Consider the following 57,671-nt stretch of genomic DNA (forward strand, 5'->3'; position numbering starts at 1 on the left):
GCTGGCCGAGCAGCGCGCCGATCAGGCCGCCGAGCACATCGCCCGTGCCACCCGTTGCCAGCGCAGCATTGCCCGTCGGATTGACTGCGATGCGGCCATCGGGCGCAGCAATCACGGTCCCCGTGCCTTTCAGCACGACGACGCTCGCATAACGCGCGGCGAGCGAGCTCGCGGCCCTGAGGCGGTCGGCCTGCACGGTTTTCGCGTCCACGCCGAGCAGGCGCGCGGCTTCGAGCGGATGGGGCGTCAGCACACACGGATCGGCCACCGGTCCCGTCGCCGGTCCAGTCCTGGATGCGCCGCGCTGCTTCACGGCATCCGCCAGATCGGCGTGCGCGGCGATGAGATTCAGCGCATCGGCGTCGAACAGCTTGGGCACATCGAGCGGCAGCACGTTGCGCAGTACCTCGACGGCCCGCTCACGCTTGCCCATTCCGCAGCCGATCGACAACGCGTCCATCTGGTCGAGCGGCAGATCGTCGAGGGGATGCAGCATCAGTTCGGGGTGAGGCGGATCGTACGGCGGACTGCCGGAGCCGAGAAACGCAACATGCACCTTGCCCGCGCCCGCGTACAGCGCGGCGCGCGCCGCGAGAATCGGCGCACCGCACATGCCCGTGTCGCCGCCCACCACGGCAATACTGCCGAACGTGCCTTTGTGCGTCGAGTCATCGCGCGGCGGGAAATGCGGAACGAACAGGGCGGGCGCGTTCAGGCGGGCGCCGGGCTCACGCGGCGCTTCGACGCCGATGGGCGCAACCGTCACCTCGCCTGCGAGATCGCGTCCGAACGCCATGAAAAGCCCCGGCTTCGCGCCGATGAACGTGACGGTATGCGTGGCGCGCACGGCGATGCCGCCTTCGACGGCATTGCCCGTATCGCTGTCGAGCCCGCTCGGCACATCGAGTGCGAGGACGCGGCCATGCGTCTTCGCGCGCGCCGACAGCTGTTGAGCGATCGACGCGTAAATGCCTTCCAGCGGCCGCGCGAGCCCGATGCCGAACATCCCGTCGACGGCCCAGCCGTAGCCGTCCAGCGAGGCAGGCACGGCGCCCGAAATCGGCACGCCCGCCGCGCGCGCTTCGGCCAACGCCCAGCGGGCGTCGTCGGGCTTGACGTCGACGGGCATGCAGACTTCCACCGCGACGCCCGCCCGCTGCAACTCCACCGCAACGACGAGCGCATCGCCGCCGTTGTTGCCGGGGCCCGCGACGAGCCACACAGGATGGCGCGTATCGACGGAACCGTCATGCGCAAACTGTTCGAGCAGAAAACGGGCGGCCGCGTGCCCCGCGCGGCCCATCAGCGTATGGGCGGGCAAGGCGGCTTCGGCGCTTTTTTCGAGCTCGCGCAGCTCGGCCACGCTCAGGAGCGCGAGCGGCCGGTCATGGGGATTGACAAGGATCGGATGCGGGACGGGCACGGGGGGCAAGGTGGCATCGGTCATGGCAGCCTGTCGGAACGTAGGAGAGCGTCGATAGCGACGAAGTACGTTCATGGTAGTGGCATTGCGCGTGCCGATGCCAGCACGCGCAATGGCATAGGACGAGTGACCGTCCCGATTATTCGCGGAAGCGTTCGGGGCGAAGCGCCGCGATCGTATCGGGCGACAGTTCGGACGGTGCGCCCGACACGAGGTTTGCGATCAGCTTGCCCGTCCCGAACGCGAGACCCCAGCCGACGGGGCCATGCCCGGCGTTCACGAAGAGGCGCGGATGCAGCGCGTTGCCCGTCACGGGCAAGCCGTCCGGCGATAACAGCTTCGCGCCTTCCCAAGGCAGCGCCGCCGAAATGCGCGCGGAGCCCGGCACCCAGTCGTGCGTCGCCTGGCCGAGCAGCGCGAGCGCTTCTTTCGTCAGCGGTTCGGGCAGCGGCTGCTTCGTCTGGCTCGCACTTTGCAGCACTGCGCCGCCCGCGATGCGCAACCGGTGATTGCTGCGCGTGATCGTGATGCGCTTGACGGCATCGATCACCGTCGTATGCGGCGCGAACTCCTCGCGTGCGATCGGCGCGACGAGGTTGTGCAGACGCAGCGGATGCAGCGGCAGATTAAGCCTGAGCTTCTCCAGCAGCGCGAGGCTGCCGACACCCGCCGCCACGACGACGGCATCCGCGCTGATCACGTCGACTTCGCGCGAAGAACGCGCCGATTCGCCGTTTGCTGGCGCCAGTTCGACGGCCGCGCGCTGGTTGTCGAGCCGGATGCCCGTCACTTCGCGGCCGCACTGGAACTGCACGCCGCCTTGCGCGTCGAGCGTCTGCTTGAGCAGCTTCGCGAACAGCGGGCAGTTCGCCGTGCCTTCGTCCTCGATCAGTACGCCGCCCGCGAAGTGCGGCTCGAGCGGAATCGAATGCTCGATGTCCTGGCATTCCTGCGGGCTCAGCACGTGGTGCGGCGCTTCGAATTGCCGCAGCAGTTCGAGCGCCGGCTCCGTCAGCTCCCAGTCCCGCGCGCTGCGCACAAGGTACAACTGCCCCTTCGACTGCTCGAATTCGAGGTTGAAGTGATGTTCGATGTCGGCGAGCGACTCGCGCGCCGATTCGACCAGCGGACGCAGCAATGCAAACTGCTTCTTGAACGCGTCGGGCTCGGCGAGCGTGGCGAGCTTGCGGATGAATTCGCGCACCGGGCCGTTGAAGCCCGTCTTTCTGATCACGCCGCTTTTCGCCGCCTGGCGATGCTGCATGAAGGTCGGGCCGAACCAGACGTCGAGGGGAGTGGGCAGCAGCGTGCCGCCGTGGCCATACGTGGCGCCCTGCGCGACGGTGGCGTGCCGCTCGACGACGCATACCCGATGACCCGCCGCGCGAAGCTGGTAGGCGGTGGCGACGCCGACGATCCCGCCGCCGATGACAATGACATCCATGATTGATTCGAGTTGCCCGCGGCGCGCGTGAGGCCAGGCGTTTTCCGTATGCGTGACATGCGGCGCAGCGTCAATGGCTGCCCATGCTGCGCCGATCTGATGAAAGGCGGAATGATAGCAGTCAAACGAGTCGCCCGGCATCGTGCCGTTGGGATAGGCACGACGTCCGCCCGCGGTTCGGCGTGGTGCTTTCGGCAAAACTGCGCGACGCCTACCACAATCTGACGGGAACGCATCCTGAAATGGCCGTGCATCGTCCGGGCAGTGCGCGCCGGTGGCGCAAACACGCGCAGAGCGTGTGAGGCGCGCCACCAGGCCAGGTCTGCCGGGCCTTCCCGGGTTATAATCTCGGACTTCCTTACGCCTCACGTCGCCTCCACGCGCGACTGTCCGAGCAATTGTGAAAGCAATCGCACGCGGCATCCGGCGACGCAACCGATCGACGCAACGTCAAGTCCATGGCCCACTTCTCGTGTTTCCCCGGCGCTTCGGCCCTTTCCGATTTCCGTCAAACCCGCCTGCTCGATACGTTGTCGCGCATCGACGCCAACATCGTCGGCGTGCGCGGCCAGTACCTGCACTTCGTGAACTCGCAGACGCCGCTTTCCACGGAAGACAGCGCGAAGATCGAAGCGCTGATGCACTACGGCGACCCGTTCGACGCGGGCAAGGATAAAGGCGCTGTCGAAAGCTTTCTCGTGGTGCCGCGCTTCGGCACGGTGTCGCCGTGGGCGAGCAAGGCCACGGATATCGCCCATCATTGCGGCCTCACGCACGTGCGCCGCATCGAGCGCGGCGTCGAATACACGGTCGTGTTGAAGGGCGGGCTGCTGGGCGGCAAGAAGGCGTTGTCGGACGAGGCGCGCGCCGCCGTCGCCGCCGCGCTGCATGACCGGATGACGGAAAGCGTCGCGCCGTCGCGCGATCACGCGATGCATCTGTTCGACGAGTTGCCCGCGAAGCCGCTGCAGACGGTCGCCGTGCTGACGGACGGCCGCAAGGCGCTGGAAAAGGCGAACACGGAACTCGGCCTCGCGCTCGCCGACGACGAAATCGACTATCTCGTCGATGCATTCACGAAGCTCGGCCGCAATCCGACCGACGTCGAGCTGATGATGTTCGCGCAGGCCAACAGCGAGCACTGCCGCCACAAGATCTTCAACGCGAGCTGGACGATCGACGGCGAGGCGCAGGACATGTCGCTGTTCAATATGATCCGCAACACCGAGAAGCTCAATCCGCAAGGCACGATCGTCGCCTACTCGGACAACTCGTCGATCATGCAGGGCGGCATGGCCGAGCGCTGGTTCCCGCGCAAGGCGGTGAGCGACGGCGAGCCAGGCGAACGCTATGGCCGTCACGTCGAGATGACGCACACGCTGATGAAGGTGGAGACGCACAACCACCCGACAGCCATTTCGCCCTTCCCAGGCGCCGCGACGGGCGCGGGCGGCGAAATCCGCGACGAAGGCGCGACGGGCCGCGGCGCGCGTCCGAAGGCCGGTCTGACGGGCTTCACGGTGTCGAACCTCGATCTGCCCGATGCACGCGAGCCGTGGGAAAACGCGCGCGATGCCACGCAGCCCGTCGGCCATCGCAACAGCGCCGACCAGTTCGACACGTATGGCCGCCCGGACCGCATCGCATCGCCGCTCCAGATCATGATCGACGGACCGCTCGGCGGCGCCGCGTTCAACAACGAATTCGGCCGCCCGAACCTCGGCGGCTATTTCCGCACCTACGAGCAGAACGTCGCGGGCCGCGTACGCGGCTATCACAAGCCGATCATGATCGCGGGCGGCCTCGGCAACATCGCCGATCAGCACACGCACAAGCACGATCTGCCCGCGGGCTCGCTGCTGATCCAGATCGGCGGTCCCGGCATGCGTATCGGCATGGGCGGCGGCGCGGCCAGCTCGATGGCGACGGGAACCAACACGGCCGAGCTCGACTTCGATTCGGTTCAGCGCGGCAACCCGGAAATCGAGCGGCGCGCGCAGGAAGTGATCAACTCGTGCTGGCAGATGGGCGAGGGCAATCCGATCCTGAGCATTCACGACGTCGGCGCGGGCGGCCTGTCGAATGCGTTTCCTGAACTGGTCGACGGCGCCGATAAAGGCGCGCTGTTCGAACTGCGCAAGGTTCAACTCGAAGAGAGTGGCCTGTCTCCGCGCGAAATCTGGTCGAACGAAGCGCAAGAGCGCTACGTGCTGGCGATTCCGCCGTCGCGCCTCGAAGAATTCGCCGCGATCTGCGACCGCGAGCGCTGCCCGTTCGCGGTGGTCGGCACGGCCACGGCCGAGCGCCAGCTGAAGCTGATCGACACGGACAATGCAAACGACAACGCAAACGACAACGCGCACCAGCCCGTCGACATGCCGATGGAAGTACTGCTCGGCAAGCCGCCGCGCATGCACCGCGACGTGAAGCGCGCGTCGACGCCGCTGCAGCCCGTCGATGTCACGCATCTCGCGCTGCATGAGGCAGCCGTCAACGTGCTGCGTCACCCGACCGTGGCGAGCAAGTCGTTCCTGATCACGATCGGCGACCGCTCGGTGGGTGGAACGACGGCGCGCGACCAGATGGTCGGCCCGTGGCAGGTGCCCGTCGCCGATTGCGCGATCACCACGGTCGATTACGCGGGCTTCCGCGGCGAGGCGATGACGATGGCCGAGCGCACGCCGCTCGCCGTGATCGACGCGCCCGCGTCGGGCCGCATGGCCGTCGGCGAAGTGGTGACGAACATCGCGTCGGCACCGATTGCTTCGCTGGACAGGCTGAAGCTGTCGGCGAACTGGATGGCCGCGTGCGGCAGCCCCGGCGAAGACGCCGCGCTGTACGACACGGTGAAGGCGATCGGCATGGAGCTGTGCCCGGCGCTCGGCATCGGCATTCCCGTCGGCAAGGATTCGCTGTCGATGCGCACGAAGTGGGCCGACGGCGGCGTCGCGAAGGAAGTGATCGCGCCTGTGTCGCTGATCATCTCGGCGTTCGCGCCCGTCGAAGACGTGCGCCGCCATCTGACGCCGCAGTTGCTGAGCCACAAGGAAGCAGGCGACACCGTGCTGATCGCGATCGACCTCGGCCGCGGCAAGCAGCGCCTGGGCGGCAGCATCCTCGCGCAGGTCACGCAGCAGGTCGGCGACACGGTGCCCGATGTCGACGATCCCGAAGACCTGAAGCGCTTTTTCGCAGCCATTCAGACGCTCAACGCGGATGGCAAGCTGCTCGCGTACCACGATCGCTCGGATGGCGGCCTGTGGGCGACCGTCTGCGAAATGGCGTTCGCGGGCCACGTGGGTGTGTCGGTGAACGTCGACATGCTGACGCTCGATCCCGATCACGAATTCGACTACGGCGACGCGAAGGACTGGGCGAAGCAGACCAGCGGCCGTCGCGAAGACCGCACGATCCGCGCGCTCTTCAACGAAGAACTGGGCGCGGTGGTTCAGGTGCGTGCCGCCGATCGCGATGCCGTGCTCGGCGCGCTGCGCGAGCATGGTTTGTCGGCGTGCTCGCATGTGATCGGCAAGCCGAACGAGCGCGACACGATCGAAATCTGGCGCGACGCGAAGAAGATCTACGAAGCGCCACGTACCGAGCTGCATCGCACGTGGAGCGAAGTGAGCTGGCGCATCTCGCGTCTGCGCGACAATCCCGCGTGCGCCGACGCCGAGTTCGATGCACTGCTCGATGCTTCGGACCCCGGCATTCAGCCGCATCTGTCGTTCGATCCCGTTGAGGACGTCGCCGCGCCGTTTATCGGCAAGGGCGCGCGTCCGCGCGTCGCGATCCTGCGCGAACAGGGCGTGAACTCGCACCTCGAAACGGCGTATGCATTCGACCGCGCGGGCTTCGATGCACACGACGTGCACATGAGCGATCTGCTCTCGGGCCGCGCGACGCTCGCCGACTTCGCGGGCGCAGTCGCGTGCGGCGGCTTCTCGTATGGCGACGTGCTGGGCGCGGGCGAAGGCTGGGCGAAGACGATCCGCTTCAACGCGCAACTGGCCGATATGTTCGCGGCGTTCTTCGGCCGCAGCGACACGTTCGCGCTTGGCATCTGCAACGGCTGCCAGATGATGAGCAGCCTCGCATCGATGATCCCCGGCGCGGACGCATGGCCGAAGTTCACGCGCAACAAATCGGAGAAATTCGAAGCGCGCTTCTCGCTGGTCGAAGTGCAGTCGTCGCCATCGATCTTCTTCGCCGGCATGGAAGGCTCGCGCATTCCCGTCGCGGTTGCGCACGGCGAGGGCTTCGCGGACTTCTCGCAACAGGGCGATGCGTCGCGTGTCGCCGTCTCGATGCGCTATGTCGATCACCGCGGCCAGCCGACCGAGCAGTATCCGTTCAACCCGAACGGCTCGCCTGCCGGCATCACGTCCGTCACGACGCCGGACGGCCGCTTCACCGTGCTGATGCCGCACACGGAGCGCGTGCATCGCAACGTGCAGATGAGCTGGCATCCGCAGGCGTGGAAGGACAGCGCGACCGACGGCAGCCCGTGGATGCGCGTATTCCAGAACGCGCGCAAGTGGCTGGGCTGAGGTAGCGGGGCACGGTTCGACGGGTCAAACTGTCGAACGGCGCGTCCTTGTTTTGCCGCTATGTTCGCGACGACGCAAACCCGCTGATTGCACGTCGACGATGGAAAAAGAAAAGCCGCCCGAGGGCGGCTTTTCCATATCCGGCTGACAGCCAACACTGCCAGCAAGCAAGACGGCGACGCTTACTGAATCTTCGCCTTCGAGCGCAGGTCCTCTTCGAACGCTTGCAGCTTTTCCTGCTGCATCTGCTGCATGATCTGCTTCTTCACCTGCTCGAACGGCGGCGGCGGCGTCTCGCGCACGTCGTCGACGCGGATGATGTGCCAGCCGAACTGCGTGTGCACCGGCGTATCCGTCATCTGGCCTTTTTGCAGCTTTTGCGCGGCGTCGGCGAATTCCGGCACGTACGCCTTCGGGTCCGACCAATCGAGGTCGCCGCCGTTCTTGCCCGAGCCCGGGTCCTTCGAGAACTGCTTCGCGAGGTCTTCGAAGCTGGCGCCGCCCTTGATCTTCGCGATCAGATCCTTCGCCTGCTGCTCGTTTTCGACGAGGATATGGTGCAGGTGATATTCCTTGCCGCCGATCTGCTTGACCAGTTCGTCGTATTTCGCCTTCACTTCGGCGTCGGACGGCTGGTTGTGCTTCAGGTAGTTTTCGATCAGCGCGCGGAGCACGACCGTCTGTTGCGCGACGGCGACCTGTGCCTTCACTTCGGGCTTCGACGGAATGCCTTCGCGGACCGCTTCCTGCATCAGGATTTCGCGGTTCACCAGTTCTTCGCGCACGGCCTGTTGCAGCTTCGGCGAATCCTGTTGACCCTGCTGCACGAGTTGCTGGATCAGCGCATCGGCACGCGACTTCGGAATCGGCGTGCCGTTTACGACGGCGATGTTCTGTGCGAATGCAGGCGCGGCCGCGCAAGCAGCCAGCAAGACCCAATAGCGGGTTTTTTTCAAGGTCATCGGAAGTTTCCTAACGGGACAGCAAATTGAATTCTTCTGGCGTATAAGCCGTGATGGCGAGAGCGTGAATGCCGCGTTGCATGGCATCGGCCAGCGCATCATACACCATGCGATGTCGCGCCACGCGCGCCTTGCCGGCGAACGCGGCCGCCACGATAGTCACCGCGTAATGCCCGCCCGCCGACGCCCCGGCGTGGCCCGCATGCTGCGCGCTGTCGTCGCGCACGGTGATGGAATCGACGGGCGCGAGCGCGGCCGCGATGCGCGACTCGATCAGCGCGATGCGCTCGGCGGGGCTTGCTCGCAGAAAAACGTCAGGTGAAACGTCGTCGCTCATGTCACTCTTCCTTCATATACTTCGACAGCCACAGACTCTGCCCGACAATGAACACGACAAGGCAGCCGGTTGCGCCGAACAGCTTGAAGTTGACCCACGCATCGGTGGAAAAGTTGTATGCGACGAACAGGTTGAGGATGCCGAGCAGCACGAAAAACACGGCCCACACGATATTCAGCTGACCCCACACGCGATGCGGCAACTGGATCTGCTTGCCCATCATCGCTTCGATCAGATTCTTGTTGAACGCAATCGCCGATACGACCAGCACGACCGAGAATGCCCAGTAGAGCACGGTCGGCTTCCACTTGATGAAGGTGTCGTTGTGCAGCACGAGCGTCGCGCCGCCGAAAACGGTGACGACCCCAAGACTCACCCACAACATCGGGTCGACCTTACGGTGACGGAACGCGACCCAGGCGATCTGCACCAGCGTGGCGGCAATCGCGACGGCCGTCGCCGTGAAAATGCCCCACACCTTGTACGCAACGAAGAACAGGATGATCGGGAACAGATCGAACAGGAATTTCATTATCGGGGTCGGGAGTCCGGGGAAGTTGGGCGCATCCTGCGCGCAGTCAGCGATCGTTTCGGATGACGTGACGTGAATGGCGGCAAAGGCCAGTCCGGGCGGTCCGAAAAACGCTTGCCGTCGATCTTGTCCGCGACTGCGTGCATTGGCCCGCGCTCGCACGCCCGCGAAAAAATGCCGAGCGCGAGCGACGCTATCTGGGCTCGAATTGTAACGCAGGCCGGTTGATGCGGTCGCGCAAGCCGGCCCAAGCCGCCCATCACGACGAGCAGCTGACTTCCAGCGACGAAGCCCAATCGGGCGGCAGCCCCGCATACGCTTCGTACTCGGGCTGCTCGTCGAACGGATGGCGCAGCACGCCCGCAAGGCGCTCGACTTCGGAGAAGTCTTTTTCTTTCGCCTTCTGGATTGCCGTTTCGGCCAGATGATTGCGCAGCACGTATTTCGGGTTCACGCGGTTCATCGCGTCGGCGCGCGCGGCGTCGTCGCGCGTTTCGTGTGACAGCCGCGCGCGATAGTCGTTCGCCCATGCATCAAACGCGGCGCGATCGAGAAACAGGTCGCGCACGGGCGCATCGCCGCTTGCATCGTGCTTCGACAGCTTCGACAGATTGCGGAACGTCAGCGTGAAGTCCGCGCGGTTCGCGTGCATGATCTCGAACAGCTTGTTGACGAGCGCATCGTCGCCTTCGCGCTCGGTTTCGAGGCCGACTTTAGCGCGCATCCGCGTTTCGAGCGCGGGCGCGAAACGCGTCTTGAAGCCTTCGAGCACGCGCTGCGCATCCTGCACCGCGCGCTCGCCGCGCTGCGCTTCGTCGTAACGCTCGCCGAAGAGCGGCAGCAGACCTTGCGCGAGACAGAAGAGGTTCCAGTACGCGATCTGCGGCTGCATCCGGTACGCGTAGCGGCCCTGCGAATCCGAGTGATTGCAGATGTGATTCGCGTCGAAGCCGTCCATGAAGCCGAACGGACCATAGTCGATCGTAAGACCGAGGATCGACATGTTGTCCGTGTTCATCACACCATGGCAGAAGCCGACGGACTGCCACTGCGCGATCAGGTCAGCCGTCGACAGCACGGCTTCGTTCAGCAGCGCGAGATACGGGTCTTCGGCTTGCCTGCACGACGGATAAAAGCGGTCGATTACGTGATCCGCGAGCGAGCGCAACGCATCGACGCGGTCGTTCGCGTAGAAGTGCTCGAAATGCCCGAAGCGCACGAAGCTCGGCGACACGCGCGTAACCACGGCCGCCGTTTCCATTTCTTCGCGGCGCACGGGCTGATCGGAGCCCGTCACGCATAGCGCGCGCGTCGTGGGGATGCCGAGGTGATGCATCGCCTCGGAGCACAGATATTCGCGGATCGACGAGCGCAGCACCGCGCGGCCGTCGCCCATGCGCGAATAGGGCGTACGTCCGCCGCCTTTCAGCTGCAGCTCGAACCGTTCGCCTGCGTGCTCGACTTCACCGAGCGTGAGCGCACGGCCATCGCCGAGCTGACCGGCCCACACGCCGAACTGATGCCCCGAATACACCGATGCATACGGCAGCGAATCGGACGGCCAGTCGCGCGTGGTGTTGCCCGAGAAAAATTCCGCGAAGCCCGGCGTGCCCGCGAGAGCGGGATCGAAGCCGAGCATGTCCGCGACATCGGGCGCGAAGCCGACGACATACGGCGCAGGCAACGGCGCTGCGGGCAAACGGGTCAGAAAGACCGTGCCGAGTGCCGCGAAGCTGCCTTCACGCAGATTGTCGATGGTGCCTGCCGCCGTCGACATCGGACCGGACAAGCCGACGGATGGCCCTTCATTGCATGGGGAAAACGACATGTTGAGCGCCTCTTTATTAACCGATATTGTAATTGCGCGCCTGCCGCGCTGCAGGGCGCGCGTCTGCGGCGCATATCGAATGCCTGATCGTTCGGCGGCGCGGCCGCGCTCACGCATTCGAACGAATACATAAACTGGGAGACACCTGCGTATGACGACGCCGCTCTATGGACAGATGATGGACGTGCCGCTAACGGTCTCTTCGTTGCTCGCGCATGCATCGCGCCACTTCGGCACGACGGAGATCGTGTCGAAGCGCATCGAGGGCGACGTGCATCGCTACACGTACCGCGACTGCGAAAAGCGTGCGAAGCAGCTAGCGCAGGCGCTAATCGCGCTGGGCGTCGAAATGGGCGACCGGATCGGCACGCTCGCATGGAACGGCTACCGGCATCTGGAAACGTACTTTGGCACGACGGGCTTCGGCGCCGTATGTCACACGATCAATCCGCGCCTCTTTCCCGATCAGATCGCGTGGATCATCAATCACGCGGACGACCGCTACGTGCTGTTCGACATCACGTTTGCGCCGCTCGTCGATGTGCTCGCGCCGCAATGTCCGAACGTGCGCGGCTGGATCGCGATGACCGATGAGGCGCACATGCCGCGCATGTCGACGGCCGCATCGAGCTACGAAGCACTGCTCGCGCAGCACGACGGTGACTTCGACTGGCCGCTCATCGACGAACGTTGCGCGTCCAACCTTTGCTATACGTCGGGCACGACGGGCAATCCGAAGGGCGCGCTGTACTCGCATCGCTCGTCGGTGCTGCATGCGTTCGGCGCGTCGCTGCCGGATGCGATGGGCTTGTCCGCGCGCGATTGCGTGCTGCCCGTCGTGCCGATGTTCCATGTGAACGCATGGGGCATCCCGCATGCCGCACCGCTGACGGGCGCGAAGCTCGTGTTTCCTGGCAAGGATCTCGACGGCAAGTCGCTGTATGAACTGATGGAAGCCGAGCGCGTCACGTACTCCGCAGGCGTGCCGACCGTTTGGCTCGGGCTGCTGAACCACGTGCGCGAAGCGGGCGTGCGTTTTTCGTCGCTGACGCGCACGGTGATCGGCGGTTCCGCGTGCCCGCCCGCGATGCTCAGGATGTTCCAGGACACATATGGCGTCGAGGTGATCCACGCGTGGGGCATGACGGAGATGTCGCCGCTCGGCACGCTGTCGAAGCTCACGTGGGAGCAGACGCAGCGCTCGCCCGATGAGCAGCGCAAGCTGCGCGAAAAGCAGGGACACGTGATGTACGGCGTCGACATGAAGATCGTCGGCGACGACGGCCGCGAACTGCCGTGGGACGGCGTCGCATTCGGCGATCTGCATGTGCGCGGACCGTGGGTGATCGACCGGTATTTTCGCAGCGATGCATCGCCGCTCGTCGACGGCTGGTTCCCGACGGGCGACGTCGCGACCATCGACAAGGACAGCTTCCTGAACATCACCGACCGCAGCAAGGACGTGATCAAGTCGGGCGGCGAGTGGATCAGTTCGATCGACGTCGAGAACATCGCGATCGCGCATCCCGCCGTCGCGGAAGCGGCGTGTATCGCGTGCTCGCATCCGAAGTGGACGGAGCGGCCGCTGCTCGTCGTCGTGAAGCGCCCCGATGCCGACGTGACGCGCGACGAACTGCTCGCGTTCTACGAAGGCAAGATCGCGAAGTGGTGGATTCCCGATGACGTGGTGTTCGTCGACGAACTGCCGCACACGGCGACGGGCAAGCTGCAGAAGCTCAAGCTGCGCGAACGGTTTCGCGATCACGTGCTGCCGTCCGCGCTCGCAATCGAAAACTGCCCCTTCGACGACGAAGCGCACGCGAAAAGCGATCCGTCGTAGAGCGGGTTTACCCCCACGGAAAAGGCACATCGCGTGAATTGAACGAGCGTGCTTTTTTGTGTATCCTGCCTGCTATCGTTAAGGAACGTTAAAACGGCGGACAATGGTCCGCATGTTCCGATCATGGCCGCGTACCCGAATCGCGGCCGCATGGCATGGAGGCAGGCAGATGGCAGTGGACTACACGACACACGACGGCGTCGCCGTCATCACACTGAACAATCCCCCCGTCAATGGCCTCGGCCTGTCGACGCGCACGGGCATCATCGAGGGCATCGACCGCGCGCAGCACGATCCCGCCATCAAGGCGATCGTGCTGACGGGCGCGGGCAAGGCCTTCTCGGGCGGCGCCGACATCACCGAATTCAACACGCCGAAAGCGCTGCAGGAACCGACGCTGATGACGGTCATCAAGGCCGTCGAAGGCAGCGCGAAGCCGGTTGTCGCCGCGATTCACAGCGTCGCGATGGGCGGCGGGCTGGAACTCGCGCTCGGCGCGCATTATCGCGTTGCGGCGCCCGGCGCGCAGATCGCATTGCCCGAAGTGAAGCTCGGCATTCTGCCGGGCGCGGGCGGCACGCAGCGTCTGCCACGCGCACTCGGACTGGAAGCGGCGCTCAACATGATCGTGTCGGGTACGCCCGTCATGTCTGAGAAGTTCGCGGGCACGGGCCTGTTCGATGAGCTGATCACAGGCGATCTGCTTGAAAGCGCGCTTGCGTTTGCGCGCAAGGTCGGCGCGCAAAGCGGTCCGTATCCGAAGATCCGCGACCGCAAGATCGAGCATCCAAATGCGGCGGGCTTCATCCAGTTCGCGCGCAACAGCGTCGCGGCCGTCGCAAAGCAGTTTCCGGCGCCGCACAAGTGCATCGACGCGATCGAAGCGGGCGTGCTGAAGGGCTTCGAGCAAGGCATGAAGGTCGAGCGCGAATGCTTTCTCGCGCTCGTGCAGACGCCTGAGAGCAAGGCGCTGCGTCACGCGTTCTTCGGCGAGCGCGCGGCGAGCAAGATTCCCGACGTGCCGTCCGATACACCCGCGCGCGACATCAGGAAAGTGGCCGTGATCGGCGCGGGCACGATGGGCGGCGGCATCGCGATGAACTTCGTCAACGCGGGCCTGCCTGTGATGATGCTCGAAACGAAACAGGAAGCGCTCGATCGCGGCGTCGCGACGATCCGCAAGAACTACGAGGCGACCGTCAAGAAGGGAAAGCTGACGACGGAGGCGCTCGAAGAGCGCATGGCGCTGATCACGCCGACGCTCTCGTATGACGATCTCAAGGACGCCGATCTGATCATCGAAGCCGTGTTCGAAGAGCTCGGCGTAAAGGAACAGGTGTTCGGTCGTCTCGATGAAGTCGCGAAGCCGGGTGCGATCCTGGCGTCGAATACGTCGACGCTCGATCTGAACAAAATCGCCGCATTCACGAAGCGTCCGCAGGACGTGGTCGGCATGCATTTCTTCAGCCCCGCGAACGTGATGAAGCTGCTCGAAGTGGTGCGCGGCCAGGAGACCGCGAAGGACGTGCTCGCCACCGTCATGAAGGTCGCGAAGAAAATCAAAAAGACGGCGGTGGTGTCGGGCGTGTGCGATGGCTTCATCGGCAACCGGATGATCGAGCAGTACATCCGTCAGGCGCTCTTCATGCTCGAAGAAGGCGCGCTGCCCGCGCAGGTCGACAAGGCGATCGAGAAATTCGGCTTCGCGATGGGCCCGTTCCGCATGAGCGATCTGGCGGGCAACGATATCGGCTGGGCGATTCGCAAGCGGCGTTATCAGGAACATCCGGAGATGCATTATTCGAAGGTTGCTGACCGGCTGTGCGAGACGGGCCGCTTCGGGCAGAAGACGGGCGGCGGCTGGTACGACTACAAGGCGGGAGACCGCAACGCGTACCCGTCGAAGCAGATCGACGAGATGATCGTCGCGTATTCGAAGGAACTCGGCGTCGAGCGCCGCAAGATTTCCGACGACGAGATCGTCGAGCGACTCGTGTTCGCGCTCGTCAACGAAGGCGCGAAGATTCTCGAGGAAGGCATCGCGTCGAAGGCGTCGGACATCGATATGGTTTATCTGACGGGTTACGGCTTTCCGCTGTGGCGCGGCGGTCCGATGCTCTACGCGGATACCGTCGGGCTCTACAACGTCGAGCGCGCGATCCGCCGTTATGCGGCGCAAGCGAATGGCGACGCCTGGCAGATTGCTCCCGGCATCGTCGAACGCGCGGCGCAAGGGCGCGGCTTCAACGGCTGAACGGGAACGGGCCGCTGACTGGATCGAAGCACGGCGTCGAAGGAATAGCTTCGACGCAACAGCGCGGAAGGAACAGCGATGAAAAGTGCCAACGAAGTTCTGCTCGTCGTCGACGTGCAGAACGACTTCATGCCAGGCGGCGCGCTCGCAGTCGCGCGCGGCGACGAAATCGTGCCGCTCGTGAACCGGCTCGCGCGGCGTTTCAGCCACGTCGTGCTGACGCAGGACTGGCATCCGCCGTCGCATGTGTCGTTCGCGGCGAACCACGCGGGGCGCCAGCCGTTCGAGACGATCGCGCTGCCGTACGGCGAGCAGGTGCTGTGGCCGACGCATTGCGTGCAGGACACGCCTGGCGCCGCACTGCACGCGGACCTCGACATTCCACATGCGCGCGCGGTGATCCGCAAGGGCCATCACGCGGACGTCGACAGCTATTCGGCGTTTCTCGAAGCAGACCGCAAGACGCCGACGGGCCTCGCCGGCTACCTGCGCGACACGGGCGTGACGCGCGTGTGGTGCTGCGGGCTGGCGACCGACTATTGTGTCGCGTGGTCCGCGCTCGACGCGCGCGCGGCGGGTTTCGAGGCCGCCGTCATCGAAGACGCGACCCGCGCAATCGATCTGAACGGTTCGCTGGACAATGCGTGGCGCGACATGCGCGCTGCGGGTGTCGACCGCGTGCAATCGACGGATGTGCTGGCCTGAGTCGTCCAGCGCAAAGCGAACCTCACATATTCTTTGGAAAGCTGGAGACGTAGATGACTGATGCCGTAATCGTATCGACTGCCCGCACGGGTCTTGCCAAATCGTGGCGCGGCGCGTTCAACATGACACATGGCGCGACGCTTGGCGGACACGCGACGCAGGCCGCCGTCGAACGCGCGAAGATCGACCCGGCGCGCGTCGAGGACGTGATCATGGGCTGCGCGAACCCCGAAGGCGCGACGGGCTCGAACATCGCGCGGCAGATCGCGCTGCGCGCGGGGCTGCCCGTGACGGTGCCGGGCATGACCGTCAACCGCTTCTGCTCGTCGGGGCTGCAGACGATCGCGTTGGCCGCGCAGCGCGTGATGGTCGGCGAGGGCGATGTGTTCGTCGCGGGCGGCGTCGAGTCGATCTCGTGCGTGCAAAACGAAATGAATCTGCACATGCTGCGTGAAGGCTGGTTGATGGAACACAAGCCGGAGATCTACTGGCCGATGCTGCAGACGGCCGAAACCGTCGCGAAACGCTATTCGATTTCGAAGGAGCGTCAGGACGAATACGGCGTGCAGTCGCAGCAGCGCGCGGCGGCGGCGCAGGAAGCAGGGCGCTTCAACGATGAGATCGTCCCGATGACGGTGCTCGCGGGTGTCGCCGACAAGGCGAGCGGGCGCATGTTCACGAAGGAAGTGACGATCGCCGCCGACGAAGGCATCCGCGCAGATACGACGCTCGAAGGCGTGTCGAAGATCCGCACGGCGGTGCCGGGCGGCGTGATCACGGCGGGCAACGCGAGCCAGTTTTCGGACGGCGCGTCGGCGTGCGTGGTGATGAACGCGAAGGTCGCCGAGCGCGAAGGGCTGCAGCCGTTGGGCATCTTCCGCGGCTTCGCGGTCGCGGGCTGCGAACCGGACGAAATGGGCATCGGCCCTGTATTCGCCGTGCCGAAACTGCTGAAGCAGGCGGGACTCAAGGTCGACGATATCGGTCTGTGGGAGCTGAACGAAGCGTTCGCCGTGCAGGTGCTGTATTGCCGCGACAAGCTCGGTATTCCGAACGAACGCCTGAACGTCAACGGCGGCGCGATTGCCGTCGGGCATCCGTATGGCGTGTCGGGCGCGCGCCTGACGGGCCATGCGCTGATCGAAGGCAAGCGGCGCGGCGCGAAGTTCGTCGTGGTGACGATGTGCATCGGCGGCGGCCAGGGCGCGGCGGGATTGTTCGAAATCGCCTGATCGCGTTGGCATCGGCTGGTGGAAGCCCGCGTGTGAAAGCACGCGGGCTTTTTGTTGTCGGCGTTTTTTGCGTGCGTTGATGATGCGGCGATTGATCGTACGTTCGACGCGGCGATTGATCCGATGTTCGTGCAACGCATGCCGATGACAACGACGACGCGGCGGCAGGCACAGGATTCGCTCGCGAACGTCGACACGCTCCCGGTTTAAACGGGTCTGGAATGCACGCATGGCGATGGCTTCGACCACCATCATCGAAGACGGGCAGCGAAGTTCGCTGCAAACGGCGTTGCATGGGAACAGAGTACGGTGCTGAGGCTCCAACTTTGCATGGGATCGGGTAGTGCGCTGAAGCGCCAACTCTGGTCGATAGCTTTGCATGGGACCAGAGTAAGGCGCTAAAGCGCCAACTCTGGTCGACAGGAGGAAATCATGCGAATGCGGGTTGCTTGCGTCGCCGTTGTGCAGACGGTGGCGCTGTCGGTCGCATCGGGTGCTGCGTCGGCGCAATCGCAGGCTTACACGAACGAGACCGTCTATCTGTACGCGGGACCGGCGCAGGACTATCCCGTCGTCGCGCAACTGCCATCGGGACAGCCCGTGACCGTCTACGGCTGCGTCAGCGGCTATACGTGGTGCGATGTCGAGATTGCGGACGCGCGCGGCTGGGTCTACGGCGGCTATCTGACGTATCCGTATCAGGGCAGCAGCGTCCCCGTGATGAACTACGGCGAAGTCATCGGTCTGCCCCTCGTCACGTTCTCGCTGGGCACCTACTGGGGCCATTACTATCGCGAGCGCCCGTGGTATCCGGACCGTTCGCGCTGGGAACATCATCCGCCGCCGCCACACCGGCCGCCGCCTCCGCCGCAGGGCGCGAACCGGCCGCCGCCGGCATCGCCGAATCAGCCGCCACCGCCCGAGCAAGGTCCGCAGCCGCTCGGTGCCGAACACGGACATCGGGCGGGGCCGCCGCAAGGTGCCGCTCCACCACCTCCGATGCAAGGCGGTCGGCCGCAACCCGGGCAGCCTCAGATGCAGGGTGGTGGGCCACGACCGGGGCAACCGCCGATGCAGGGCGGTGGACCCCGGCCTCAGCAGCCGCAGATGCAGGGAGGAGGTCCGGCGGGTCCGCCGCCCGTGCAGGGTGGTGGGCGTCCACAAGGGCCGCCGCCTGCCCAGGGCGGCGGGCATCCGTCGGGGCCGCCACCCGGCCCGGCGGTGGCGCGTCCAACCGGGCCGCCAGCGGGGCAAGGGGAACACAATGCGCAGAGGCCGTCAGGCGCGACGCCGGGACAAGGCCCGCCCATCACGAACCACTGAGCGTCTCGCGGCACCGAAGCGCACTCATCGGCCGCCAATCCCGGCGCGTTCACGCCGCCTGATCAACGGCGAACGCGCCGCACATGACGTCGCCGCAGCGGCCGGGCACGAACCCGCCGCGACAGCTACAGCCCGCTCATATTGCCCATCGGCAGCGACAGCGTGCCCTGATCGATGAAGCGCGTGCCGCCCGTGATGCCGCCCGCGAGGCGTCCGCGCAGCACATAGGGCAGGTTGCCCGTCTGTGCGCTGTCGGCGAAGGCGAACGCCTGACGCACGGCGGCAAACGCGGGCACCGTCAACGGCACGCTGATCACTGTTTCGCCGAAACGCGGCACGCTGCCGGCCTGATCGCTGACGCCGCTCGCGAATGGCTTGCCGTTCAGATCGAGTTCGACGGAAACGCCGTTGTAGTCGATGGGCGCGTCGTTCGGGTTCTGCACGCGCAGTTTCAGACTGAAGCGCATTTCCATGCCCTCGCCCGCGAGCGGCTCGATGCCCGCGACGTTCACGCGCAGCGGATCGTGGCCGAACATGCCCGCGCAACCGGCCACCGACAGCATGGCAACGACGAAGAACAACACGCGAAGGGAGCGCCAGACGCGCTGAATGGCCATGGTCATGCACCTCATCAAGGAAGCACGCGAAACGGCGTGCATCGGATGAATTCTAGCGGGGCGCACGACGGACGGCGCGCCCGAGCGAGCGCAACGGCGAGTGAGGCGGCGAGCGAACCAACGCGCCCCAGTGCCCCCGCTTTTCCGATTCCCGCCGCGATGAGACAATCGCGCCGCCCGTCGCGCGCCTTGTTTTGCGCCGACCTGTTTCGCGCCGACCTGTTTCGCGCCGACCTGTTTCGCGCCGACCTGTTTCGCGCAGAAGGCGGCGCGCATGAACGACGCCATCACCGCGCGTTTCGCGATGCCGCCCGGCTCGTCCCGATTGCAACGATCTGCATGAAACCAAAAATGGAAACCATTGTCCTCGCCGCCGATCTTCTCGGCACGTTCATCTTCGCGATCGAGGGCGCGGTCGCGGCGATGCACAGCGGCCTCGATCTGCTCGGCGTGATGGTGATCGCATTCGTCGCGTCGCTGGGCGGCGGCGTGACGCGCGATCTGCTGATCGGCGCGAGCCCGCCCAATGCGATTCGCGACTGGCGCTATCCGGCGCTGACCTTCGTCGCCGGCCTGCTCACTTTCCTTTTTCATTCCGACGCCGAAGGCTTTCCCGCGTCCTGGCTCATGGTGCTCGACGCGGCGGGGCTGGCGCTGTTCGCCGTCGCAGGCGTCGAGAAGGCGATCCTGTTCGGAATCCGGCCGTTCGTGGCGGCGCTGATGGGCGCAGTGACGGGCGTCGGCGGCGGTGTGATCAGGGACGTGCTGCTCGCGCGCATCCCGTCCGTCCTCGTCGCCGATATCTATGCTACGGCTGCGTTCTTCGGCGCGGTTGTCGTGTTGATCGGACGTCGCATGGGTCTTTCGCCTGCGATGGCGGGCGTGATGGGCGGCGTCGCGTGCTTCGTGTTGCGCGTCGTCGCGGCCACGCATGGATGGCATCTGCCGCGCGCGCGAATCTGAGCGCAGTCTGTGCGACCGATGCGAATAGCAGGCGTCAAAAAAGTAGACGTCAACAGTAGAACGCCATGCTCCGGCGTATTTGGCGGCGCAGCGCCCGCACATCGGTCGATGGCCTTGGGCGCCGCGCCTTCTGCCGGTCGTGTCGCGCGTCTACTTCAATCCGCCGACGATTCGTTCCATCTCCTCTTCGCCGAACGCGCGCATCGTCGCCGTGCGGACGTTGCCCTGCGCAGCGAGCGCAAGGCCGAGGCGGGTCGTGGTTTCGTCGTCGGGCGAGTCGAACGAGATCACCACGTCGTACGCGCCCAGCGTCCAGTTCACGGTGCCGATCGTTACGCCCATCGCCTTGCTGATTTCGCGGAATGCGCGCGCCCGGTTGACCGTGTCTTTCGCGGTGCGTACGCCCTGATCGGTCCAGTTGGCTAGCATGATGTAAGTGGCCATGTTGTCCTCGTGATGGGAAAGTGGAACTGCCGCGCGCGTGCCGTGACGTCGTTCGCGACGCACGGACGAACGAACGCGGCACGGCGCGCGGGCCGTTTTCTATGCGTGCATAAAGACGCAAAGAGCAAGGAAGACAAGGCGGCCACAGTACGAGAGGATGGGTGCTCGGGAGAGGAAAGGCCGCGGATCGTTGACGCCCGGTTTCGCGTTGCGCGCTGTTTTCGACTGCTGTGCGACTGCGTTGCGACTGCCTTGCGGATGCCGCGCACGGCCGGGCTGACTGCCAGAAAAGTATAGGCGACGCGGCGCGTCCGAAGGAGCCAATTGCAAGCGCCGATGTACTTTTGTCCTATGCCGCGCAGCCCGATCCATGCATGCGCACAGTGCGCGTATCATCTGACGACGCGTCTATGATGCAACGCATACCGGGCATGCGCAGTCATCGCACAGTCAACAGCAAAGGTGAACCCTTGATTCGTCATATCGTGATGTGGAAGCTCAAAGCGGCAGAAGGCGCGACGCGCGAACAGAACGCGCTGCAGCTGAAGGAAAAACTCGAAGCATGCCGCGATGCCGTGCCGGGCATCGTGCGTCTCGATGTAGGCATCGCGACGCCAGGCCTTGCTTCGACCTGTGACATCGTGCTCGTCTGCGACTTCACGGACAAGGCGGCCCTCGACGCCTATCAGGTTCATCCCGTGCACCAGCTCGTGAAGAGTTTTCTCGCGCCCATCCGCGAATCGCGCGAGGCAGTCGACTATGAAATTTGAATACCGATGACCCATCAACCCAATCACATGGTGATCGAAAGTCCATTCATCGATCATCTCGGCGCGCAGCTCGTGTCGGCAACGGACGGTACGAGCGAAGTCGTGCTGACGCTGCGCCCCGAGCATCTGAACACATGGGCCGTCGCGCACGGCGGCATCACGATGACGCTTGCCGATTGCGCGCTGGCGATGGCCGCGCGCAGTCTCGCCGCAGATGGCATCGGCGTCGTGACCGTCGAAATGAAAGTGAACTTCATGCAGCCCGGCAGCGACGAGTTGCGCGCAACGGCCCGCGTGCTGCACCGCTCGACCACGATGGCCTATTGCGAAGGCGAGATTCGCGACAGCGAAGGCCACTTCGTCGCGAAGGCGCTCGGCACATTCAAGTACATGCGGCGGCTTGCCGTCGGCCGCGAGGTCAGGCAGCAGCGGCTGCGCAGCGATCCATCCGCGAGACCCGGTCCCAGCGACGGCTGAACGCGCGGCCCGGCGCTTTCATCGATGACCGAACAATTTACGGAGACAACCGTCATGGCCGAAGTCAATCGTCAGATCCTCCTCGTGTCGCGTCCGCAGGGCGCGGCATCTGCAGACAATTTCAAGCTCGTCGAAGCGCCGCTCGCGCCGCTCGCCGACGGCGAAGTGCGCGTGCGCAATCACTACCTGTCGCTCGATCCGTACATGCGCGGCCGCATGAACGACGCGAAGTCGTACGCGCCGCCGCAGCCGTTGAACGAGGTGATGATCGGCGGCACGGCGGGCGAAGTGATCGAGTCGAAGAACGCGGCGTTCAAGCCCGGCGACAAGGTGATCGGCATGTTCGGCTGGCAGGAGTTCGGCACGTCGGACGGCAAGGGCTTGCAGAAGGTCGACGACACACACGTACCGCTATCCGCGTATCTCGGACCTGTCGGCATGCCGGGCGCGACGGGCTGGTACGGGCTCAACAGGATCATCGCGCCGAAGGCGGGCGAGACGGTCGTCGTCAGCGCGGCGAGCGGGGCCGTCGGCAGCGTCGTCGGGCAACTGGCGAAGCTCGCGGGCGCGCGCGCAGTCGGCATTGCGGGCGGCGCGGAGAAATGCCGCTATGTCGTCGAGACGCTCGGCTTCGATGCGTGCGTCGACTACAAGGCGGGCAACCTATACGAGGACCTGAAGGCGTCGACGCCTAACGGCGTCGACGGCTGCTTCGAGAACGTCGGCGGCGACGGGCTCGACGCGACGCTCGCGCGGATGAACGCGTTCGGCCGCATCGCAGTGTGTGGGTATATTGCCGGTTATGACGGTGCGCCCGTGCCGCTCAAGCATCCGTCGTTGATCCTCACGCAGCGTCTGCTCGTGCAGGGCTTCATCATCACCGAACACCTGGATGTATGGCCCGCTGCGCTGAAGGAGCTGGGCACGCTCGTCGCGCAAAAGAAGCTGCACTATCGCGAGTCGATCGCGCACGGTCTGGAGAATGCGCCCGAAGCGTTTCTCGGCATGCTGAAGGGGCGCAACTTCGGCAAGCAGCTCGTCAAGCTGATTTGAGAGGGGCGTCGTCAGATACTGACTGCGCGCATTGGTCCACTAAGGGAGTCTGCATGTTCCAGTTCGACGGCAAGGCTGCCGTTATCACCGGCGCGGCGAGCGGCTTTGGCCGCGCGTTCGCGGAAAAGGGCGCGTCGCTCGGCATGAAGCTCGCGCTCGCGGATGTCGATGCAGGCGCGCTCGCGCAAACGGTCGACGCGCTGCGCGCGTCGGGAGCGGAAGTCGTCGGCGTGCGCACGGACGTCTCTGATGGCGCGCAGGTTCAGGCGTTGGCGGATGCCGCGCTCGCGGCCTTCGGCAAGGTCCATCTGCTCTTCAACAACGCGGGCGTCGGCGCGGGCGGCTTCCTGTGGGAAAGCTCGGCGAACGACTGGGCGTGGGTGTTCGGCGTCAACGTAATGGGTGTCGCGCATGGCGTGCGCGTCTTTACGCCGATCATGCTCGCGCAGAACGAGCCCGCGCATATCGTCAATACGGCGTCGGTGGCGGGCTTGCTGTCGCCGCCGTCGATGGGCATCTACAATGCGTCGAAGCATGCGGTCGTGTCGCTGACGGAGACGCTGTATCACGACTTGCGGAACGCGGGCGGCGAGGTCAGTTGCTCGCTGCTGTGTCCGGCGTTCGTGCCGACAGGCATCGCGGACGCCGAGCGCTCGCGTCCAGAATCGCTGCGCAACGGCGCGCAACCGACTCGCTCGCAACTCGCCGCCGACAAGCAGCTACAGCGCGCCGTGCGTTCCGGCAAGCTGAGCGCGGCGGATGTCGCGAACCTGACGTTCGACGCGATCGCCGAGCGGCGCTTCTATATCCTCACGCATCCCGCCATTCTCGCGACCGTGCGGTTGCGCCACGAGGATATCGAGCAGCAGCGCAATCCGACCGACCCGTTATCGCTGAAGCCCGAGGTGAAGGAAGCCCGTTAGCGCGCGCATCGCTGGCATGGGTAACGTAAGTGCTTCGTGGCATCACGTGGCATCATACGGCGCTCACTCAACCGACGGGCGCGTGTGCGCCGCCGACAGAACATGCCGTTGAACCCGAAGATCGAGCAGGTGCTCGACATGATCGCGCGCGCAAAGCGCCCCGCGTATCATGACCTGAGCGCGCAGGAAGCGCGCGCATCATACGAAAAGAGCGCGCCGATACTCGAAGTGCCCGCTGCGCCGATGTTTTCCGTCGAAGACATCGACGTGCCCATGCGCGACGGCGTGCCGATCCGCGTGCGTCTCTATCATCCCGCCGAGCCTCAGTGGGCAAATCCCGCGCCCGCGCTCGTCTACTATCACGGCGGCGGCTTCACGGTCGGCAGCGTGAACACGCACGATGCGATCTGCCGGATGTTCGCGCGCGACGCGCAGTGCGTCGTGATGTCGGTCGATTACCGGCTCGCGCCCGAGCACAAGTTCCCGACGGCCGTCGACGATTCGTTCGACGCGCTCAAGTGGCTGCATGAGAACGCGGCGCTCTATGGCATCGACGCGCGCCGCATCGCCGTCGGCGGCGATAGCGCGGGCGGCACGCTCGCCACCGTCTGCGCCGTGCTTGCGCGAGACGCGGATATCGAGCTCGCGCTGCAACTGCTGATCTATCCCGGCACGACGGGCCACCAGCAGACCGATTCGCACGAACGCCTCGCGGACGGCTACCTGCTGTCCGGCGACACGATTCAATGGTTCTTCGAGCAATACCTGCGCAACGACGACGATCGCCATGACTGGCGTTTCGCGCCGCTCGACGGCACGCGCGGCGCGCCGGATTTTCATCGCGTGGCGCCCGCGTGGATTGCAACGGCCGAGTACGATCCGCTGAGCGACGAAGGCGAGGCCTATGCGCACAAGCTGCGCGCAGCGGGCAATGCCGTCGCGTTCAAGTGCTACGCGGGCATGATCCACGAGTTCTTCAAGATGGGCGGCTACGTGCCCGACGTCGCCCGCGCGCATGCGGACGCCGCGGCGGCATTGCGCGCAGCGTTCGGCGTCGAATAGGGCGCGTGTTTTCTGGCGCGGCGTTGCGCTACGCAATATCGAACGTGAAGGAACGCTCGTAATCGCCGGGACGCACCACGCGGTGCGAACCGTTGTCGTCGCTGCGTTCGAGCGCCGACACGCTGAGGCGCGCGTTTTGTGCGAGCACCCGCAACGCCGTGGTGCCTCGCGTGCCGTAGTCGGGCGTATCGATGAAGGCCGCCGACAGCGCGCGTTCACGCTCGAGCGAAATGCCCGTCGCCGGCAGTTCGTCGTCGCGCGCGACGTGCGGATCGCGCATCAGGCCGACCAGCGTCGCGAGCGGTGCGCGCGCATCACCGGCGAGCACTTGTGTGAGTTCGGCGCGCTTGTGCACGAGCTTCGGCCACGGCGTGTCGAGCACCGCGTTCGAGATGCCGTGCGTGCCCGGCGCGAGCAGCGTCGGCTCGGCGGGCGAGCGGTTGCAGTACCAGGCCAGTTCGCGCCGCTTCCAGTCGCCCACCAGCAGATTGAAGCCGTTATACATGTCGCCGTCTTGCGCGACTTGCAGCAGATAGTCGAGCGGCGGTGTGCCGCGTTCGATGCCGTGGCCATTCGACAGCCAGTTGCTGACCAGCGTGCCACGCGTCGGCGCGTCGGCGCGCATTTCGCTTGGCGCGCGATAGTTGGTGAGCGCGGCGAAGCGTCCGTCGCGTGTCATCCCGAGCCACGTGCCGCCGCCGACGAGATCGCGTCCCGCGAGCAGATTGGGCGCATCGTCCCACCAGTGCATCGGCTCGGCTGTGCGCTTGAGGAATTCGTCGCGATTCGCAACGAGCGTGAATAGCGGACCGTCGGACGCATCGGGGCGCCAGTCGAACACGATCAGACACATCGGAAAAAGTCTAGGTAGCGAGAGTGCGTGAACACGGCGGGACCATGCCGCGCCCGAACAAAAAGGCGCAGCGCGTTGAGCATGCAGGTATCGCTTTGGCTCAGATTTCCGCCGGGAGCGCGTAAGGCAACGGCAGGAAAGCGAGCGCCGGACCGTCCGCCGAGCCCAGATGCACGGTGCCGTTTTCGAGCGCGGCGAGCTTGATCTCGACGAGCGCATCGACGCCGCCGTCGGGCGCCGCCGCCGTATTGACGAGCATCCCGCACGGCTGGCCGGGATCGTCCGAATGGAAGAGCTCGGCGCCCGGCACGACGTTTTCCGTTTCGCCCGCGACGTTCGCGAGCGCCATGCGCCGCTTGATCGTCCCGCGATACTGGCTGCGCGCGACCACTTCCTGGCCTGGATAGCAGCCCTTGCGGAAATTGACGCCGCCGAGCACGTCGAAGTTGACCATCTGCGGGACGAACTGCTCGGTCACGCGCTGCGTGATGCGCGGTTCGCCGGCACGGATGTCGAGCCAGTCCCACACGGCAGGCGACACGCGCGCGAGTTTCGCTTCGAGCGCGGGCAGGCGCGCTTCGACTTCGGCAATCGGGCCGACCCACACATAGCGCAGGCGTCCCGCCGCATCCGGCACACGCACGAGTGAGCCTGCCGGGCCGTCGACTTTCACGTGCACGCCGTCGGGAATCGCGTCGAACACGCCGGAGAGCGCGGCGCGCACGTCACCGGCGAGGCCGATCGCGAGCGTTTCGTCCGTCGCGTCGGACAGTTTCGCTTTCGCGCGCAGCACGAACATCGACAGGCGCTTTTGCACGGCGGCCTGCACGTCCTTCGATACCAGCATCCGGATCGTCTCGCCGCTGCACCACATGAGCAACGACGCGAGCAGGCGGCCTTTCGCCGAGCAATAGCCGGCAAGGCGCGCGGTGGCCGCGTCGAGATGCTGTGTGTCGTTGGTGAGCTGCGAATGCAGGAAGGAGGCGGCGTCGTCGCCCTTCGTATCGATCACGCCGAACTGCGGAAGCGGCATGAAAGCGCCGCGCGAAAGCACGGCGTCGAACTCGTCGCGCGCGGGTCGCGGGAACGCGGGAAGCGAAACGGAAGCGGGGACAGCGGTGCCGGGAGCTGCGAGCGGTACGTTCATGGATTCGGTGAACAGTCAAATCTGACTTTGGCGGAGGCAAGCAAGTATTATATTGGCTTCACTCCTGCCATGTTTCGCATGACCTTTTTGAAGAAATGTCTCATCGCTTGCGTCGTGCTCGCGATGCTGACCGTCGCCGCGGCCTTCGGCGCGTATCACTGGGCCAACACACCCGTCCAACTCGCCACCCCGCAACTCGACGTCACGATCAAGCCGCATAGCAGCCTGCGCAGCGTCACGGCGCAGCTCAACCGGGGCGGCGTGCCCGTCGAGCCCGAGCTTTTCGTCATCATGACGCGCGTGCTCGGGCTGCAGACGGCGCTCAAATCGGGCAACTACGAGTTCAAGCAGGGCATCACGCCGTACGAAGTGCTGCAGAAAATCGCGCGCGGCGACGTCAACGAGTATGTCGCGACGATCATCGAAGGCTGGACGTTCAGGCACATGCGCTCGGAACTGGATTCGAATCCGGCGTTGAAGCACGACACAGCGACCATGTCCGACGCCGATATCCTGAAGGCAATCGGCGCGCCGGAAACGCCGACGGGCACGGGCGAAGGGCTGTTCTTCCCCGACACCTACCTGTTCGACAAAGACACGAGCGATCTCGACGTCTACCGCCGCGCGTACCGGCTGATGAAGCTGCGCATCGACGACGCATGGGCCGGGCGCGCGCCGGGCCTGCCGTACAAGACGCCGTATGAGGCGCTGACGATGGCGTCGATCGTCGAAAAGGAAACGGGCAAGGCCTCCGATCGGGCGATGGTCGCGGGCGTGTTCGCGAACCGTCTGCGCGCGGGCATGCCGCTGCAGACCGACCCGACCGTCATCTACGGAATGGGCGACAGCTACACGGGCCATCTGCGCAAAAAGGATCTGCAGACGGACACTCCCTACAATACCTACACGCGGATGGGCCTGCCGCCTTCGCCGATCGCGCTGCCGGGCGTCGCGTCGCTGCAGGCCGCGCTCAACCCCGCGCCGACCAGCGCGCTGTATTTCGTCTCGCGCGGCGACGGCAGCAGCATTTTTTCTGACACACTCGGCGATCACAACAAGGCCGTCGACAAATACATTCGAGGGCAATGATGGCGCGGGGCAAATTCATCACGTTCGAGGGCATCGACGGCGCGGGCAAGACCACGCATCTCGGCTGGTTCCGCGACCGGCTGGAGCAGAAGGTTGCGGCAACGGGCCGCGCCGTCGTCATGACGCGCGAGCCGGGCGGCACGAAGCTCGGCGAAACGCTGCGCGACATCCTGCTGCATCAGCCGATGGACCTCGAAACCGAGGCGCTGCTGATGTTCGCCGCGCGCCGCGAACATCTCGCCCAGGTGATCGAGCCGGCGCTGGCGCGCGGCGACTGGGTGCTGTCCGACCGCTTCACCGATGCGACATTCGCGTACCAGGGCGGCGGGCGCGGCCTGCCGCGCGACAAGCTGGAGACGCTCGAACGCTGGGTGCAGGGCGGCTTTCAGCCGGACCTGACGGTACTGTTCGACGTGCCGCCCGATACGGCCAGCGAACGCCGCAGCGCGGCGCGCGCGCCGGATCGCTTCGAGAGCGAATCGCACGCGTTCTTTACCCGCACCCGCGCCGAATATCTGCGCCGCGCCGAGGAAGCGCCTTATCGATTCGCTATCATCAACTCGACGCGCAGCATCTCCGATATTCAGAAACAACTTGAGAAGTTGATTGCACCGTTATGATTTAAAAGCATTATAAGCGTACGTATGGCCTGCAGAGATGTTGGGTCAACACGTGAGAAAATCTCTTCAACCCATTGAATCAAAAGACAATGATTTATCCGTGGCAAACCGACGACTGGAACCGCCTGCAGCAGCTGCGCGCCCACTGGCCGCATGCGTTGCTGCTCCATGGGCAGGCCGGAATCGGCAAGCTGCGCTTTGCCCAGCATCTTGCGCAGGGGCTGCTGTGCGAATCGGCGTTGCCGAACGGCGAGCCGTGCGGCAAGTGCGCGGCGTGCAACTGGTTCAGCCAGGGCAATCATCCGGACTACCGGATCGTGCTACCCGAGGCCCTTGCCGCCGAAGCGGGCTTCGTCAACGCCGCGGGCGATGAAAAAGCGGAGAAAGCCGACAAGGCGGACGCCGACGACGGCGGCAAGAAAACGCGTACGCCGAGCAAAGAGATCAAGATCGAACAGGTGCGGGCGCTGCTGGACTTTTGTGGCGTGGGCTCGCATCGCGGCGGCATGCGCGTCGTCGTGCTGTACCCCGCGGAGGCGCTGAATGTCGCCGCCGCCAATGCGCTGCTCAAGACGCTCGAAGAGCCGCCGGCGGGCGTCGTGTTCCTGATGGTGTCGGCGCGCATCGACAGGCTGCTGCCGACCATCATTAGCCGCTGCCGTCAGTGGCCGATGACGACGCCTTCGCCCGAAGCCGCCACGGCCTGGCTTGCGGCGCAGGGCATCGACGATGCGCTGGGCCTGCTCGCGGAAGTGGGCGGCGCGCCACTGACGGCGCTCGCGCTGGCGAGCGACGAAAGCCGGCCGCTGCGCGACTGGACGCTGAAGCAACTGGCGGCCGGTCCGGACTGCGATGCGTTCGCCTGCGGCGAGACGCTGCAGAAGCTGCCTGTGCCGCTCGTGCTCGGCTGGCTGCAGCGCTGGATGTACGACCTGCTCGCGCAGGCCACGGCGGGCACGCCGCGCTATTTCCCGGCGGCTGCGTCGGCGCTCGCGCGCTGCGCGTCGCTGGCCGATGCGCACGCATTCGCGCGTTTTATGCGGACGGTCACACGGCAGCGAGCCGTCGAAAACCATCCGCTCAACGCGCGGCTCGTGTTCGAGGAACTGTTTCTCGGCTATCGCGACCTGTTCGTGTAGCCCGCACGGAGCGGCGCGCGCCTGCCGTTTCGCCGTGCTTCCTGTCCCATTTCATTGAACGACATCGACATGACCTTTCAGTACCGCGACGCCACGCTCGACGATCTGCCCGAAATCGTCGCCATTTACAACTCGACCGTGCCGTCGCGGCAGGTCACGGCCGATCTCGAGCCCGTCAGCATCGACAGCCGCCGCGCGTGGTTCGATGCGCATGGCCCCGAGAAGCGTCCGCTGTGGGTGGTCGAGGACCAGGGGCGCATCATCGGATGGCTGAGCTTTTCTGATTTCTACGGCCGTCCAGCCTATCAGCGCACGTCCGAGGTCAGCATTTATCTGCACGAAGCGGCGCGCGGCAAGGGCTTGGGCAAGAAACTGCTTGCAGCTTCGCTGGAAGCGGCGCCGAAACTCGGCATCGATACGGTGCTCGGTTTCGTGTTCGGCCACAATGAGCCGAGCGTGCGGCTTTTCCAATCGTTCGGCTTTACCGCGTGGGGCACGCTGCCGCGCGTCGCGGTGCTGGATGGCGTCGAGCGCGATCTCGTCATCCTCGGCAAGCGTCTGGACCGTTCACACTAAGGGCGCTCCGATTCGCCATCGGATTTTTCGCAGGACTTCACCATGTTTGTCGATTCGCATTGCCACATCAACTTCGAGGGGCTCGGCGACCGCCTGCCGCAAGTGCTGGAGAACATGCGCTCGCATGCCGTGACGCATGCGTTGTGCGTATCCGTCGATTTCGAAACGCTGCCGTCCGTACTGGACATCGCGAGCGCGTATGACAACGTGTACGCGTCGGTTGGCGTGCATCCCGATCACGAGGACGCCCGCGAGCCGACCGTCGGCGAGCTGGTCGAGCTGGCGCAGCATCCGAAGGTGGTCGCGATCGGCGAAACGGGGCTCGACTACTACCGGCTCGAAGGCCGCTCGATCGACGACATGGAGTGGCAGCGCGAGCGTTTTCGCGTGCACATCCGCGCCGCGCATCGGACGGGCAAGCCGCTGATCATCCATACACGCTCGTCGTCGGCTGACACGCTGCGGATCATGGCCGAGGAGCGCGCGAGCGAGCCGGGCGGCGTGATGCACTGCTTCACCGAGCCGTGGGCCGTTGCCGAACAGGCGCTCGCGCAGAATTTCTACATTTCGCTGTCGGGCATCGTCACGTTCAAGAATGCGACCGACGTGCAGAATGTCGCGCGCCGCGTGCCGCTCGATCGGTTGCTGATCGAAACCGACTCGCCGTACCTCGCTCCCGTGCCGTATCGCGGCAAGCCGAATGAACCTGCGTACGTGAGCTATGTCGGACGCTTCATCGCGCAGCAACGCGAGATGCCGGACGAAGCGCTCGCCGCTGCAACGACCGAGAACTTCTTCCGCCTGTTCAAGATTCCGGCGCCGGCAGGTGCTTGAGTCGTGAAGTCAGCAATATCAATGGGATAGGAAATTTTCCTAAAGTAAAGCATGAAAAAATACATGATCGAGGGCCATAACGGCGTGCATCTTCGTCCGACCATCGCCCGCGCCACGCGTCTGCGCCGGCGTTTCGCGGCCGTGTCGCTGGCAGCGGGTGTCGCGTTCGCGACGCTCGGCGCGCTGCCTGCACATGCGGCGTCCACCGACACGATGATCAAGGCCGTCAAGTTCGACGACGTGAAGGAAGTGAAGAAGCAGCTCGCGAACGGCATGGACCCGAACATGGCCGACAACCAGGGCATGCCGCTCCTGGTGATCGCCGCGCGCGAGAAGTCCGACAAGGTGGTCGCGGCGCTGATCGACAACCCGAAGACGGACGTCGAAATTCTCGACAAGGCGGGCGAGAACGCGATGATGATGGCCGCGCTGAACGGCGATATCAACATCGTGAAGCTGCTGGTTGCGAAGGACGCCGAGGTCAACAAGAAGGGCTGGGCGCCGCTGCATTACGCGGCCGCGAACGGTCACGACGATATCGTCAAGCTGCTGCTCGATCACGACGCATACATCGACGCGGGTTCGCCGAACGGGACGACACCGCTGATGATGGCCGCGCGCGGCGGTCACGTGTCGACCGTCAAGCTGCTGCTCGACAGCGGCGCGGACCTGAACGTGAAGAACCAGATCGGACTGACGGCGCTCGACTTCGCGAAGCAGTACAAGGAGCCGGACGTCGTCGAGGGGCTGACGGCGCGCATCCAGCAGACGCAGAAACAGGCGCCCGCCGGCGCGCCTGCAACGCCGCAAAACAGTGCAAAATAGCGGCTTCGGCGCGAGTCACCACGCGCCCGAATTGCAGCCATGTCGGTTTGGCGGCAAAGACAGCCGGGCGCCGTCCACGTTGCCGGGCTCATACGAGGAAGGAAAAAAACATGCTGCGGGTTTTGATTTGCGCCGGCGCGCTCGCTGTGCCGTTGACGGCTGCCGCGTTCACGGGGGGCGACCTCAACAAGCTGTGCACGAAGACGGACGTTGCGTCCCGTAGCGCGTGCGCAGCGTACATCGAAGGCGCCGCGGACGGTGTCTTCAACACGATCGATGCCATCGGCGGGACGACGGGCCCGCGCGTCGGCCAGTACTTCTGCTTGCCGCCGGACGCACGCTCACAACAGCTGACGGACGCCGTGCGCAAGTACATCGCCGACAATCCGAACGTCGCCGGCTACAACGCGAGCACGGCCGTCTCGCTCGGGCTCGGCAAGGCGTTCCCCTGCAAGTCGGGTAGCTGACCGGCGGCGGGCATCGCGCCCGCTGCGCCCGTCCACGCCACATTCCGACGCGCGCCGTGTTGCATGCACGGCGCGCGTTTTTGCGCTTGCGGCGCGTGTGCTTTATTGGCGTTTCGCTCTTCATCTACGCTTCGATTGTGAGTGCTTTACTGCGCCGTTTTTCGTTGCTTGCGCGCGCCTCATGCTCTGTTCATCGCTGTTTCCCCCCGTAACGGCGGGCAGCGCCGATGCGGCCGGTCTTTTTGCCTATGCCTTCCGGATGTGCACAAATGTGCAACTGATCCGGTGCAACCGCGGTCGAACCAACACTGAACAACGCGCGCCGGCCACGACGACCGGCCGCCTCAACGAAAGTGGAGGGACAGCAACATGGGCCGACTGATCGTCGTGTCGAATCGCGTGGCAACGCCGACGGAAACCAGGGGCTCGGCGGGCGGGCTGGCCGTCGGCGTATTCGGCGCGCTCAAGGACACGGGCGGGGTCTGGTTCGGATGGAGCGGCGACGTCGTCAGCGAAACGGTCGCCAACGCCGGGCCGACACTCGAAGTGGACGGCCCCGTGACGTTCGCCACCACAGGGCTCACGCGCAAGGACTACGACCAGTACTATCGCGGCTTTTCGAACGCGACACTGTGGCCAGTCTTCCACTACCGCAACGATCTCGCGCGCTACGAGCGCGACGAGTACGCGGGCTACCGGCGCGTCAACGCATGGCTCGCGCACAAGCTGATCAGGCTGCTCCAGCCCGACGACATCATCTGGGTTCACGACTATCACCTGATTCCATTCGCCGAAGCGCTGCGATCCGAGGGTGTGTCGAATCGCATCGGATTCTTCCTGCATATCCCGTTTCCATCGCCGCAGATTCTGCTCAACATCCCGCCGCACGAAGAACTGGTCAAGTCGTTGTGCTGCTACGACCTGTTGGGCTTCCAGACCCAAAACGACGAGCTTGCGTTTCACGACTATCTGTCGAGGCACGCGCGCGGCACCGTATCGGACGATGGGCATGTCGAAGCGTTCGGCCGCAAGCTGCGCACGGGTGTGTACCGGATCGGCGTGCTCCCCGATGAAATCGCCGAGCAGGCGAAGCGGTACGAGAGCCGTCAGCATGTGCTCGACCTGAAGCAGAGCCTCGAAGGGCGCAAGCTGATCATGAGCGTGGACCGGCTCGACTATTCGAAAGGGCTCGTCGAGCGATTTCGCGCGTTCGAGGCGCTGCTGGAGCGCTCGCCCGAGTGGCGCGGCAATGTCTCGCTCGTCCAGATCGCGCCGCCGACGCGCTCCGATGTCACGACATACCAGGACATTCGTCAGCAACTCGAATATGAAGCAGGGCGTATCAACGGAAAATACTCAGGTCTTGACTACACGCCTATCCGTTATCTGAACCAGCAATACGACCGCTGGAAACTGATGTCGCTGTTCCGCGAATCGCAGGTCGGTTTTGTCACGCCGCTGCACGACGGGATGAATCTGGTCGCAAAGGAATACGTGGCCGCGCAGAATCCCGACGATCCGGGCGTGCTGGTGCTCTCGATGTTCGCGGGCGCGGCGGCGGAACTGAAGGGCGCGCTGATCGTGAATCCACACGATTCGATCGGCATGTGCGAAGCGTTGCAGCAGGCGCTGGCGATGCCGCTCGCGGAGCGCCAGCAGCGCCACGAAACGGATATGGAGGCATTGCGCAAGAACGATCTCGGCGTGTGGCGCGACTCGTTCCTGCGCGATCTGCGCAATGTGCCGGCGCCCGCTGAATTTCCTGAGAGCTGGTCGTCGGCGAAACAGGCGAGGGATACATGATGCGTCGCAGGAATTCATTCGCGATCCGGATCAATCTCGACCGTTCCGAAGGAAATGCCCGTCGTTCGGAGCGCGGATGCTGAGCACGCTTGCGATCGCTAATTATCGGTCGCTTCGCGATCTGATCGTTCCGCTTCGGCTGAACATCGTCACGGGACCCATTCGAAGCGGCAAGTCGAGCGTTCGCCGCGTGTTGCGTGTGCTGGCCGCGACGGCGCGCGGCAGTGTCATTGCGTCGCTCGCGCGAGCGATCTGCCCGCACGGGAAGCGGCCTGCGCGATAACGCCGTGCATCGCGAAGGGCTACACGAAATGCGCGTGATGCGCGACGAACCTGGCACCGTAATCGAGTGTTTCCCGACTGTAACAGCGACATGCAATTGAAATACCCCACAGTCTTTAGAGAAACGCCAGGCAATAATCCGTAGATGGAAACGAGAGGTGCCGGGTGAAGAGGCGGCGAAGCGCACCTTCCTCTGCCGAACCAACGGCGCCGCTTAGGGGTTGTCCGGGTTGACCGGCGTTCGACCCGAGCCGGGCGGCGCATCGACGCGTGAGCGTCCATTGAACCGTCGCCCCGTGTTTGATCGGCCGTCTGCGTGCTGGCATACTCGTTCGCCACCGACTCGCCGCAGCGGGCCCGCATCGTTGTCCGCCTGGAGACACACATGAGAATTGCGCAGATCGCCCCTTTGACGGAATCCGTGCCGCCGAAACTGTATGGCGGCACCGAACGGGTCGTGTCGTACATCACCGAGGCGCTCGTCGACCTCGGGCACGATGTGACGCTCTTTGCAAGCGGCGACTCCGTCACGAGCGCGAAGCTCGAAGCGGTGTGGCCGCGCGCGCTGCGGCTCGATCCGGGCATTCGAGACCGCATCGCGCCGCACATGCTGCTGATGGAACTCGTGCGCCGTCAGGCCGAAGATTTCGACGTGCTCCATTTCCACATGGACTACTACTCATTTTCGGTGTTCAAGCGCCAGGACACGCCGTTCGTGACGACGTTGCACGGACGTCTCGATCTGCCGGAGCAGCAGCCGGTGTTCGATACGTTCAACACGGCACCCGTCATCTCGATCTCGAACGCGCAGCGTCATCCGCTGCCGCAGGCGAAATGGCTTTCCACCGTCTATCACGGGCTGCCCGAAAAACTCTACATGCCGCAGCCCGTCGAGCAGAAGTACCTCGCGTTCCTCGGGCGCATTTCGCCTGAAAAACGTGTCGATACGGCCATCCGCATTGCGGGCCGCTGCGGGCTGCCCATCCGCATCGCTGCGAAGGTGGACGCCGCCGACCGCGAGTACTTCGAACGCGACATCAAGCCGCTGCTCGATCTGCCGTATGTCGAATACATCGGCGAGATCGCCGACGATCAAAAGGCCGAATTCCTGTCGGGCGCGCATGCGCTGCTGTTTCCGATCGACTGGCCCGAGCCGTTCGGGCTCGTCATGATCGAGGCGATGGCGTGCGGCACGCCCGTCATCGCGTTCAATCGCGGCGCGGTGCCCGAAGTCGTCGACGACGGCATTTCAGGCTTCATTGTCGAAGACGAAATCGGCGCGGTGGCCGCGATCAATCGTCTGCACAAGCTGCCGCGCGCGCTCGTGCGCAAGCGCTTCGAAGAACGCTTCACGTCGCACCGGATGGCGCGGCAGTACATCGAGGCGTATCAATCCGTGATCCGCGCGCAGAAGCGCTCTCGCTTCAAGGTGATCGACGCGTCGTCGAGCACCACCTGACGCGTGTCCGCACAGTCCACGTCGGCAGACGCAAAGGATCGCGGACAAAAATCACGCAAAAAGAAAGGGCGATGCAGTAATTAGCTGCATCGCCCTTCGTCCTATTCGCCGCCGGCGATCTGCGACGCCGCACGGTTGATGACAGCCTGCCGGAACACCGGCTGCCTTGCGGATTTGCGTCCGCGTCCCGTCGTCGTGCGCGAGAGCGGCCCGGCCTCGATGCACGGAGGAAGACGGGCCGCGGCGTCACATCGTCAGATCTTCAGCCGCGATACCTTCGTGCCGTTCAGCGACACGTCCGCCATCAGGCCGGCATTCGTCAGCACGAAGGCCTGGACGGGGGCGGTGGCCGTCGTCGTGTCGACGGCGCCGTTCGCGCCGATCTTGACGAGCGCGACCGACGCATCCACGCCCGCCGACCAGCCATCCGAATTGCGGAATTTGTCGAGCGCGTCCTGCGTCATGAAGAGGAAGATGATTGCCTTCGACTGCGCGCCCGCCGTCAGGCCGAACGAGCCGGAGACCGTGCTGTAGTACCCGACGGAGTGGCCGCCGACGCGCAGCGCGCCTTCACCATACTGTCCGCCGACGACGAAGCCGACCTGCAGCACGGACGGGAATACGAGTACGCCACGCGCCTTCGAAACAAGCTCGCGCGACCCGCTGACCGAGGTGTACAGGCGCGACATCGTGCCGTCGACGCTGGCGTCGATCGACTGGCGTTTGGACATGTCGGTAGCGGCCGATTCCCCGCTGCTCTTGGTGGTGGTGCAGCCGGCCAGTGCAAGGCTTCCGAAAGCGAGCGCGGCGGTACTCTTCAGAATGAAGTTTCGTCTTTGCATCGTTTTTCTCCATCGTGGTTCCGGGGTGCAGCCTCAGTTCACGCGGGTTGCCTGTTTAGTTATATCACACGCACAAGAAAGCAAAAGTCTTGCGAACACCGCGCAAACCCTTGTGCGACGGGGACTCCGGGGATGGCAGCGAATCGTTGGGTAATTCTGGCCGGTCGGCGGCCGTATACCGCAATCGCGGCCGGGCAGTGTCGAACGATCGCGCGACGTCATACGAATGGCTCGCTTCGCCGCGCTCTCCGTGCCATCCGGCTACCCGGAAAGCAGGGCGTATTTACCGGTTTTTGCAGCGCGAAAAAATGGCTCGAAAGCCAATGGAAAGTGTTGCGGGAATGCCGCATCAGCATCTGTTGCTCCACGCATCCACATGCGGGCCGCATCGCCACAACTTCAGTGGCGAGCGAGCGCGCTCCGAGCACGCGAGCCAGGCAGTGCGCTAGTGATTCGCCGTGCTGTTGTTCACGGGCGGCCGCCGCAGCGCGCGCCGTACGATCCCGATGACGAAGCCGATCGCGAAGATCGTTGCGGCCGGCACGACCCAATAGCCGACGAACGCATGCCACAGGTAGCTCGCGAGCGTGCTCTTGCGGACCTCGTATTCGTTGAGCGCGTCCTGCTGACGCGGCGCGTTGGCCGCGAGCACGTCGGCGGGACAGCCGGCCGCGCGCGCATCGTCGGGCTTGCCGCGGCAGCGCGCGGCGGCGCCGGCGGCGCGTTGCGCGTCGGTGAGCTGCCAGGTCGTGAGCGCGTTGTTCAGGTCGACCCGGTTATAGGCCATCTCCTCCTGAATCTCGCGCACGGCGACGATCGCCACGGGCACCGCCCAGAATACGATCACCACCAGCCAGCGACGCAGCCAGCGATTCTTGTGTCTCCCAACCATCCTTGCCTCCGTGCGATGCGCGAGGGGCATCAACGACAAGCTGGCGGCCCGCGGGACTTGTTTTAGGAGGGGTGGGCCGTCTGTGTGCAGCCATCATAGAAGAAAATGGCCCGCAAAGTGCAGGGCGCGATGCACCGGGCAGCGTTGATAGGTGCGCGGCGTCCCAAGGGCGCAAATCGCGGGCGCGTGACGTGACGCGTGACGCCGGCAATGCGCACGGACCGAGCGCAAAAAGAACACCGGCGCCCACACCAACGGACGCCGCTTTCCGCGCTTTGCTGTTCGATTGCGCTTCGCCCCGCTTAAGGATGACGCCACGAGAACGACAGCGAACCGAACCTTCGTTAGCCCTTGTTGCTCAGACAGGTCTTCATGAACGCCTTGCGATCGTCGCCTTTCTTGTCGCCGGCTTGCGTGTTGCACATCTTCATCTTGTCCTGTTGCGACATCGGCGTCGAAGCAGCCGCCGGCGTGGCCGACAGGCAGCTCTTCATGAACGCCTTGCGATCGTCGCCTTTCTTGTCGCCGGCCTGCTTGTTGCAATCGGCCATCTTCGTTTGCTGGCTGTTCGCGGCGAATGCCGGCGACGCGAGCAAGCCCGTCAGGGCGAGGGCGGTGATAATGGCTTGCATCTTCATGGGACACTCCATCACGGGTTGTGGATGTTGTTGATTCTCGTGAGACGGGCTTCGAGCCGGGCGGGTCGCCGCCTTCGCTGTGATTGGCCGTCACCATTGCTTCGCATGGTGCCTGTCAGAACGAACGGACAGGGCAATCGGTTGACCGGCACACCGTTCGGAATGCACAGGTATTTCCCCAGGACCGCTAGCGCAAATAGTCGGTACCGCTATGCTTGAATCGTAACCATCCAGGAGTTTTCACTATGCACTATCTGTTGATCTACGATGTGTCATCCGATTATCTCGAACGCCGCGCTGAATTTCGTGGCGCGCATCTAAAGCTCGCGTGGGCGGCCGCCGGGCGCGGCGAGTTGCTGTTGGCGGGCGCGCTGGCCGATCCCGTCGATACCGCCGTGCTGCTGTTCGAAGCCGATTCGCCCGAAGTGCCCGAAGCGTTCGCCAAAGCGGACCCGTACGTGCTCAATGGGCTCGTCACGCAATGGCGCGTGCGTCCCTGGACGACCGTCGTCGGCGAACGCGCGTCGACGCCCGTTCGTTGATCGCGCATCCTTCGCTTGCACACTGCGAGTGCATCGCGGAAGACAAAACGACGGCTTGCCGAAGCGGTCAAGAGCGCCTCGCGCAGCGGAAAATATGCGGCTCAAATAGAAAATCCGTCTGCGCGATGTCGTTTTATGCCTGGCTCATTAAGTTGAATCCACCTGCGCCTGTTTTGTTGCGCGCCTTCCACGTTCACACACATTTGTCATCGCGTCGGCGCGAGCATTGATACGGTGTCGCGCGCCGTTCATGCATTGCGCGACACGTCATCGCCGACGTCGTTTCCGTGACAGTGGAGCCTTAAAGGACAGAGCAAAAAGGACAAGTTTGTTTCTATCCGTAACACTTGCATTCAGTCATATTCAGACAAACCTTGGCGATGGTATGCTTCGTGCACCAATTCTCCCATGCACGAGTGAGACCACGTTTTGTGCGTCGTACGGGTGAAACAGCGCACTATCGATGTGCGGTTTCCTAATACCGGCGCAAGAACGTATAAGCATATTTGTGCAACCGGGGCACGACACGAACCGTCCGATGAAGTTCGTGAATGTCCAAGCCGCGGCCAGGCCAGGCTGCGTGGAGAACTCAATGTTTTTCGATGAGCTAAGCAATGACGAATGGGCTCAACTGGCAGCGCTCGTTTCCGACGAGCCAGCCGTCCGTCTGAACCGACGCGGACGGCCCCGCGCCGAACCGCGCATCGTGACAAACGCCGTCCTGTGGATCCTGACCACTGGCGAACCCTGGTCAAAGCTTCCCGGTCGCTATCCGTCAGGCCCTACGTGCCGGCGACGATTCGAAGAATGGCTGGCCAACGGCACGCTGGCCGAGATGATCCGCCGCCTCACGCGAAACGGGCGCGCGTTCGCCTACATTCCCGAGCCCACGCCGCCTGCTCCGCCCAAGCCCGCACCCGTACCCATACACGTTGCGGAAGCGCCGAAGCCGCGCGACGAGCTTGCGCGCGGCGTCTACTGGAAGAGCCCCGAGACGTGGAAACCGGCTGCCGACGAGCCGGGCGCCACGAACGGCTCGTCGTTCGGCTGGCACGCGCTCGCGCCGATGGCCGACATCACGCGTCAGCTCGCGGGCTCGGCGGCCGTCGAGACGGGTTTCATCGATTCGCGCGCGCACACGATCGGTCCTGTGCCTTCGGACGATGCGTTGACTAAACCGCAGGTCCTCGGCGCACCGACGAGGGCGCCTCTGACGCTCGATACGGCCCGCATGCAGCCGGATGCACCCGCACCCGCAACTCACGGGCACGAAGGACAAGGCTACGAAGCCCGCGACGACAGCGCGCCGACGACCAGCGTCCATCACGCGCCACTATGGATCGGCCACACGGAACCGCGCGGCCTGCAGTTCGCCGACCGCCACGGGTACGTGGTCTATGTCGCGGCGGAGCGCGTGCCCAACGAGATGTTCCGCGCGTGGGCCGAGATCATGAAGGATGGTAAGCGCGTCGAGCGTTCGGGACTGATCGGTCCGCGTTTCGCCGATGCCGATGCCGCGCATCGTTTCGCGCTCGACTGGGCGCGTCAGTGGATCGATCGCGAATGCCGTGTCCACGAAGCGGCGGAAGAGCAAGCGAAACAGAAGGCGAGTGTGATTGCGCCGCTGAGCGTCACGGCCGACGTCAGGCCGGTGGCGCGCGCGATCCCCGAACTCACGCCGACGCCCGCGCTGATAACGTCGAATGCAGCCGCGCCTGGCGCATCGCCGGTTGCGTCGTCCGTTGCGTCGTCGGGCAATCCGCATCTGCCGCAGCCGCTGAATCCGCGTGTGATGCCGTTGCGCCGCTATCCGTCCACGGATACGACGAAGGACACCGCTGTCGAGCGTTATCCGTCGAATCCGAAATTGATCACGCACGTCTGAAATTGCGGCGCCCGTGCGCAAACGTTTGCCAAAGCGAAGAAACGGGTGGCTTCTGCATCCGCGCGGGCCGCTCGCGCGCGGATTCATCTTCGATATTGCGCGTGGGTCTCGTCGAACCAGGTCACGCAACATACATGGCGGGTACCGCACGCCATCCGTACTATGTTCGACGTCCGTAGCTATCGTCGAAGCGCACGATATCGTCTTCGCCGAGATACGAGCCTGACTGCACCTCGATGATTTCGAGCGGCATCTTGCCCGGATTTTCGAGTCGGTGCGTGATGCCGAGCGGGATATACGCCGACTCGTTTTCAGACACGATGAAGCGTTCGTCGCCGCGCGTGACGAGCGCCGTGCCGCGCACGACGATCCAGTGCTCGGCGCGATGATGATGCATCTGCAACGACAACTGCGCGCCCGGCTTCACGACGATGCGCTTGACCTGAAAGCGCTCGCCCACGTCGACGGAATCGTAGTGGCCCCACGGGCGGTGCACCTTGCGATGGATCACGGCCTCCCGTCGGTGTGCTTCGCGGATACGGCCGACCACTTTCTTCACTTCCTGCACGCGGCGCTTGTCGGCGACGAGAATCGCATCGTCCGTTTCCACGACGACGAGATCCTGCGTGCCGACGCACGCGATCAGGCGGCCTTCCGAGTGCGCGAACGTCGACGCCGCGCCTTCGAACATCACGTTGCCGCGGCCGACGTTGTCGTCGCTGTCCTTCGGCAGGATGTCCCAGATCGCGTCCCACGAGCCGACGTCAGACCAGCCGGCATCGAGCGGCACCACGACGCCCGAGCACACCGACGTGTCGCCGCTCAACTGCTCCATCACCGCGTAGTCGATCGAATTGGACGGACACGCGCCGAACGCATCGCGCTGCACGCGGAAGAAGTCGCCGTCGGCCGCGCCCTGTTTGTGCGCGGCTTCGCAGGCGTCATGAATCGCGGGCTGGAAGTGGCGCACGGCCTTGAGCCACGTCGACGCGCGCAGGATGAAGATGCCGCTGTTCCACCAGTACTCCTTCGACTCGACGTAGTGCTGCGCGAGTTCGAGATGCGGCTTTTCGACGAAGCGGTCGAGCTGATGCGCGTCGATGGCGCCGTTGTCTTCGTTGCCGATCGCGGGCAACGATGCGCCGATGTGGATATAGCCGTAGCCCGTTTCCGCGCGCGCCGGCACGATGCCCATCGTCACGACAGGGCCGTTCGCCGCGTGCCGCACGCCGGCCGCAACAGCCGCCCGAAAGCCGTCGAGATCGGCGACGGCATGATCCGCGGGCATCACGACCATGATGCCGTCCTCGTCTTGCGCGAGCACCGTCAGCGCCGCAAGAGTCAGTGCGGGCGCGGTGTCGCGCGCGCACGGTTCGAGAATGAGGCGACTCGCCTTGCCGCTCACGCGCAACTGCTCGGCTGTCGTGAAGCGGTGCTCTTCGTTGCAGACGACAACCATCTGTTCCGCGACAGGATAGCCGGCGTCGAGTCCTTCGAGCCGGCGCGTGGTCGATTGCAGCAGTGAGTCTTCGCCGAGCAGGCCGATCAGCTGCTTCGGATGCTGTTCGCGCGACATCGGCCACAGACGCGTACCCGAGCCGCCGGCCAGGATGACGGGATGAATCTTGAGCTTCACATTGAGCCGGTTTTGATTCGCCTGTCGATTGTCGACGGCCGACGCCGTAGCAGTCATGGTGATAACTCCTCGAAGCGGGGGAAATGGCCTCGTTTTATCACGTCGTAAAAACGCAATAATTCAATATTGGATTTCTTTTGCTGATCGGAATTGAAAATGTTGAATGCGCGCTAAATTTCAGATTCGCGAATATTCAAAAATCAAAAAACAAATACGGTCGAAATCGGCGTGACATGAATCACGCCGACGAAAATAAAAGGGAGTGGCGCGGCATGGCTTTATAACCAACGTGCATAGCCGGGAGAAATCAAGCAGAAAAAGAGTCAAAAAACCGCCAGAAATATGCGATTCCGCACGCTCCGGCAAGAGTTACCGAACAAAAATAGAAAAAATAATGTAATCCCTGCTGATACATTTCGAGATTTTTTGCCGTCTTGCGGCGCGAATTTTAATGCCGCTTTATCTAGGCTTGAACGAGGGTATTCACTCATCGCCGCAATCGCTTTCCAATCGCTTTCCAATAGAGATTGCAATGCCGATTGCGATTCACCATAAAAGAGGCGCGGCAATGCAGCGATACGCGTCGCGTCGGTAAATACCCATGACCTATCGGCCAATAGCCGCGCGGCAAACGTCGCGCGTGATCGGCGGCGGAACCGTGGACAGATGTTGACAGACAAGGCGAGGTGCGGCAGATGCTGAGCGTTCTATCGAGAATCATCGACATCGGCATGGTGGCGCTCGGTGCGCTCATCGCGTCCGCCGTGCACAGCGGACGCTTCGTGTGGCTCGACGACATGCAAAGCGTGTCGCTCGCGTTCGACTGCCTGCTCGTGATCCTGTTCTTTCCCGCGCTCGGCATCTATCAGTCGTGGCGCGGCAAGCCGATTTACGACCTGTTGTGGCGCGTGTCGATGGGCTGGCTGATGGTCGAGGTGACGGGCATCCTGATGGGCTTCAGCCTGCACCGCTCGGACATGCTGTCACGCCTGTGGCTCGCCTACTGGGCGATCGCGACAGTCGTGCTGCTGGTCGTGTCGAAAGCGGCCGTGCATGCCGTGCTGCGCGGCTTGCGTCGCGAGGGCTACAACCAGAAGAAGGTGGCCATCGTCGGCGGCGCGCCGTATGGCAAGTTCCTGATCGAGCAGATGCGCAGCCGTCCGGAGGCGGGCTTCAGCCCCGTCGTCGTGTATGACGAAGACGATAGCCGCAGCCACTACGAGGACACCGACGGGCCGCAAACGATCGCAGGCGTGCCCGTCAGGCGCGACTACGCGGCGATGATCGACGAGATGCGCCGCCGCTCGGTGCGCGAGTTGTGGATGGCGCTGCCGATGTCGAAAGAGAAGCTCATCCATCGCTTCGTGATGGAATTCCGCAACGACTTCGTGAACATCCGCTTCATCCCCGATGTGCGCAGCCTCACGCTCTTCAGTCAGCCGATGGTCGATCTGCTCGGCGTGCCCGCGATCAACCTCGCCGCATCGCCGATCACCGATCTGCGCGTGCTGCCCAAGCGCGTGTTCGACCGCCTGTTCGCGCTTGCCGCGTTGACGGCACTCGCGCCGCTGATGCTCGCAATCGCGGCGGCCGTCAAGCTGTCGTCGCCGGGCCCCGTGTTCTTCCGTCAGCGGCGCAAGGGCATCGACGGACGCGAGTTCGAAATCTTCAAGTTCCGCTCGATGAAGCTGCACAAGGAGGAGGCGGGCAGGCTAACGCAGGCCACGCGCCGCGATCCGCGCATCACGCCCGTCGGCGCGTTCCTGCGCCGCACGAGCCTCGACGAGCTGCCGCAGTTCATCAACGTGCTGCGCGGCGAGATGTCCGTGGTCGGTCCGCGTCCGCATGCGCTCGAACATGACGACATCTACAAGGACCTGGTGAAGGGCTACATGCACCGCTACCGGATCAAGCCGGGCATCACCGGCTGGGCGCAGATCAACGGCTATCGCGGCGAAACCGACCGCATCGAAAAGATGATGGGCCGGGTGAAGCTCGATCTCTACTACATGCAGCACTGGAGCTTCTGGCTCGACATCAAGATCGTCGGCCTCACGCTATGGAAGGGCTTCGCGGGCAGCAACGCGTACTAGGCCCAACGCCGCGCGTTCTTCATTCACTGAACCATTCAATCTCCGAGGTGTGATTCATGAACCTGACGATCGTTGGAACGGGATACGTAGGCCTCGTGACGGGCGCCTGTCTTGCCGACATCGGGCACGACGTGCTTTGCCTCGATGTCGATCAGCGCAAGATCGACGTGCTGAACGACGGCGGCGTGCCGATCCATGAGCCTGGCCTGCTGGAGATCATCGCGCGCAACCGCAAGGCGCGGCGTCTGAAGTTTTCGACGGACATCGAAGCGGCCGTCGCGCATGGCGACATCCAATTCATCGCGGTCGGCACGCCGCCCGACGAGGACGGTTCCGCCGATCTGCAATACGTGCTCGCGGCCGCGCGCAATATCGGCCGCCACATGAAGGGCTTCAAGGTGATCGTCGACAAGTCGACGGTGCCCGTCGGCACGGCACGCCGCGTCGCGCAGGCCGTGCAGGAAGAGCTGGATCAGCGTGGCGTGAAGCAGATGTTCTCTGTCGTGTCGAACCCCGAGTTCCTGAAGGAAGGCGCCGCCGTCGACGACTTCACGCGCCCCGATCGCATCATCCTCGGCTGCGACGACGACGTGCCCGGCGAAAAGGCGCGCGAACTGATGAAGCGCCTCTACGCGCCGTTCAACCGCAACCACGAGCGCACGCTCTACATGGACGTGCGTTCCGCCGAGTTCACGAAGTATGCGGCCAACGCGATGCTCGCGACGCGCATCTCGTTCATGAACGACCTCGCGAATCTCGCGGATCGCGTGGGCGCCGACATCGAAGCCGTGCGCCGCGGCATGGGCTCCGATCCGCGCATCGGCTACGACTTTCTGTATGCGGGCTGCGGCTATGGCGGCTCGTGCTTTCCGAAGGACGTGCAGGCGCTGATCCGCACGGGCAGCGAAATGGGCCACACGCTGCGCATTCTCGAAGCGGTGGAAGCCGTCAACGAAACGCAGAAGAAGATCCTCGCGCAGAAGATCGTCGCGCGCATGGGCGAGGATCTGTCGGACCGCACGTTCGCCGTCTGGGGGCTCGCGTTCAAGCCGAACACCGACGACATGCGCGAAGCGCCGAGCCGTCCGCTCATCGCGGAACTGCTTGCTCGCGGCGCGAAGGTCGTTGCGTGGGACCCCGTCGCGATCGACGAAGCGAAGCGTGTATTCGCACTCGATCTGCACGGCAAGCCGCAGCATCTCGCGCGGCTCGCGTTCGCGCACGAAGAGATGCAGGCAGCGCAGCAAGCCGATGCGCTCGTGATCCTCACCGAATGGAAGGTGTTCAAGAGCCCGGACTTCGACAGCCTCAAGGCGCTATTGAAAGCGCCGCTGATCTTCGACGGCCGCAATCTGTACGAACCGGAAACGCTGCGCGAACTGGGCATCGAGTATCACGCGATCGGACGTCAGCGTGCGCAGCCTGAGCCCGCTGCGCCTGGTCTCGTTTCGCTCGCGGCCACCGCGCTGTGATCGGCCAACGTCGTCGACTTTCCTGAGAGGCCGCTCATGTTCGCGAACGTCCTGATCGTCTGTCATGCCAACGTGTGCCGCTCGCCCGCCGCCGAGCGGCTCTTCAGGTCGCGTCAGCACGAGCGCGGCGCGCTGTCCATCGCGTTTCGCTCGGCGGGCTTGCGCGCGATCGACGGACTCGGCATGGACCCCGTGATGCGGCGTCTGCTTGAAGAACGCGGCGTCGAGAGCGGCATGCATCGCGCTCGGCGGCTCGACGGGCGCATCGTGCGCGAAGCCGATCTCATTCTCGTCACCGAACAGCGGCAAGTGAAGGACGTGGAAGCGCTCGAGCCCACTTCGCGCGGCAAGGTCTATCCGCTCGGCAAGTGGGAGAACACCGATGTCGTCGATCCGTACGGTCTCGACGAAGGCGTCTATCGCGAGAGCCTCGCGCACATCGAACATCTCGTCATCGGATGGCTGAAAAAAATATGCTGAAGCGAAACATCACGGCATCTATTCTGCTGACGACTTTTCTGTCGGCTTGCGCGACGGCGCCGGGCAACTACCTCGACACGTCGCGTCTGAGGGACGAGCCGCAGAGCGCGCCGAAAGAGACGTATCCCGTCAGGCTGATCGACTCGGACCTGATCGTGCAGCAGGCCCAGGCGAAAACGGCGGCACAGGTGCTGCCGCCGCCGGGTCCGTTCGCCGATCCGACGCAGTACGTCTATCGCGTTGCGCCGCAAGACATTCTCGGCATCACCGTGTGGGACCACCCGGAGCTGACGACGCCGAACGGCAGCACGCTGTCCGCGGGCGGCAACACGACGCAGACGCTCGGCGGCGCGCTGCAGCAGCCGTACACGCAGGCGCTGCCGGGCCAGGCCGATCCATACGGCCAGACGGTCGCGCCCGACGGCACGATCTATTTCCCGTTCGTCGGCCGCATTCGTGCGAGCGGCAAAACCACGGCGCAGATCCGCGAAGAGCTGGCCACGAAGCTCGTGCCGTATATCCGCAATCCGCAAGTCGATGTGCGCGTGCTGTCGTATCGCAGCCAGAAGGTGCAGGTGACAGGCGACGTGAAGTCGCCGGGTCCGCTCGCGATGTCCGATGTGCCGCTCACGCTGGTCGACGCGATCACGCGTTCGGGCGGCTCGACGGCCGACGCCGATCTGCAGCGCGTGCGCCTCACGCGCAAGAACCGGCTTTATGTGCTCGATGCGAACGGCCTGCTCGATCGCGGCGACACGACACAGAACGTGATGCTCGAAGCGGGGGACATCGTGAACGTGCCGGACCGAACCGACAGCCGCATCTTCGTGATGGGCGAAGTGAAGACGCCGATGCCCGTCACGATGATCAAGGGCACGCTGACGATCGCCGATGCACTCACGCAGGCGGGCGGCGTTCTCGATACCGATGCGAACCCGCGCCAGATCTACGTGATGCGCGGCATGAAGGACAAGCCGGCCACGCCCGACGTGTATCGCCTCGACATGACGCAGCCCGACGCGATCATGCTGTCGTCGCAATTCCAGTTGCAGCCGATGGACGTGGTGTACGTGGGCACCGCGGCATCGACGACCTTCAATCGCGTGCTGCAGCAGATCCTGCCGACGGTGCAGACCGTGTTCTATCTGAAGCAGCTGACGCGCTGATATCTGGTCGCAATAGCGACACCTGAAGCAAGCCTGAAGCAACGCCTGAACCGCCGACGGCGTCCCGACGCTTCGCATCCGGAACACGAACGGGTGCAACGCGCCGGATGTCCGTCGGCGACCCGATCCGGGTCACAACCCTGAGCACTCGAGCGAGCACCCAAGTGAGCACTCAAGCGAATCCCCATCTGGCCATGCAGGCCAGGACCGAAGAAGAGGACGTGGTCCTCGGCCAACTGCTGCAGGTGATCCTCGACGACATCTGGTGGCTGATCGGCATTGCATTCGCGATCTTCGCGATCGCCGGCTTCTACTGCTATGTCGCGCGGCCCGTGTATTCGGCCGATGCGCACGTGCGCGTGGAAGCATCGGACAACACCTCGCAGGCCCTCACGCAGACGCAGACGGGCGCGACGATCTCGACGGGGCAGACGACCATTCCCACCGACGCCGAGATCGAGATGATCAAGAGCCGCGGCGTGGTCGCGCCCGTTGTTCAGCAGATGAAGCTGAACATCTCGGTGACGCCGAAGAAGATCCCGATTCTCGGCAGCCTCGCCGCGCGTCTCGCGACGCCGGGCGAGCCCGCAAATGCGTGGCTCGGGCTCGGCTCGTATGCGTGGGGCGGCGAAGTCGCCAACATCGATTCGATCGACGTGACGCCCGCGCTCGAAGGCAAGAAGCTCGTCCTCACCGCGCTCGACAACGGACGCTACGCGCTGATGTCGCCCGACGGCGTATTGCTGTTGCGCGGCGCGGCGGGCCAGCCGGCGCAGGGCGGCGGCGTATCGATGCTCGTCAACAGGCTGGTCGCGCGGCCCGGCACGCAGTTCATCGTGATGCGCGCAAACGATCTCGATGCGATCGGCGCGTTCCAGTCGGCGATCAACGTGCAGGAGCAGGGCAAGCAGACGGGCGTGATCTCGATCTCGCTCGAAGACCAGGACCCGGCGCACGCAGCCGCCGTCGCGAATGCGCTTGCGCAGTCGTATCTGCACGAGCACATCAAGACGAAGCAGGCCGACGCGAGCAAGATGCTCGACTTCCTGAAGAGCGAAGAGCCGCGCCTGAAGGGCGATCTCGAACGCGCCGAGGCCGCGCTCACCGCGTACCAGAGCAAGAGCGGCTCGATCAACGCAAGCGACGAGGCAAAGGTCTATCTGGAAGGCAGCATCCAGTACGAGCAGCAGATTTCGGCGCTGCGCCTGCAGATCTCGCAGCTCGAACAGCGCTACGGCGACGATCATCCGATGATCAAGGCCGCACAGGAACAGATGACCGAGTTGCAGGCGCAGCGCGCGAAATACGCGGACCGCTTCCGCGATCTGCCCGCGACGGAAGTGAAGGCCGTGCAGCTGCAACGCGATGCGAAGGTCGCGGAGGACATCTATGTGCTGCTGCTGAATCGCGTGCAGGAACTCGCCGTGCAGAAGGCGGGCACGGGCGGCAACGTGCATATCGTCGACGCGGCGCTGCGTCCCGGTTCGCCCGTCAAGCCGAAGAAGGTGCTGATCCTGTCCGCGGCGACGATACTCGGGCTCATCGTCGGCACGGGCTTCGTGTTCCTGCGCCGCAATATGTTCAAGGGCATCGACGACCCCGAGGCAGTCGAGCGCGCATTTCATCTGCCCGTGTATGGCCTTGTTCCGCTATCGGCGGAGCAGGCCGTGCTCGAAAGCGCCGCGGCGCGCGGTGGTACAGAGCAGCGTGAAGTGCTCGCGAACGCGAAGCCGAAGGACGTGTGCATCGAAAGCCTGCGCAGCCTGCGCACGTCGATGCAGTTCACGCTGCAGGACGCGCGCAATCGCATCGTGATGTTCACGGGCCCGATGCCTGGCGTCGGCAAGAGCTTTCTCACGATCAATCTCGGCGTGCTGCTCGCGCATTCGGGCAAGCAGGTGCTGATGATCGACGGCGACATGCGGCGCGGCGCGCTCGAAAAACACTTGGGCGGCACGCAGGAGAACGGGCTGTCCGAACTGCTGAGCGGCCAGATCTCGCTCGAAGAAGCCGTGCGCGCAACGCAGATCGACAACCTCGCGTTCATCTCGTGCGGCCATCGTCCGCCGAATCCATCGGAGCTGCTGATGTCGCCGCGCCTGCCGCAATACCTCGACGGGCTGGCGCGGCGCTACGACGTGATCCTGATCGACACGCCGCCTGTGCTCGCCGTGACCGACGCGTCGATCATCGGCGGCTATGCGGGCTCGACGTTCTTCGTCGTGCGCTCGGGCATGCACAGCGAAGGCGAGCTCGCCGATGCATTGAAGCGTCTGCATTCGGCGGGCGTGCACGTGCAGGGCGCGATCTTCAACGCGATGCCGCCGCGCGCGCGCGGCAACTACGACCGCAGCTACGCGGCCGTGCAGGAATACCTGAGCACCTGACGCGCACGCATGAGCGTTGTGCATGCGGAGCCGATGCCGTCAACCCAGCCACGGAGAGGACAACGATGAAGATAACGGTACTGGTGCCGACGTATCGCCGGCCACAGGATCTCGCGCGCTGTCTCGCGGCGTTGCAAACACAGGAGCGCCTTCCCGACGAGGTTGTCGTGGTCGCGCGCTTCGACGACGACGCGACGCATGCGTGTCTGCGCGATCCGCGGATAGTCGACGTGCTGCCGCTGATCGTCGCGCTCGTCGACGTGCCGGGCCAGGTGGCCGCGCTCAATCGCGGGCTCGATGCCGCGACGGGCGACGTGATCGCGATCACCGACGACGACGCCGCGCCGCACGCGGACTGGGTGCGCCGCATCGGCGCCGCATTCGAAAGCGATCCGCGCCTGGGCGCGCTCGGCGGACGCGACTGGGTGCATCAGAAGGGCGGCGTGCTCGACGGCTCGCGCGGTCTCGTCGGCAAGCTGACGCCATCGGGCAAGATCATCGGCAATCATCATCTTGGCGTGGGTGAAGCGCGCGAAGTGGATCTGCTCAAGGGCGCGAACATGAGCTACCGGCGCGACGCGATTCGCCATATCCGTTTCGACGCGCGCCTGCGGGGCGCGGGCGCACAGGTGCACAACGACATGGCATTCAGCCTGAGCGTGAAGAACGCGGGCTGGAAGCTCGTCTACGATCCGGGCGTGGCCGTCGATCATTTCCCCGCCGAGCGTTTCGACGACGATCGCCGCGACGTGCAGACGATGACGGCTGTGCGCAACGCCGCGTACAACCTGCATCTGATCTTGCGCGATCATCTGCCGCCCGTGCATCGCGAAGTGGCGTGGTGGTGGTATGCGCTGATCGGCACGCGCGTCTATCCGGGCGCCGTGCATGCGCTGCTTGCGTTGACATCGAAAAAGGGAAGCGTGAAGCTCGCGCGCTGGCGAGCGGTGCGCAAGGGCGCGCGCGAGGCGCGCCGCGCGCTTGCGCAGAGCCGTGGGACGGGCGCCGGTACGGGCACAGGCACAGGCACAGGCACAGGCACAGGCACAGGCACAGGCCAGGGAGTGCACGCATGACGACCAGAATCCATGTGCATCTCTTCTATGGCGCCGATCCGCGCTTCTATCGCAACGGCGAGAACATCGGCTGCCTGTACGGCTATCACCATGCCGAGTCCGACGAGTTCCAGCTCACCTATTCGCAGGACGCGAAGGAAAGCAGGCCGTTGCGGCTCGTGCGCCGCGCGTTGAAGGCGATGCTCGGCTTCGATCTGATCCACACGCTGCGCAACAGCGACGCGATGCTGCGCTCCGACGTGATCTGGACGCACACCGAGCACGAATGGTTGTCCGTCGCGCTGATGCTGCTGATGAACGGCGCTCGCATGAAGCGCGAAAGGCAGCCGCTGCTCGTCGCGCAAAGCGTATGGCTGCTCGACAAGTGGCCGGATTATGGCCTGCTGCGTCGCTGGTTTTATCGCAAGCTGATCGACCGCGCCGATCTGCTGACGACGCTCGCACGCGACAACGCCGAACTATGCAGCCGATACTTCGGCCGCGATGCGACGCAACTCTTCTACGGCCTCAACACGCGCGATTTTCCCGTGCGGCAGCCGAAGCAATGGGTTCCGCACATGCCGCTGCGCATCGCCGCGATCGGCAACGACCGCGACCGCGACTGGGAAACGCTGATCAAGGCTGTCGGCAACGATCCGCGCTTTGCCGTGCGGCTCGCGACGCGGCGGCGCATTCCGCGCTCGCTGCGCGCGCTGAACGTGAATGTCGCGCCCGCTGCGGGGCTCGCGAAACAGCGCGAGCTTTACGACTGGGCCGATGTGGTCGTCGTGCCGCTGCGCCTGAATTCGCATGCGTCGGGTATCACGGTGATGCTCGAGGCGGCCGCTGTCGGCAAGCCGATGGTGGTCACGAACGTCGGCGGCTTGCAGGACTATTTTTCGGCGCGCGCCGCCGCGTATGTGCCGCCGTTCGACGCCGACGCATTGCGCGATGCGCTGATCGGCCTCGCGGCATCGCCCGACGAAGCGCTGCAGCAGGCGCAGGCGGCCGCGTTGCAGCTCGTGTCGCGCGATCACACGACGCAGCACTACGCGCAGCAGCATGTGCGGATCACGCGCGAGCTGTTGCGCCGTCGCGCGCAGACGGCGCAGCACGGCGACGCCGCGCCTTCGCCCGCGCATGCGAATGGGCATGCCGCTGCAAAGGCGACTGCAAAGCCGAAGGCGGGTGCGAACGCGAATGCCCGCGCGCAGATGCCGTCGCAAGGCCGCGGAGGGATGTGAGCGATGTCGTCGATTGCACGAGCCGGTATCGACAGCGCGGCGCGCATCGTCAACGGCGATCGCAGCGAGTGGATGCCGCCCGCGCTGCTGTGGCTGCTGACGGCGATGCTGATCGTCGCGCACCAGGGCACGCTGCTCACGCTCGCGTTCCCGGTGCTGTCGATCGGCGTCGGCTTCTGGCTGTACTTCAAGAGCCCCGCGAAGTACGTCGGCTATATGTGGTGGCTGTGGTTCCTGAGTCCCGAAGTCCGGCGCCTTGCCGACTGGTCGAAAGGCGCGTTCACGCCGACGAGCCTGATCCAGATCGCACCGCTCGCCGTCACGATGATCAGCGGGCTGTCGCTGATCCGCTTCTACCCGGTGCTCGCGCAAAAACGCGGCTTGCCCGTCCTGCTGGTGCTCGCGGGGCTCGCGTATGCGTTCATGGTCGGCGTCGTCGCGAGCGGCCCGCTGGCCGCGCTGTACGACCTCGCGAACTGGGTGTATCCCGTGCTGATCGGCTTTCATATCATGGCGCACTCGCGGCAGTACCCCGATTACCGCGACACCATCGTGAGCACGTTCATCTGGGGCATGCTGCTGATGGGCGGCTACGGACTCGTGCAGTTCTTCGTCATGCCGCAGTGGGACGCGCTGTGGATGCTCGGCTCGCAGATGAACTCGCAGGGCGACCCTGTGCCGTTCGGCGTGCGCGTGTTCAGCACGATGAACTCGTCGGGTCCGTTCGCGCTCGCGATGATGGGCGCGATGGTCTACGTGATGGCCGCGACGCATCGCGTGCGTTGGCTCGCGGGCGCGTTCGGCTTCCTGTCGTTCTGCCTGTCGCTCGTGCGCTCGACATGGGGCGGCTGGGTCATCGCAATGCTCATTCAACTGGTGAAGTCGAACAACAAGGTGCGCATTCGCATCGTCGCGAGCGCAGTGGTGCTCGCGGGCCTGTGCGTGCCGCTGCTTGCCGTCGGCCCCGTCGCCGAGCGGATGCAGGCGCGCCTCGACACCATCGTCAATCTGCATGACGACCAAAGCTACGCCGCGCGCAACCAGTTCTACGCGACGTTCGCGAAAACGGCATTCACCGATGTGTCCGGCGAAGGACTCGGCGCGACAGGCACGTCGACGAAGCTCTCGAACGATGGCGGCCAACTCGGCCAGTACGGCAACTTCGACAGCGGCGTGATGAACATTCCGTTCGTGCTCGGCTGGCCCGGCACGCTGCTGTACATGTCGGGCGTGATCTGGCTGCTCGTGCGCGCGCTGCGCGCATCGTTCCGGCTGACCGACGACAAGTTCGCGTCGGCATCCATGTCCCTTTCGCTTGCGATCTTTGCGATGCTCGTGTTCACCAACTCGCTCGTCGGCACAGGCGGATTGCTGCTTTTCATGGGCGTGTTTTCGATTCTTTCCGCGGCGCACTGGCAGAAGCTGAACCGCCGCCGCGATTCCTTTCTTCATGGAGGCCACTGATTGAGAGTCGCCATTGTCACGCACGTGGTGCGCCATAACGACGGGCAGGGCCGCGTCAATCACGAGATCGCGCGCGCGGCGCTCGATGAGCACATCGCGGTCACGCTGGTCGCGTCGCACGTCGCGCCCGAACTGCTCGCGGACCCGCTCGTGCGCTGGGTGCCCATCAGGATCGGCCGCTTCTGGCCGACCAATCTGCTGCGCCAGCAGGTGTTCGCGTTGAAGAGCGCATGGTGGCTGCGCACGCATCGCGCGGAATACGACGTGCTGCACGTGAACGGCTTCATCACATGGACGCCCGCCGATGTCAACACCGCGCACTTCGTGCACAGCGGCTGGTTCAAGAGCCCGCATTACCCGTTCGGCGTTAGCAAGGGATGGTGGTCCGCGTATCAGTTCGTCTATACGCGAGTGAACGCCGTGCTCGAAGGCTGGGCGTACCGACGCTCGCGCGTGATCGCTGCTGTCTCGCAGAAGGTCGCGACGGAGATCGCGGCGATCGGGCTCACGCCGCGCAACCGGCTCGATGTGATCTACAACGGCGTCGACACCCAGGGCTTCGCTGTGGCGCAAGGCGACCGCGCGCGCTTCAAGCTGCCCGACGACGCGTTCCTGCTGCTCTTTGTCGGCGATCTGCGCACGCCGCGCAAGAACCTCGGCACGGTGCTGAAGGCGTTGCAGCATTTGCCCGAGCGCGTGCATATCGCCGTGGCGGGCTATCTCCCCGGCAGCCCGTATCCGGATGAAGCGAAAGCGCTCGGCGTCGCGGATCGCGTGCATTTTCTGGGGCTCGTGAAGGAGATGCCCGTGCTGATGCATTCCGTCGATGCGTTCGTGTTTCCGTCGCGCTACGAAGCGATGAGCCTGTCGCTGCTCGAAGCGATGGCGGCCGGCTTGCCCGTCGTGACGGCGCGCACGGCGGGCGGGGCGGAGATCATCACGCCCGAATGCGGGATCGTGCTCGACGACCCCGACGATCCGCACACGCTGGCGCAAGCCGTGGCGCGCCTCGCGTCGAACGATGACGAGCGCCTTGCGATGGGTAAAGCAGCCAGCGAACTCGCGACGGGCTTCGGCTGGGCGCGCATGGCGCAGCAATACATCGCGCTGTATCGACAGATCGCGGGGCAACGCGAAGACCGCCGCCGCGCGCGGAAACCCGATGCAAACGATACCGACACGCTGACCGCGAACGTGCTCGCCGGCCCGCAACGCGCCGATCGCGCGTGATGTCATCAACCAGGAAAAGGACGGCACACATGATGACCACTCGTTCCATCAAATCGCTGCAAATCGGCATGCACTGGTTTCCCGAGCGTGCGGGCGGACTCGACCGCATGTACTACTCGCTGATCGGCGCGCTGCCTGGCGCGGGCGTCGAAGTGCGCGGCGTGGTGGCGGGCTCGGAGCGTGTTGCGCAGGACACCAACGGCGCGATCCAGGGCTTCGGTTCCGCCGCGCAATCGCTGCCGATGCGCCTGATGGCCGCTCGCCGCGCGCTGCGTCGAGAGATTCGCGCGCAGCGCCCCGACGTGATCTCGTCGCACTTCGCGCTGTACACGTTTCCGGGGCTCGATGTGACGCGCGGCATTCCGCAGGTCTCGCATTTTCAGGGGCCGTGGGCGGACGAGAGCCATGTCGAAGGCGCGGACTCGCTTGGACAGCGCGCGAAGCGCTATCTGGAGCAAGCCGTCTATGCGCGCTCGTCGCGGCTGATCGTGCTGTCGGATGCGTTCGGCAGGATTCTCACGTCGCGCTACGGCATTCCCGCGGAGCGCATTCGCGTCGTGCCGGGCTGCGTGAACGTCGATCAGTTCAACCTGCCTTTGACGCGCAACGAAGCGCGCATGCGCCTGCAACTGCCGCCAGGCCGTCCGATCGTGCTGGCCGTGCGGCGGCTCGTGCGGCGCATGGGACTCGAAGATCTGATCGATGCCGTGAAGATCGTCAAGCGCCGCAATCCGGATGTGCTGCTGCTCATTGCAGGCAAGGGCCGCTTGCAGGAGGAATTGCAACAGCGCATCGACGATGCGGGTCTCGGCGACAACGTGAAGCTGCTCGGCTTCGTGCCCGACGAGCATCTCGCGTCGCTGTATCGCGCGGCCGATATCAGCGTCGTGCCGACCGTCGCGCTCGAAGGCTTTGGCCTGATCACGGTCGAATCGCTGGCCTCGGGGACGCCTGTTCTCGTCACGCCCGTCGGTGGATTGCCTGAGGCAGTGGCGGGGCTTTCGCAGGATCTCGTGTTGTCTTCGACGGGCGCGGATGCGATCGCCGATGGCCTTGGCAAGGCGCTCGACGGGTCGACGAAACTGCCCGATGCCGAAGCGTGCCGTGCGTATGCGCGCGCGAATTTCGACAATCCGGTGATCGCGAAGCGCGTGGCTGCCGTGTATGCGGAGGCGATTCGGGCAGCGTAGGAGGCATAGGCGGCGCGCGGCTCACGTCGCCCGATAACGCGTCGGTCTTAATTCCTATATTTCAGGAATTATCGCGGTGCAGTGGTGTGCTTGGGTGACAATTCCGACAATATCGGAACTATTGACATGTGCGACCGCATGAACGAATAATTCCGGTATTCTCGTAATTATCCGCCTTGCTGGTACCTCGGGCGGGTTTATTCCTGGTCTATCGGAACTATGGCTCGCACCTTGCCTCAACCCGCAATCCTGAACCCACTGGCTCGGGACATGGCCGCACTGGGCCGTCTCGTGCGGAACCGGCGCGCGCAAAGCGCCCTTCGCATCGACGACGCGGCCGACATGCTGGGTGTCTCCAAGGATGTCCTCTCCCGCCTGGAAAACGGACGATCGGTGAGTCTGGACAAGGTATTCAAGGTGCTGGACGGACTTGGCCTCAAGGTGTTGGTCTTGACGAATCAGGAAACCAATGCAGCGCTCGCTCGTATCGAGCCGGTCTCTGTGCGGGCGGACGACGCATCCGCTGATTCCCGTCGTCCGGCGGAGAAGTCCTGATGCGTCACACGCTGCATGTCATCACGCACGAAGGGGCCGTGGGCCGCTTGGACTTCGAGGCTCGAGAGGGGCTCTACCGCTTCCAGTACGACGAAACCTGGCCTGCACACGGCAGTGCGTTTCCGCTGTCTCCGCATATTCCGCTTTCGGGTGAAGAGCCGCGAGCCGGCGCCGTGCATCGGTTCATCGCGAACCTGCTGCCTGAAGGACGGGCGCTGGATGTGGCGTCCGTGATGTATCAGGTTTCGAAAGACAACACCTACGGGCTCATCCGGATGCTCGGGAAGGAGCCCGTAGGCGCATTGAGCTTTCTTGCTGCGAGCGAAACGGGCGAGCCGGCTGAGCCAGGCGAAGCGCCGCGCGCACGCCGGGAAATTTCGGTTGAAGAATTGAGTGAGCGTATCCGCGACCGTGAAGCGATTCCGTTCCCGGTGTGGGATGACAAGGTCCGCCTGTCGGTGGCCGGCTACCAGGACAAACTGCAAGTGCTGGTGGAAGGCGAGCGGATCGCTCTGGCTGACGGGCCGCTGAGTTCCACCCACATCCTGAAGCCGGAATCGCGCAGTCCCGTGACCCCGTGCATGGTGGCAAACGAACACTACTGCATGACGCTTGCGACGCACATGGGATTGCAGGCGGCCCCTGTCTCCATTCGGCGCATTCCTGAACCTGTCCTGCTCATCGAACGATTCGACAGGTCGATCGTGCGCGACCCATCGGATGGCGAGTCCGTCCAGGCTGTACGCCGCCGGCATGTGATCGACGGTTGCCAGGCTCTCGATCTTCCCGTGACGTTCAAGTACGAGCGAAATTTCGGCAATACGCCGGACGTGCGCAATATTCGCGAGGGCGCGAGCTTCGAGAAGCTGTTCTCGCTTGCCCCGTATCTGGACAATCCGGCTGCGGCGCGTACGTTCATGATCCGATGGGCGCTATTTCAACTGCTGATCGGCAATAGCGACGCGCACGGAAAAAATCTGTCGTTCTTCGTGCATGGAGGCGGCCTGGAGCCCGCACCGCTCTATGACCTGGTTTCGGTCAACGCCTATGGAGAGAAAGTCGAGCAG

50 protein-coding genes and 1 pseudogene (2 of these 51 running past the window's edge) are annotated in these 57,671 nt (G+C 64.5%); 36 read left to right on the forward strand and 15 right to left on the reverse strand.

Translation table 11 applies throughout. The annotated features are described in order from the left end of the window. A protein-coding gene (locus BMW76_RS02400; protein ID WP_090862261.1) for an NAD(P)H-hydrate dehydratase crosses the window boundary here: on the reverse strand, positions 1–1,447 show its 5' portion. Its footprint begins 164 nt before the window's first position; the window shows 1,447 of its 1,611 coding nt (coding positions 1–1,447); the start codon lies at positions 1,445–1,447; its stop codon lies beyond the left edge, outside the window. A gap of 115 nt (positions 1,448–1,562) precedes the next feature. Further along, the gene (locus BMW76_RS02405; RefSeq protein ID WP_090862558.1) at positions 1,563–2,867 is read right to left on the reverse strand and encodes an FAD-dependent oxidoreductase; all 1,305 of its coding nucleotides are present in this window, start codon (positions 2,865–2,867) and stop codon (positions 1,563–1,565) included. 458 nt (positions 2,868–3,325) lie between these two features. Here BMW76_RS02405 and purL point away from each other — a divergent pair, with 458 nt between their 5' ends. Beyond that, positions 3,326–7,417, forward strand: coding sequence for a phosphoribosylformylglycinamidine synthase (gene purL / locus BMW76_RS02410; RefSeq protein ID WP_090862263.1), 4,092 nt, complete (start codon positions 3,326–3,328; stop codon positions 7,415–7,417). A gap of 182 nt (positions 7,418–7,599) precedes the next feature. On the opposite strand, the gene BMW76_RS02415 is transcribed toward purL, so the two are convergent. The 4 genes from BMW76_RS02415 to BMW76_RS02430 all read right to left on the reverse strand — a co-directional run bounded on the left by BMW76_RS02415 (position 7,600) and on the right by BMW76_RS02430 (position 11,076). Continuing rightward, positions 7,600–8,379 carry a peptidylprolyl isomerase gene (locus BMW76_RS02415; protein ID WP_090862265.1) on the reverse strand — a complete coding sequence of 260 codons (780 nt, stop codon included), beginning with the start codon at positions 8,377–8,379 and terminating at the stop codon, positions 7,600–7,602. A 10-nt stretch (positions 8,380–8,389) separates the two neighbouring features. Beyond that, positions 8,390–8,716, reverse strand: a complete 327-nt coding sequence (locus tag BMW76_RS02420; protein ID WP_087735739.1) for a BolA family protein — start codon at positions 8,714–8,716, stop codon at positions 8,390–8,392. Position 8,717: 1 nt separating this feature from the next. Further along, on the reverse strand, positions 8,718–9,248 hold the full coding sequence (locus BMW76_RS02425; protein ID WP_090862268.1) for a septation protein A: 531 nt from the start codon (positions 9,246–9,248) through the stop codon (positions 8,718–8,720). Between the two features lie 259 nt (positions 9,249–9,507). Continuing rightward, entirely contained in the window at positions 9,508–11,076 is a 1,569-nt protein-coding gene (locus BMW76_RS02430; protein WP_090862270.1) for a protein adenylyltransferase SelO, read from the reverse strand. A 151-nt stretch (positions 11,077–11,227) separates the two neighbouring features. Here BMW76_RS02430 and BMW76_RS02435 point away from each other — a divergent pair, with 151 nt between their 5' ends. The 5 genes from BMW76_RS02435 to BMW76_RS02455 all read left to right on the forward strand — a co-directional run bounded on the left by BMW76_RS02435 (position 11,228) and on the right by BMW76_RS02455 (position 18,430). Further along, entirely contained in the window at positions 11,228–12,916 is a 1,689-nt protein-coding gene (locus BMW76_RS02435) for a 3-(methylthio)propionyl-CoA ligase (RefSeq protein ID WP_090862272.1), read from the forward strand. A gap of 169 nt (positions 12,917–13,085) precedes the next feature. Continuing rightward, the gene (locus BMW76_RS02440; protein ID WP_090862274.1) at positions 13,086–15,170 is read left to right on the forward strand and encodes a 3-hydroxyacyl-CoA dehydrogenase NAD-binding domain-containing protein; all 2,085 of its coding nucleotides are present in this window, start codon (positions 13,086–13,088) and stop codon (positions 15,168–15,170) included. Between the two features lie 78 nt (positions 15,171–15,248). Then, positions 15,249–15,875: a bifunctional nicotinamidase/pyrazinamidase gene (gene pncA / locus BMW76_RS02445; protein ID WP_090862277.1), complete on the forward strand. Its 627-nt coding sequence runs from the start codon at positions 15,249–15,251 to the stop codon at positions 15,873–15,875. A 53-nt stretch (positions 15,876–15,928) separates the two neighbouring features. Continuing rightward, positions 15,929–17,107: an acetyl-CoA C-acyltransferase gene (locus tag BMW76_RS02450; RefSeq protein ID WP_090862281.1), complete on the forward strand. Its 1,179-nt coding sequence runs from the start codon at positions 15,929–15,931 to the stop codon at positions 17,105–17,107. Positions 17,108–17,539: 432 nt separating this feature from the next. After that, positions 17,540–18,430 (forward strand): SH3 domain-containing protein, encoded by an 891-nt coding sequence (locus BMW76_RS02455; protein WP_090862283.1) that lies wholly within the window; start codon positions 17,540–17,542, stop codon positions 18,428–18,430. 125 nt (positions 18,431–18,555) lie between these two features. Here the strand turns inward: BMW76_RS02455 and BMW76_RS02460 are convergent, their stop codons facing one another. Further along, complete coding sequence (locus tag BMW76_RS02460) at positions 18,556–19,047, reverse strand: LEA type 2 family protein (RefSeq protein ID WP_090862286.1); 492 nt, start codon at positions 19,045–19,047, stop codon at positions 18,556–18,558. A gap of 339 nt (positions 19,048–19,386) precedes the next feature. Here BMW76_RS02460 and BMW76_RS02465 point away from each other — a divergent pair, with 339 nt between their 5' ends. Continuing rightward, positions 19,387–20,010: a trimeric intracellular cation channel family protein gene (locus tag BMW76_RS02465; RefSeq protein ID WP_090862561.1), complete on the forward strand. Its 624-nt coding sequence runs from the start codon at positions 19,387–19,389 to the stop codon at positions 20,008–20,010. A 150-nt stretch (positions 20,011–20,160) separates the two neighbouring features. Here BMW76_RS02465 and BMW76_RS02470 read toward each other — a convergent pair whose 3' ends face one another. Next, a complete protein-coding gene (locus BMW76_RS02470) occupies positions 20,161–20,454 on the reverse strand; it encodes a GYD domain-containing protein (protein WP_090862289.1) in 294 nt (97 codons plus the stop codon). Between the two features lie 470 nt (positions 20,455–20,924). On the opposite strand from BMW76_RS02470, the gene BMW76_RS02475 reads away from it, so the two are divergent. The 5 genes from BMW76_RS02475 to BMW76_RS02495 all read left to right on the forward strand — a co-directional run bounded on the left by BMW76_RS02475 (position 20,925) and on the right by BMW76_RS02495 (position 24,739). After that, positions 20,925–21,224: a Dabb family protein gene (locus BMW76_RS02475; protein WP_090862564.1), complete on the forward strand. Its 300-nt coding sequence runs from the start codon at positions 20,925–20,927 to the stop codon at positions 21,222–21,224. Positions 21,225–21,230: 6 nt separating this feature from the next. Continuing rightward, on the forward strand, positions 21,231–21,701 hold the full coding sequence (locus BMW76_RS02480) for a PaaI family thioesterase (RefSeq protein WP_090862292.1): 471 nt from the start codon (positions 21,231–21,233) through the stop codon (positions 21,699–21,701). Positions 21,702–21,755: 54 nt separating this feature from the next. Beyond that, positions 21,756–22,754, forward strand: a complete 999-nt coding sequence (locus tag BMW76_RS02485) for an NADP-dependent oxidoreductase (protein WP_090862295.1) — start codon at positions 21,756–21,758, stop codon at positions 22,752–22,754. Between the two features lie 53 nt (positions 22,755–22,807). Then, positions 22,808–23,677, forward strand: a complete 870-nt coding sequence (locus tag BMW76_RS02490; RefSeq protein WP_090862299.1) for an SDR family oxidoreductase — start codon at positions 22,808–22,810, stop codon at positions 23,675–23,677. A gap of 102 nt (positions 23,678–23,779) precedes the next feature. Next, the gene (locus BMW76_RS02495; protein WP_090862302.1) at positions 23,780–24,739 is read left to right on the forward strand and encodes an alpha/beta hydrolase; all 960 of its coding nucleotides are present in this window, start codon (positions 23,780–23,782) and stop codon (positions 24,737–24,739) included. Positions 24,740–24,767: 28 nt separating this feature from the next. Here BMW76_RS02495 and BMW76_RS02500 read toward each other — a convergent pair whose 3' ends face one another. Both BMW76_RS02500 and ygfZ read right to left on the reverse strand, forming a co-directional pair. Further along, on the reverse strand, positions 24,768–25,592 hold the full coding sequence (locus BMW76_RS02500) for an NRDE family protein (protein ID WP_090862305.1): 825 nt from the start codon (positions 25,590–25,592) through the stop codon (positions 24,768–24,770). Between the two features lie 100 nt (positions 25,593–25,692). Continuing rightward, positions 25,693–26,739, reverse strand: coding sequence for a CAF17-like 4Fe-4S cluster assembly/insertion protein YgfZ (ygfZ, locus tag BMW76_RS02505; RefSeq protein ID WP_090862308.1), 1,047 nt, complete (start codon positions 26,737–26,739; stop codon positions 25,693–25,695). Between the two features lie 78 nt (positions 26,740–26,817). Here ygfZ and mltG point away from each other — a divergent pair, with 78 nt between their 5' ends. The 10 genes and pseudogenes from mltG (at position 26,818) to BMW76_RS02555 (ending at position 35,833) form a co-directional block, all read left to right on the forward strand. After that, the gene (gene mltG, locus BMW76_RS02510) at positions 26,818–27,828 is read left to right on the forward strand and encodes an endolytic transglycosylase MltG (protein ID WP_090862567.1); all 1,011 of its coding nucleotides are present in this window, start codon (positions 26,818–26,820) and stop codon (positions 27,826–27,828) included. After that, positions 27,828–28,448 (forward strand): dTMP kinase, encoded by a 621-nt coding sequence (tmk, locus tag BMW76_RS02515; protein ID WP_090862311.1) that lies wholly within the window; start codon positions 27,828–27,830, stop codon positions 28,446–28,448. Before mltG ends, tmk begins: the two co-directional genes overlap by 1 nt. Positions 28,449–28,537: 89 nt before the next feature. Further along, the gene (locus BMW76_RS02520) at positions 28,538–29,587 is read left to right on the forward strand and encodes a DNA polymerase III subunit delta' (RefSeq protein ID WP_090862314.1); all 1,050 of its coding nucleotides are present in this window, start codon (positions 28,538–28,540) and stop codon (positions 29,585–29,587) included. A gap of 69 nt (positions 29,588–29,656) precedes the next feature. Next, complete coding sequence (locus BMW76_RS02525; protein WP_090862317.1) at positions 29,657–30,163, forward strand: GNAT family N-acetyltransferase; 507 nt, start codon at positions 29,657–29,659, stop codon at positions 30,161–30,163. Positions 30,164–30,205: 42 nt separating this feature from the next. After that, entirely contained in the window at positions 30,206–30,997 is a 792-nt protein-coding gene (locus tag BMW76_RS02530; protein WP_090862320.1) for a TatD family hydrolase, read from the forward strand. Positions 30,998–31,048: 51 nt separating this feature from the next. Beyond that, complete coding sequence (locus BMW76_RS02535) at positions 31,049–31,822, forward strand: ankyrin repeat domain-containing protein (RefSeq protein WP_090862323.1); 774 nt, start codon at positions 31,049–31,051, stop codon at positions 31,820–31,822. A gap of 110 nt (positions 31,823–31,932) precedes the next feature. Further along, positions 31,933–32,289, forward strand: coding sequence for a Rap1a/Tai family immunity protein (locus BMW76_RS02540; RefSeq protein ID WP_090862326.1), 357 nt, complete (start codon positions 31,933–31,935; stop codon positions 32,287–32,289). A gap of 369 nt (positions 32,290–32,658) precedes the next feature. Then, positions 32,659–34,092 (forward strand): alpha,alpha-trehalose-phosphate synthase (UDP-forming), encoded by a 1,434-nt coding sequence (gene otsA, locus BMW76_RS02545; protein ID WP_090862328.1) that lies wholly within the window; start codon positions 32,659–32,661, stop codon positions 34,090–34,092. 76 nt (positions 34,093–34,168) lie between these two features. Further along, positions 34,169–34,339 (forward strand): annotated as a pseudogene (locus BMW76_RS41615) (AAA family ATPase); the annotation flags it as partial. A gap of 420 nt (positions 34,340–34,759) precedes the next feature. After that, entirely contained in the window at positions 34,760–35,833 is a 1,074-nt protein-coding gene (locus BMW76_RS02555) for a glycosyltransferase family 4 protein (RefSeq protein ID WP_090862335.1), read from the forward strand. Positions 35,834–36,087: 254 nt separating this feature from the next. Here BMW76_RS02555 and BMW76_RS02560 read toward each other — a convergent pair whose 3' ends face one another. From BMW76_RS02560 to BMW76_RS02570, 3 genes are all read right to left on the reverse strand, one after another. Continuing rightward, a complete protein-coding gene (locus BMW76_RS02560; protein WP_090862337.1) occupies positions 36,088–36,675 on the reverse strand; it encodes a BPSL1445 family SYLF domain-containing lipoprotein in 588 nt (195 codons plus the stop codon). 445 nt (positions 36,676–37,120) lie between these two features. Then, positions 37,121–37,567: a hypothetical protein gene (locus BMW76_RS02565; RefSeq protein ID WP_090862340.1), complete on the reverse strand. Its 447-nt coding sequence runs from the start codon at positions 37,565–37,567 to the stop codon at positions 37,121–37,123. Between the two features lie 344 nt (positions 37,568–37,911). Further along, positions 37,912–38,205: a PsiF family protein gene (locus BMW76_RS02570; protein WP_090862345.1), complete on the reverse strand. Its 294-nt coding sequence runs from the start codon at positions 38,203–38,205 to the stop codon at positions 37,912–37,914. Between the two features lie 245 nt (positions 38,206–38,450). Between BMW76_RS02570 and BMW76_RS02575 the strand changes: the two genes are divergently transcribed. Then, positions 38,451–38,747 carry a YciI-like protein gene (locus BMW76_RS02575; protein WP_090862347.1) on the forward strand — a complete coding sequence of 99 codons (297 nt, stop codon included), beginning with the start codon at positions 38,451–38,453 and terminating at the stop codon, positions 38,745–38,747. A gap of 592 nt (positions 38,748–39,339) precedes the next feature. Next, positions 39,340–40,632, forward strand: a complete 1,293-nt coding sequence (locus BMW76_RS42410) for a transposase (RefSeq protein WP_090862350.1) — start codon at positions 39,340–39,342, stop codon at positions 40,630–40,632. Between the two features lie 160 nt (positions 40,633–40,792). On the opposite strand, the gene BMW76_RS02585 is transcribed toward BMW76_RS42410, so the two are convergent. Beyond that, on the reverse strand, positions 40,793–42,325 hold the full coding sequence (locus BMW76_RS02585; RefSeq protein ID WP_090862353.1) for a mannose-1-phosphate guanylyltransferase/mannose-6-phosphate isomerase: 1,533 nt from the start codon (positions 42,323–42,325) through the stop codon (positions 40,793–40,795). A gap of 266 nt (positions 42,326–42,591) precedes the next feature. After that, entirely contained in the window at positions 42,592–42,948 is a 357-nt protein-coding gene (locus tag BMW76_RS40135; protein WP_143062194.1) for a hypothetical protein, read from the reverse strand. A 15-nt stretch (positions 42,949–42,963) separates the two neighbouring features. On the opposite strand from BMW76_RS40135, the gene BMW76_RS02590 reads away from it, so the two are divergent. From BMW76_RS02590 to BMW76_RS02645, 12 genes are all read left to right on the forward strand, one after another. Next, the gene (locus BMW76_RS02590) at positions 42,964–44,361 is read left to right on the forward strand and encodes an undecaprenyl-phosphate glucose phosphotransferase (protein ID WP_090862356.1); all 1,398 of its coding nucleotides are present in this window, start codon (positions 42,964–42,966) and stop codon (positions 44,359–44,361) included. A 56-nt stretch (positions 44,362–44,417) separates the two neighbouring features. Beyond that, positions 44,418–45,833 carry a UDP-glucose dehydrogenase family protein gene (locus BMW76_RS02595; RefSeq protein ID WP_090862359.1) on the forward strand — a complete coding sequence of 472 codons (1,416 nt, stop codon included), beginning with the start codon at positions 44,418–44,420 and terminating at the stop codon, positions 45,831–45,833. 36 nt (positions 45,834–45,869) lie between these two features. After that, positions 45,870–46,313 (forward strand): low molecular weight protein-tyrosine-phosphatase, encoded by a 444-nt coding sequence (locus BMW76_RS02600; RefSeq protein WP_090862363.1) that lies wholly within the window; start codon positions 45,870–45,872, stop codon positions 46,311–46,313. Continuing rightward, positions 46,307–47,479 (forward strand): polysaccharide biosynthesis/export family protein, encoded by a 1,173-nt coding sequence (locus BMW76_RS02605; protein WP_090862366.1) that lies wholly within the window; start codon positions 46,307–46,309, stop codon positions 47,477–47,479. The genes BMW76_RS02600 and BMW76_RS02605 overlap by 7 nt, the downstream gene beginning before the upstream one ends. A 194-nt stretch (positions 47,480–47,673) precedes the next feature. Then, a complete protein-coding gene (locus BMW76_RS02610) occupies positions 47,674–49,866 on the forward strand; it encodes a polysaccharide biosynthesis tyrosine autokinase (protein ID WP_090862369.1) in 2,193 nt (730 codons plus the stop codon). A gap of 65 nt (positions 49,867–49,931) precedes the next feature. Next, a complete protein-coding gene (locus BMW76_RS02615) occupies positions 49,932–50,942 on the forward strand; it encodes a glycosyltransferase family 2 protein (RefSeq protein WP_090862372.1) in 1,011 nt (336 codons plus the stop codon). Then, positions 50,939–52,165 carry a glycosyltransferase family 4 protein gene (locus BMW76_RS02620; RefSeq protein ID WP_090862375.1) on the forward strand — a complete coding sequence of 409 codons (1,227 nt, stop codon included), beginning with the start codon at positions 50,939–50,941 and terminating at the stop codon, positions 52,163–52,165. Before BMW76_RS02615 ends, BMW76_RS02620 begins: the two co-directional genes overlap by 4 nt. Before the next feature lie 3 nt (positions 52,166–52,168). Continuing rightward, on the forward strand, positions 52,169–53,629 hold the full coding sequence (locus BMW76_RS02625) for a glucose-6-phosphate isomerase (protein WP_090862379.1): 1,461 nt from the start codon (positions 52,169–52,171) through the stop codon (positions 53,627–53,629). After that, entirely contained in the window at positions 53,630–54,859 is a 1,230-nt protein-coding gene (locus BMW76_RS02630) for a glycosyltransferase family 4 protein (protein ID WP_090862382.1), read from the forward strand. 32 nt (positions 54,860–54,891) lie between these two features. Further along, positions 54,892–56,049, forward strand: a complete 1,158-nt coding sequence (locus BMW76_RS02635; protein WP_090862570.1) for a glycosyltransferase family 4 protein — start codon at positions 54,892–54,894, stop codon at positions 56,047–56,049. A gap of 270 nt (positions 56,050–56,319) precedes the next feature. Further along, positions 56,320–56,604: a helix-turn-helix domain-containing protein gene (locus BMW76_RS02640; RefSeq protein ID WP_090862572.1), complete on the forward strand. Its 285-nt coding sequence runs from the start codon at positions 56,320–56,322 to the stop codon at positions 56,602–56,604. Continuing rightward, positions 56,604–57,671, forward strand: the 5' portion of a protein-coding gene (locus BMW76_RS02645) for a HipA domain-containing protein (protein ID WP_090862384.1). Its footprint extends 288 nt past the window's final position; 1,068 of the gene's 1,356 nt are visible here — the first part of the coding sequence; it begins with the start codon at positions 56,604–56,606; its stop codon lies beyond the right edge, outside the window. The genes BMW76_RS02640 and BMW76_RS02645 overlap by 1 nt, the downstream gene beginning before the upstream one ends.

Source organism: Paraburkholderia diazotrophica (genome assembly GCF_900108945.1).
Taxonomy (GTDB): Bacteria; Pseudomonadota; Gammaproteobacteria; order Burkholderiales; family Burkholderiaceae; genus Paraburkholderia; species Paraburkholderia diazotrophica.

What these genes read in the sequence shown, in the direction of transcription:
- BMW76_RS02605 (WP_090862366.1), top strand. Translation starts at nt 46,307, where the DNA reads ATGCTGAAGCGAAACATCACGGCATCTATTCTGCTGACGACTTTTCTG.
- BMW76_RS02420 (WP_087735739.1), bottom strand. Translation starts at nt 8,716, where the DNA reads ATGAGCGACGACGTTTCACCTGACGTTTTTCTGCGAGCAAGCCCCGCC.
- BMW76_RS02480 (WP_090862292.1), top strand. Translation starts at nt 21,231, where the DNA reads ATGACCCATCAACCCAATCACATGGTGATCGAAAGTCCATTCATCGAT.
- BMW76_RS02540 (WP_090862326.1), top strand. Translation starts at nt 31,933, where the DNA reads ATGCTGCGGGTTTTGATTTGCGCCGGCGCGCTCGCTGTGCCGTTGACG.
- BMW76_RS02555 (WP_090862335.1), top strand. Translation starts at nt 34,760, where the DNA reads ATGAGAATTGCGCAGATCGCCCCTTTGACGGAATCCGTGCCGCCGAAA.
- BMW76_RS02615 (WP_090862372.1), top strand. Translation starts at nt 49,932, where the DNA reads ATGAAGATAACGGTACTGGTGCCGACGTATCGCCGGCCACAGGATCTC.
- purL (WP_090862263.1), top strand. Translation starts at nt 3,326, where the DNA reads ATGGCCCACTTCTCGTGTTTCCCCGGCGCTTCGGCCCTTTCCGATTTC.
- BMW76_RS02405 (WP_090862558.1), bottom strand. Translation starts at nt 2,867, where the DNA reads ATGGATGTCATTGTCATCGGCGGCGGGATCGTCGGCGTCGCCACCGCC.
- BMW76_RS02495 (WP_090862302.1), top strand. Translation starts at nt 23,780, where the DNA reads ATGCCGTTGAACCCGAAGATCGAGCAGGTGCTCGACATGATCGCGCGC.
- BMW76_RS42410 (WP_090862350.1), top strand. Translation starts at nt 39,340, where the DNA reads ATGTTTTTCGATGAGCTAAGCAATGACGAATGGGCTCAACTGGCAGCG.
- BMW76_RS02535 (WP_090862323.1), top strand. Translation starts at nt 31,049, where the DNA reads ATGAAAAAATACATGATCGAGGGCCATAACGGCGTGCATCTTCGTCCG.
- BMW76_RS02435 (WP_090862272.1), top strand. Translation starts at nt 11,228, where the DNA reads ATGACGACGCCGCTCTATGGACAGATGATGGACGTGCCGCTAACGGTC.
- BMW76_RS02465 (WP_090862561.1), top strand. Translation starts at nt 19,387, where the DNA reads ATGAAACCAAAAATGGAAACCATTGTCCTCGCCGCCGATCTTCTCGGC.
- BMW76_RS02415 (WP_090862265.1), bottom strand. Translation starts at nt 8,379, where the DNA reads ATGACCTTGAAAAAAACCCGCTATTGGGTCTTGCTGGCTGCTTGCGCG.
- BMW76_RS02570 (WP_090862345.1), bottom strand. Translation starts at nt 38,205, where the DNA reads ATGAAGATGCAAGCCATTATCACCGCCCTCGCCCTGACGGGCTTGCTC.
- BMW76_RS02440 (WP_090862274.1), top strand. Translation starts at nt 13,086, where the DNA reads ATGGCAGTGGACTACACGACACACGACGGCGTCGCCGTCATCACACTG.
- BMW76_RS02585 (WP_090862353.1), bottom strand. Translation starts at nt 42,325, where the DNA reads ATGACTGCTACGGCGTCGGCCGTCGACAATCGACAGGCGAATCAAAAC.
- BMW76_RS02455 (WP_090862283.1), top strand. Translation starts at nt 17,540, where the DNA reads ATGCGAATGCGGGTTGCTTGCGTCGCCGTTGTGCAGACGGTGGCGCTG.
- BMW76_RS02450 (WP_090862281.1), top strand. Translation starts at nt 15,929, where the DNA reads ATGACTGATGCCGTAATCGTATCGACTGCCCGCACGGGTCTTGCCAAA.
- BMW76_RS02485 (WP_090862295.1), top strand. Translation starts at nt 21,756, where the DNA reads ATGGCCGAAGTCAATCGTCAGATCCTCCTCGTGTCGCGTCCGCAGGGC.
- otsA (WP_090862328.1), top strand. Translation starts at nt 32,659, where the DNA reads ATGGGCCGACTGATCGTCGTGTCGAATCGCGTGGCAACGCCGACGGAA.
- BMW76_RS02620 (WP_090862375.1), top strand. Translation starts at nt 50,939, where the DNA reads ATGACGACCAGAATCCATGTGCATCTCTTCTATGGCGCCGATCCGCGC.
- BMW76_RS02610 (WP_090862369.1), top strand. Translation starts at nt 47,674, where the DNA reads ATGCAGGCCAGGACCGAAGAAGAGGACGTGGTCCTCGGCCAACTGCTG.
- BMW76_RS02425 (WP_090862268.1), bottom strand. Translation starts at nt 9,248, where the DNA reads ATGAAATTCCTGTTCGATCTGTTCCCGATCATCCTGTTCTTCGTTGCG.
- tmk (WP_090862311.1), top strand. Translation starts at nt 27,828, where the DNA reads ATGGCGCGGGGCAAATTCATCACGTTCGAGGGCATCGACGGCGCGGGC.
- BMW76_RS02560 (WP_090862337.1), bottom strand. Translation starts at nt 36,675, where the DNA reads ATGCAAAGACGAAACTTCATTCTGAAGAGTACCGCCGCGCTCGCTTTC.
- BMW76_RS02635 (WP_090862570.1), top strand. Translation starts at nt 54,892, where the DNA reads ATGACCACTCGTTCCATCAAATCGCTGCAAATCGGCATGCACTGGTTT.
- BMW76_RS02600 (WP_090862363.1), top strand. Translation starts at nt 45,870, where the DNA reads ATGTTCGCGAACGTCCTGATCGTCTGTCATGCCAACGTGTGCCGCTCG.
- BMW76_RS02590 (WP_090862356.1), top strand. Translation starts at nt 42,964, where the DNA reads ATGCTGAGCGTTCTATCGAGAATCATCGACATCGGCATGGTGGCGCTC.
- BMW76_RS02565 (WP_090862340.1), bottom strand. Translation starts at nt 37,567, where the DNA reads ATGGTTGGGAGACACAAGAATCGCTGGCTGCGTCGCTGGCTGGTGGTG.
- BMW76_RS02530 (WP_090862320.1), top strand. Translation starts at nt 30,206, where the DNA reads ATGTTTGTCGATTCGCATTGCCACATCAACTTCGAGGGGCTCGGCGAC.
- BMW76_RS02525 (WP_090862317.1), top strand. Translation starts at nt 29,657, where the DNA reads ATGACCTTTCAGTACCGCGACGCCACGCTCGACGATCTGCCCGAAATC.
- BMW76_RS02470 (WP_090862289.1), bottom strand. Translation starts at nt 20,454, where the DNA reads ATGGCCACTTACATCATGCTAGCCAACTGGACCGATCAGGGCGTACGC.
- mltG (WP_090862567.1), top strand. Translation starts at nt 26,818, where the DNA reads ATGACCTTTTTGAAGAAATGTCTCATCGCTTGCGTCGTGCTCGCGATG.
- BMW76_RS02430 (WP_090862270.1), bottom strand. Translation starts at nt 11,076, where the DNA reads ATGTCGTTTTCCCCATGCAATGAAGGGCCATCCGTCGGCTTGTCCGGT.
- BMW76_RS02490 (WP_090862299.1), top strand. Translation starts at nt 22,808, where the DNA reads ATGTTCCAGTTCGACGGCAAGGCTGCCGTTATCACCGGCGCGGCGAGC.
- BMW76_RS02460 (WP_090862286.1), bottom strand. Translation starts at nt 19,047, where the DNA reads ATGGCCATTCAGCGCGTCTGGCGCTCCCTTCGCGTGTTGTTCTTCGTC.
- ygfZ (WP_090862308.1), bottom strand. Translation starts at nt 26,739, where the DNA reads ATGAACGTACCGCTCGCAGCTCCCGGCACCGCTGTCCCCGCTTCCGTT.
- BMW76_RS02520 (WP_090862314.1), top strand. Translation starts at nt 28,538, where the DNA reads ATGATTTATCCGTGGCAAACCGACGACTGGAACCGCCTGCAGCAGCTG.
- BMW76_RS02625 (WP_090862379.1), top strand. Translation starts at nt 52,169, where the DNA reads ATGTCGTCGATTGCACGAGCCGGTATCGACAGCGCGGCGCGCATCGTC.
- BMW76_RS02640 (WP_090862572.1), top strand. Translation starts at nt 56,320, where the DNA reads ATGGCCGCACTGGGCCGTCTCGTGCGGAACCGGCGCGCGCAAAGCGCC.
- pncA (WP_090862277.1), top strand. Translation starts at nt 15,249, where the DNA reads ATGAAAAGTGCCAACGAAGTTCTGCTCGTCGTCGACGTGCAGAACGAC.
- BMW76_RS02575 (WP_090862347.1), top strand. Translation starts at nt 38,451, where the DNA reads ATGCACTATCTGTTGATCTACGATGTGTCATCCGATTATCTCGAACGC.
- BMW76_RS02595 (WP_090862359.1), top strand. Translation starts at nt 44,418, where the DNA reads ATGAACCTGACGATCGTTGGAACGGGATACGTAGGCCTCGTGACGGGC.
- BMW76_RS02500 (WP_090862305.1), bottom strand. Translation starts at nt 25,592, where the DNA reads ATGTGTCTGATCGTGTTCGACTGGCGCCCCGATGCGTCCGACGGTCCG.